We start from the raw sequence: 57,671 nt of genomic DNA, 5'->3' as shown, positions 1-57,671 counted from the left end.
TCGTCTTTCTCCATGATGACAACTTCATTGACGTCGACACCCTGCTGGGTCATGCGTTTGGTGACTGCATCGGTAATGGCGAGCTTGGCAACCTGCTCTGCCTTGGCTTGGGCAATCAACATTAGCGTCGGCTCTACCCTGCGTTCCACAACGATAAACAAAACGATCAATACCACAATAATCAGCAGGAACCCCGCGAAAATTCTCCGTCTACGTCTTTTCCAGCCTCCCCTTCTCAAGCGCACGATGGCTCCCTCTCCCCTTTTGCGACTCGGTTAGTCAGGACGAACCGTACGCATAGCTGGGCGTTTTTCTTTGCTTGTGCGCTGTCTGCTGCCGGTAAGCACCCCGCCGATTCCCGCGACAAACGTAGGAACTCCCGCCGCGACCAAAATTAATGCCCAATCGCGCAGATTGAGATCCGTTGTTTTAAAGATCGGCTGGAGCGCCTCCATGTACACGACACCGATCACGAGCACAATCGACGAAAGTACGGCCCAAACGAGATATTTATTTTCAAATACATTGCGGTGAAAAACGCTGTATTGACTCCGGCAATCGAAAACGTGAATCAGCTGCGCCATAACCAATGTGACGAAAGCGACAGTCTGGGCGTGCACCAAGTCATTCGGATTCTCTTTGAGTGTCAGCCAGAACGCCAAGAGCGTCATGGCCCCGATGAGAAAGCCGCGGCTAATAATCTTCCAGCCCAACCCTCGGCTGAATATGTTCTCTGCCTTGTTGCGAGGCTTCTGATACATCGTATCTTTTTCCGCCTGATCGATGCCCAGCGCCATGGCTGGTAAGCCATCCGTCACGAGATTGACCCATAAGATCTGGATCGGCACCAAAGGCAAGGGAAGCCCGAGGAGCATTGCAAAAAACATGACGAGAATTTCACCTACGTTGGATGCCAGCAAATAACGGATGAATTTTCGAATGTTGTCATAGATGTTGCGCCCTTCCTCTACTGCGGCGACAATCGTGGCGAAGTTATCGTCGCGCAGCACGAGATCGGCGGCTTCCTTCGTCACATCCGTACCGGTAATCCCCATCGCGATCCCAATGTCTGAGGTCTTGATCGCAGGCGCGTCATTGACACCGTCTCCAGTCATGGCGACAACATGGCCTTGGCTTTGCAGAGCACGGACAATCCGCAGCTTGTGCTCAGGGGACACACGGGCATAGACAGTGACTCGCTCCGCATACTCTGTGAGCTGCTCATCTGACATGCCATCCAGCTCCCGCCCCTCCAATACTTCTCCGTAGCCACGCATCAAACCAATCTGCCGGGCGATTGCTTCAGCTGTCACCTTGTGGTCGCCTGTAATCATGACCGTCTTGATTCCTGCTTGATGGCAAAGATTGATCGCTGGACGGACCTCTTCACGCGGCGGATCGATCATCCCGGCCAATCCGACAAAGACGAGATTGTTTTCCAGGGAGCCGATCGGCTGTCCCGGACGATAGCCTTGCAGTGTCTTATAGGCGAAGCCCAATACGCGCAACGCTTTGCCTGCCATCCGTTCCGTTTGCTCCAATACTTGGTGGCGAAACGTCGCGGAGAGTGGCATGAGCTCTCCCTTCCACAATATGTGTGTCGATCTCGCCAGCAATGCTTCCGCCGCGCCTTTGGTCAGCAGGGAATACACACCGTCCGTCCCCTTTTCAACGACCGACATCATTTTGCGGTCAGAATCAAAGGGTAGCTCCTCCACACGCTGTCCCTGATTCTTTTGGTTGCTACGCTCTGTATCGCCGCCCAATGCTTTCGCGGCAAGCACCTTGAGAGCACCTTCGGTCGGGTCGCCTACAACTTGCCAAAAGCGTGACGCCTTGCCCATCCCAAGCAGATTGCGCGTGCTTTGCTCCTCGCATGTCAAACGGGCATTGTTGCATCTGTCTGCGATTCGGATGATTTGCGAGAGGGCTCCGTCACGGGCGGGAGATACCATTTTCCCCAGGTAGTGAAAGGCTCCCTCAGGTGCGTAGCCGCTGCCGCTCACCTCATACGTGGAATCGCTGTGCCACACTTGAGTAACGGTCATTTTATTTTGAGTCAGGGTCCCAGTTTTATCGGAGCAAATAACAGAGGCGCAGCCCAACGTCTCGACTGATGGGAGCTTGCGTACGATCGCATTGCGGCGGATCATCCGCTGGACGCCAAGCGCTAGCGCGACAGTCACAATCGCCGGCAAGCCTTCCGGGATCGCCGCCACTGCGAGGCTCACCCCAGCGAGGAACATCGTAAACAGCTCATGACCATGCCAGACACCAGCAGCAATGACCACAATCGTCAACAGCAGTGCGACGACCACGAGAATTTTGCCCATTTGCTCCAATCGCAGCTGCAAAGGGGTTTCTGCTTCTTCCGCTGTATTCATCAAGTGCGCGATTTTCCCGATTTCCGTGCTCATCCCTGTCGCGACAACGATACCGCTCCCTGTTCCTCCGGTTACCATCGTGCCCATGAACGCGAGATTTTTTTGGTCGCCAAGCGGTACAGTGGAGGCCTGGGCTGTCTCCAGTCTTTTCACGTTTTTTCCGACGGGGACAGACTCCCCTGTCAACGCAGACTCCTCTACCTCTAGCCGATTGGCCGAAAGCAAGCGCAAATCTGCGGGAACACGATCCCCAGCCTCCAATTGCACCAGGTCACCAGGTACCAGCCGCGAAGCCGGTATCATGGAAATGTTCCCACCCCGGATGACCCGCGCCATCGGGGATGCCAGCTCCTTTAGCGCTTGCAAGGATCGCTCAGCCTTGGCCTCCTGAATAAAACCGAGGATGCCGTTAATGAGGATGATCGCGATGATCGCAATCGCATCCAAGTACTCTCCGAGGAAGTACGAGATCAGTGTTGCGATGAACAGGATGAGTACCATAAAATCCTTGAACTGATCAACAAAGACCGAGTAGAGAGGCTTTCGCTTTTGTTCAGCCAACTGGTTGGCACCTTGTTTAGCCAGTCGCCGCTCCGCCTCCTGCTGAGTCAACCCTTGCGCAGCATCACTATGAAGGGCTTCGGTCACGTCGGCCGCCGCCAGCGTGTACCATTTTCGAATTGGCTGTGTATCCACCTACATCTCCTCCATCCACATCTCACTCATTTTCATGTGTATGCAGACGAGCTCGAAAATAAAACAACCCGTCCATTTATCTGGACGGGTCCGCGTTAGTTTGTCGATTATTTCAAACTTTTGGCTACACCAATGCAAATCAACAAAATCGGCGGCAGCCAGGTGAGTCGCGTCAGCCATCTGGCTTTTCCGGCGCGCCTGCCGAGGGCAATTCCTATCACAAGAAGCAAGGCACTCATCACCGCAATACAGAGAGCGACGAGCAGTGGTGAGTATCCCAAAAACGTAAGGCTAATGCCTGCGCCGAAAGCATCCAATGACAGGGCCAGCCCCAACATGACGGCCTCCCAGCCCATAATATGCCCAGAACGGTCAGCATCGGCTTTGGATGGATCTTTTAAAATCTGAATCATGACACCAAAAATGCGGAACTGCGACAATAATACGATGGGCTCCTGCTCTTCCTGTTTTTCTGCGGCTACAACAGCAGTAGACTCCTGATCCTCTGTCCCCGACCGTGTCGCAATGAGCCGCCACAGAGTAAACAAACCCATGAGGATCAAGACCGCGGCTCCAATATACTGGCCAATCTCGGGTGTTAACCATTCGGTGAGGGATGAGCCTACGAGCATGACACCATATACAACAGCAAACGAACAACCGGAAACGACAACGAGCGACAAAAAGGGCATTCTCATGTTCCGTAAACCATACGTCAATCCTACACTGACACTGTCCATGCTGATGGCCAGGGAAACGAGCAGGAGTGCGAGCCATCCGCTCATATGTGGTCACCTCTTTCCCATTGCCTATTAGGTATACGCGAAAAGCTCCGCTGATGTGCCAAGAAACGAATAAGGTTTGACTACGAATGTTGAAAACGAATATTGCCATACCACTTGGGAACTGTTACCATTAAATTAAACAATGTTTAAAACGTTGTTTGACAAAACACTCTTACTTTCAATAAAAAGGAGGTTGGTCATGTCACAGGCAGATAAAAACAGCGAAACGAAAGCAAAAATTTTGCAATCGACACTTGATTTAATCAAGATGGAAGGCTTCGAGAGTGTGACAGTGCGGAAAATCGCAGCGGATTCCGGTACAAACGTAGCTTTGGTTAACTACTATTTCGGTTCCAAGGATAGGCTCATCAATGAAGCCCTCAGTGCCTTTCTAGGAAGCTTTACACCTACATTTGATATCTTGGATAACACCTCACTGCTTCCCCAAGAACGACTCAAGCAGTTTTTAATGAGCTACGTGCAGATCATCCAGCAATATCCCGAGCTGGTTTCCCGAATCTTCTCACTTGGTGGCGCTGTATTTACCTCTCAATATGAATACGGTCAATTTCTCAAAAGCATCGGGTTTGTGAAGATTGCGGGAGTTTTGAAGGAAATTACCCACGAAGAAAACCATGAGGTTCTCATGATGATGATCATGCAGTTGTTTGGAGCGATATTTCTTCCTGCCTTGCTCAAATCGATATTGTCTACAGGGGCTGGCATCGAGGTCGCTTCGGTAGACCAACAGATTGATTTGTTATTCGCACGCTATTTTCATGAAAAATAGGGGGAGAGACAAATGGGCTTTTTGCGAAAATATTGGCCTGACCTCGGGTTGTTGGTGGCAGTAGGTGTTGGTCTGCATGTCATGCTGCAATGGAGTACCATTCCTGTTATCGAGCGGCTGTTGTGGCTAAGCTTCATCGCCATCCTTGTTCATCAGTATGAAGAGTATCGTTGGCCCGGATATTTTGCCGGCCTGTTTAATGGTTTGATTTTCAAAAGCAGCCATCCAGAACGATACCCGCTGAATCCACAGTCTGCGATGATCATCAACCTGGTCATTGCCTATGTCTTTTATCTGGTTCCCCTGTTGTTCCCAACTGTCGTCTGGCTCGGCTTGGCACCGATTCTAATGGGCTTCTTCCAGTTTATCTGGCATGGAATTTTTGCGAATCTAAAAGCGAAAACGCTCTACAATCCGGGCTTGTTCGCCGTTATCGTCTTCCACATCCCGATCGGGGTATGGTATATCCGGCACATTATCTCCACTGGCATGGTAACGACGTCAGACTGGATCATTGGGACGGGCTACTTCATCGTTGCAGTGTATATTCTCATTGTGAAGGGGAATATGTGGCTAAAGGACGAAAATTCCCGTTATACCTTTACTCGTCAACAGTTGGGGCCTTACGTACACAAATCATAAAAACCAGCTCCTGAAAAGAAAAAGAAGAGGCCACTGTCGGCCTCTTCCTTTTCTTTGAACTATTTGATTTCAATCGGCACTTCCCACTTCACGTCGTGTTCCACCATATAGGTAGCGTAGGATACCGTGAGCTTTTTCGGTTGTTGCTTCAAGCGCGGAATCGTGATCTCACCTTTGATCTGTACCCGTCCGTCCTTGTCTCTGGTGCTTTCCGTGCTCACTGACGCAGCGAAATTCTTCCCATTTTCATCCTTTACAAACCAATCGTGGTTATCAACTATGCCTTTTCCTAATGTACCCTCTATGGTCATTACGGCCTCACCTAGATCTTCACCGTTACCTGGCTTCCATGCAAAAGAAGAGAATGTAAAGGTACTGCCAGTTGTCTCATCCTTGAAAGTCGCAGCTTTCTTCTCCAGTTCTGTTGGAACCAGATCAAATTTAGGCGAAGCCAGCTTTTTCTCATAAATTTTCTTTAGCTCAAGCTTTAATTTTTGTTCTCCCTGTATCGGGCCAAATGTATGCCACCAATTCAAGACATCGCCTTCTGGTCTTTCTTCCGCTTCTTCTTCTGTTCTTGGTGTGAAAAGAACATTCTCCTTGTTATCAAGCCCATCATCCAATGATTTCATATCCCAAGCTGCTACCACTTCCCCTTTTTCATTGGTGATTTCGTACATCATATTCTCTCCCGAAAAAGCAGGATCACGCTCTTTTTCTGTGATAATAGCCCCTTGCGGATTTTTCCGATCGTACAGGATCGACGTACGTTCAACCTCCAAATAAGCTGATTTTGGGGAAATAGTATCTAGCATGACCCGTGTCGCACTTGGGGAAAATTCGATATTTTTCAGCTCAATCCCTAGACCTTGTGGCGATTGAAAGGCCGTATCCTGGAAGACAACCGTTTTCGTCGCTTCCTTGGCTTTCTTCATATCGATCGGAATTTCCAATGACCATTTCCCTGTCTTACCTGCGATTTCTGTCTGTTCTAAATGTAAGGTTAGTTTGTCAGGAGTCGTATCAGGTGATTTGAAGATTTCATTCAAATATCGCTCTGTGATGAAAAACTCTCCATGACTTCCCCAATTATCTCCTCCATCATCCTCAAACCAATCCTTACCGTTCTGATCAATCAGCTTCGCATTCAAATTATGATCTTCAATCTTCTTGCCGCTCTCGTCGTACACATCATAGATGACTGCGATTCTCATCGAGTCAGCCAACAGCTCTTTTAACTCGACAGTAATTCCTTGATCGGTTGCCTTCTGCTCCAGCTTTTGAACAAGGCCTTTATTGACGGCATTTTTCATACCGCTATCCGCATCTTTTTCCATTTGGAACAAGCTATTCACATAATTCGCAAACGTAGGTGATACAACCGTTCCGGTCACCACCAACGCCGTAAGTCCTGCTACTACCAATCCTGTCTTCTTCACAATATCCCAACCCCTTTGTCTTCTGGTTCGGGAGGAGTGCTTTCGCGTAGAACGTGGAGGAACTGCATCAGACAGCTTATCCATGACCTCATCTGTAAACGTATCGGGTACAGGAGCCTCTGGAATGTCGGAAAAATCCACTTCTTGCATGCCTTCTCCCCACTCTTGCAGGTGCTTCTGGCATTGTGGGCAATTTTCCACATGTTGCTCCAATCCTTTGCTCTCGGCAGGGGCCAGCTCATCGTTTACGTATAGCTTCAATTGATTAAACATGAAGCATTTCATAAATAGCTCCCCCTCCCATCGTTTTCTCTAGGCTGTCCTTCATCTTTTTGCGGGCGCGGAATAATCGCATCTGAACGGAGCTCTCCGATAGAGAAAGTCGCTCGCTGATCTCCCGATACGACAGTCGCTGTAGGTAAAACAGGACGAATACCTCGCGATACTCCTCATCCAGCAGCATAATGCTGCGTTCCAGCGCTGCGTCCCGTTCCTTTTTCAACAAAGTTGTTTCAGGCGTGTCCGGGTCAATCAGCTGCTCCTCATCGATTTCTACCTGCTCTGTCCGTTTGCGTTTTCGCATTTCATCGAAACAATGATTGCTCGCAATTCGATACAGCCACGACGAAAACCTGTACTCAGGCCGATAGTCGTGTAAACGATAAAAGGTTTTGATAAACACGTCTTGAGCCAAATCCTGTGCGTCTGGCATGTTTCCGATCATCCTGTACAAATAACCGACCATCTTGCCCTTGTATCTGTCGACAATTTGTCTGTACTGCTCATGATCGCCAGCCAGGATTTGCTCGATTAGTTCCTGATCGTCCGGCATTTTGCTACTCCTCCATCTATCACAGATCAAGCCAGCGGGGAATGCTGCGCAGCTTCCGTTTTGGTTGATTCATAAGCTATTACGGATTTGCTGGAAAAACCTTTCTCTACTTTTAAAAAATTCTATAATCAGTTATCCAAATAAAAAAGAAGAGGCCTCTGTCAACCTCTTCCCCTGTCTGTCTTTCATCTATTTGATTTCAAATGGCACTTCCCAATTCACGTGGTGCTCCACCGTATATTCAGCAAAAGATATTGAGAGACTTTTCGGTTGTTGCTCCATGCGCGAAATCTCCAACGTGCCTTTGAAGTGTACGCGTCCGTCTTTGTCTCTATTGTATTCTGCATCCAAGTCCGCTTGGTGGGTATCTCCATTTTCATCCTTTGCAGACCAAAAGTTGGTTTGGACTACGTCTTTTCCTAATATCCCCTCTACTGTCATCACAGCTTTACCTAGCTCCTCGTCTTTACCGGGTTCCCATGCAAAAGAAGAAAACGTAAAGGTACTGCCTGCTTCATCTTGTAAAGTCGCTGCTTTCTTGTTTAGTTCTGCTGGAACCAGATCGACTTTGACTTTGGAAGAAGAGCGTTTCATTTCATATATTTTTCGGAGCTGAAGCGTTAACTTTTGTTCACCCTGCATCGGGCCAAAAGAATGCCACCACTTCTGGCTATGTTCACTTTGTCGTTTTCCTATAATTCCAGATATATTGAGCACGTTTTTCTCCTTCGCTATCCCCTCATCCAATGACGCCTTATCCCGAGCAGCTACAACATCCCCTTTTTCGTTTGTGATTTCGTACGCAATATCGTTTCCTGATAAAATGGGAACCTGCCTTTTTTCCATTGTTTTGACTTGCGCCCCTTCGCGGGTTACTTCTACTCGCTCCTCTTCAACTTCTACATAAGCTGATTTAACAAGAGTAGTTTCTAGCATCAGGCGGGTCGCACTCGGAGAAAATTCGATTTTTTCCAGTTCGATCTCCATCCCCAGTGGTGAATGAAAAGCTGTGTCCTTGAAAGTAACCGTTTTGGTCGCTTCCTTGGCTTTCTTCATATCGATCGGGATTTCCATTGACCATTTTCCCTTTTTCCCTGCGATTTCGGTCTGTTCTAATTTTAAGGTCAACATATTCGGAGTAGCTTCGGCGGATTCAAAAATAGTGTTTAAGGGCTGCTCTACGATAAAATACTTTCCGTGACCACCCAAGGTTGGTCCATCGTCTTCCAACCAATCTTTCCCTGTTGAATCAATCAGATAAGCATTCAGTAGGTGTCCATCTTCACCAATTTTAATTTGCTTGCCGTTCTGGTCGTACACATCATAGATCACGGCGATTCTCATCGAGTCTGCCATCACCTCTTTTGCTTCGAAAGTAATCCCTTGATCGGTTACTTTTTGCTCAAGCTTTTGGACAAAACCTTTATCAACAGCATTTTTCATGCCATTATCCGCATCCTTCTCAATCTGGAACAAGCTATTCACATAGTTGGCAAACGTCGGTGAAACGACCGTACCTGTCACGACCAAAGCCGTTAGTCCTGCTACTACCAGTCCTGTCTTCTTCACAATATCCCAGCCCCTTTGTCTTCTGGTTCGGGAGGAGCGCTTCCGTGCCGTACGTACGGGAACCTCTTCGAACAGTTTACTCATGACCTCGTCCGTAAAGGTATCGGGTACAGGAACTTCCGGATAGGTGGAAAATTCCTCTTCCAGCATGTAATCTACCCACTCTTGCAGCTTGATTTGACATTGTGGGCATTCTCCTGCATGCTGCTCCAGTCCTTTGCTTTCGGCAGGGGGGAGCTCGCCATTTGCATAGAGCTTCCATTGATTAAACATGAAGCATGTCATAAACATCTCCCCCTCCCATTGTTTTCGTCAGGCTTTTCTTCATCTCTTTACGAGCACGGAACAAGCGCATTTGAACAGCGCTCTCCGTAAGAGACAGTCTCTCGCTGATTTCCCGATAAGACAGACGCTTCAAGTAATGTAGGACGAACACCTCGCGATACTCCTCATCCAGCAGCATGATACTGCGCTCCAGCTGGGCGTCTCGCTCCTTTTTTAACAGAGTGGTTTCTGGTGTCTCTGGATCAACGATCTGTGCCTCCACAATTGCGGTCTGCTCCGCCCTTTTGCGTCTTCGTATTTCATCGAGACAATGATTGCTCGCGATTCGATACAGCCATGAAGAAAACTTGTGCTCAGGCCGATAGTCTTTCAATAGGTAAAAGGTTTTGGTAAACACGTCTTGAGCCAAATCCTGTGCGTCTGGCATGTTGCCGATCATTTTGTACAAGTAGGTCACGATCTTGCCCTTGTACCTGTCGATAATCTGACTGTACAGCTGGTGATTGCCAGCCAGGATTTGCTCGATCAATTCCCGATCGTCCGGCATTTCTACTACTCCTCCATCTATCACCGATCAGCCTTTGGGGAATGCTGCGCAGCTTCCGTTTTGGTTGATTCAACACTAATACGAATGAGCGGGAAAATCCTTTCTCCTTATTTTTAAAAAATTTATTTTCCCGTCATAAGAGGGCTTCAAAGCTATTTGTTTGAGTCAACATAGTGGAGGAGAAGAAAAAGCACAGGTCTCTTCAACTCTGACACGCCAGCGTGGGGGATTGACTGTCCGTCTCCACTTTAAAAAGAGGACCGTCGAGCCAAAGCCACCCTACGGGCGGACGTTTCTCTGAGAAGAAGTGTTCGACAAGCGTGGACCTCTTTTTAAAGTTCCGACTGGGTAGGCGTTGTCAAGGTCTGCGAGCCCTGTGCTTTTTCTTTTCACCAGCTTTCTTGGCTAATCGGTACCTTTAAAAACTTAGGAAGATCGCCCAAAAAAGAGCTCGACAGCCTGAACAAATCAGGACTGCCGAGCTCACTTGCTAACAAATCTATTCTTTTTCGAATGGGAGTACTTTAAACACGTGCAGCTAGTGCCCGGGCGAGCAACTCTACCAGCCTCTGCGCATACTCGCCAGTGGTATCCCTTACCCCTGAGAATTCCGTCACTTCCATACTTGTCACGCGCGAATCTCGCAAGACAGTTGCCAGTAATGCCTCCGCTTCGGACAGCGACAATCCTGTCTCGCTTGGGGAATAGGCCGCTGGCATCGCGTCTTTGTGCATGATATCTACGTCGAAATGAACGAGGATTTTGGCATCAGGCGGGATCGATTGGAGCATATGAGAAACTCGTTCCACGATGCTTCCCTCTGTGAGCTGAGCCAAGGTCATGACGTCAACGCCGAAAGTCTCTCCAGGCATCTGCTGGCAGCCGATGAGGCGGATTCGCTCTGCGTCCCAGCCGCTTGGCTCGATCCATTGTCCGCGATCCTGAAGCAAAAACCACAAACCCATCCCTGCCGCCCCAATACAGCGAGAAGCGGATGGCACTACTGCATCGAGATGACCGTCAAGCACGAGCAGATACGCTTTTTCCTGATACTGAGCCTGATGAGCCTGTGCTGTTGCAACGACCAAGCTGCAATCGCCGCCGAGCATCAAGACAAAGTCGTCTGTATCGAGCCACTCTTGCGCGTCCTTTTGCAGCAAATCCCAGAACATGCGCGGTGCCGGCCAGTTACGAACTGGTGGAATATTGTGGCGAGGCAAATCATCCGGAAGCTTCAGATTCCCTACGTCCTGCACGCTCAGACCACGCTGCTGCAAATGCTCGATCAATCCTGCGCTCCGCAATGCATCTGGAGCAAGCTGTGTGCCCGAAATGTAAGCCCCTGTGAAATGCGGGATACCAGCTACTTTTACTTTGATAAAAAGTCCCTCCCAAGGAAATTCATCGTATGACCATCCCTAAAAGTATATCACAGCTTCGCGTGCAGTAATTGGATGAGATCACCGACGGACGGTCGCAACCAACGATCTGGCATGGATGCTTTTTCCCCGCGCAGCAATTGGCAAGCAAGCGCATTCGGATGGACATCTGCACTTAAAAAATACACTTGGTGCACAGGCTGCGGGAGAGCGTCCATGACCTCCACACATTTGCTGACATACGTTTGCAGCGCATCCCGATAAGCGGGAGTCGTTAATGCCGCACCACACCACACATCAATTCCGGTCAACGCCTTGGCATGAGCTGCATCCAAGCTTTTGGCGAGCGAGCAGACAACGAACAGCAGCTTCTCTGGCGCCAGCTGGAACCGCTTCTGATACTGCTTGGCAAAACGGGCAAGTGTTGCATTCCAGGACGGAGTATCGTAGCTGCCGAGATCTGGGATGCATTTGAGTGCCCCGACTAGCTGCTCTTGCCTCTTTATAAACAAGAGACCGTCAATCACTTGAAACGAAAGCCCGGTCAACTGCCCAGACAAAAACTCACCCACCCGTTCATGCATGACGCGAGAGATTCGCTGCGAGGATTTGCGCTTTAGCTTTTGCCGTATGCGCACTTCTTCTTCCTCCAGGTAGACCCGTATCAGCCTGGAAAACAAATCTGCCTCCGTAGTTGGCTCTAGTATCAGGCACTCCAAACGGCTATAGGCGTCTGCCACGCTTTGGTCCCATTGCCCTTCTTTTTCTGTGCCCATCATTACCCTCCCTCACATCATTTCGGATGCGTGATCGGCCACGACCAGCACATCCATGTGTCGGACCTCCCTCAATAATCGCTGAATGACCGAACCCTCGAGAATTTCCTTCCAGCGGGTCCGCGCCGACTGCCCGATGACGACCTGCGTCGTTCCTTTTTCGTTCATATGCCAAACCAGCTTGGTGAAAACCTTGCGCCGAGAAGGGGCTTCGTATTGTTCGAAGCGACCTCCGAGCCGCTCTGTTAGTGCCTTCAGCTTCGCCAGCTGCGTCTCTTCCTCTTCTGTCAGCGACGAATGATCCTGCACGTAAGCTACATGCCAGGACGCCTTCAGCCGATAGGCAATTCGGAATCCTCGGCGAATCAATCGTTCACTGTCTGCGCGCAAATTCACACAGACAAAAATGACTTCCTGCTGCCGCCAAGGCCCGCGAAGCGTTCGTCGCTCCCACGCCTCCAAGCGTTCGTCGACGTCGTCCGCCACTTCACGCAAGGCCAACTCCCGTAGCGCGATCAAATTCCCTGTTTTGAAAAAGTTGGTCAGCGACTGCTCTACCTTTTCCATCGCGTAAATATTGCCCTCCCGCATCCGCTGACGCAGTGCTTTGGGTGAAATATCGATCAGCTCGACCTCATCTGCCTGATGCAAAATATGATCCGGTACCGTCTCTCGCACGCGAATTCCCGTGATTTGTTCGACGCTGTCGTTTAAGCTCTCCATGTGCTGAATGTTCATCGTGGATATGACGGAAATACCCGCAGCCAAAATCTTCTCGACATCGTGGTATCGCTTCTCATAGGCACTCCCCGGCACATTCGTATGTGCCAGCTCATCCACCAGTACGACCTCCGGATTTCGCTGGATGATTTCGTCCGTATCCATTTCTTCCAACGTCACGTTTTTGTACGGAATACGCTTGCGCGGGATAAGAGGAAGTCCCCCTACCTGCTCAATGGTTTCTTTTCGTCCATGCGTTTCTAAAAGCCCAATCACCACGTCGATGCCATTTTCGGCGAGCTCGTTGCCTTCTCGGAGCATCGTGTACGTCTTGCCGACACCAGGTGCGGCTCCCACATATACTTTTAGCGTACCGCGCTTGATTTTCCCGATTTTCTGCTGCATCTCCTCATCAGAGAGTCGGCGGTACGGATTGGGCGTTACCGCTTGTTCACGCTTGGTCGGCATAACGCGCTCACCGTCCCGCTCAGAACGGTCCGCTACGATTAGGATATCAATATTTTTCGTTTGCCGAAGAATCTTATGGACGATGGAGCCATAGCATATCTCTTCCCAGCGCGTACGCTTGGACTGCCCCATGACGATTCGGGTCACATTATTCTCCATCGCATAAGCGACGAGCTCGTTTGCTACGCCCTTTTCATGTGCAAGCATCTGCTCTTCAAAGGTACCTCCGACTTTGTCCACGAGCTTTCCGATGGATCTCTTAAAAGTCGCTTCTTCCTTCGTCAGTTTCTTGGATAAAGGGAGAAAACAGACGACCAAGAGCTCTCCGCCGAGCCGCTTGGCAACCTGTTGTCCTCGCCGAACCAATATCGACCCGTTCCAATGATACTGGGCAGAAACCAACACCTTCTCTGTGGCTCCGGAAGCCCCTACCATACCGTGCTTCTCTCGATAATCCTCCAAATCCTCGTTTACGCCTGTAGCTACGAACCGAAGAGCGAGTTCTCGCAGCATATGCAGATTGTCTCTGCGAAACAACGGATGCTTGGTTCGAGTCGGGTTGCGATCATCTTCTTGCAGCCTTTTCAGAATGGCTTCTGGCGTGACGTCGAGCAATTTCACCTCGTCAGCCATGGCAAGCGTATCCTCAGGTACACACTGGTCGATACGCACTTCTGCCTTCGTCAGTCGCTCCGCCATTTCTTTCATCCCCGCCAATTCGTAAATGTTGACCGTCGCAATCACACTAATATTGTGATTCAACAAATACTGAACATCGTCGAGCCGGGTTACACGCTGGGCATCTGGACGATTGCGATGAGCCAAACCGTCTACGAGAACCACTTCCGGATCACGCTCGATAATGGCTGCAACGTCCAGATCATGTCTCGCTTCCCCGAGGGAATACCAGATGATTGGCTGGATTTGCTCCAAGCCCTCCCGCTTTTGCGCCAGCTTGGGATGAGTGGCCTCGCCTGAGCCAGCTACGACCACATCAATCCCTTTTTTCTTAAGCGACTGCCCTTCCATTAGCAGGTGATAGGTTTTACCTGAACCACTGACTGCCCCCAGAATGATTTTCAGCCTGCCCCGGTGCATTCTGGAGATGGACTGCAAGATTTCCTCCGGGGACTTTCGCCGAAACTGCTCTACCATCTCGCAGCCCTCCTTCATTCTTTACTTATCCAATTCATCCAAAGCTATATTCAGCTTGACTACATTGACACGCGGCTCTCCGAATACCCCCAAGCTTCTTTCCTCTGTATTCGCTTCAATCAGAGCCTGTAGTTGTACTGGTTCGAGATTGCGCACCTTGGCTACACGCTCCACTTGTATCTGAGCAGCTTTTGGCGAGATATGCGGATCCAGACCGGAAGCGGAGTTCGTCAACAAATCAGCCGGGATGTCTTCCTGCTTCACGCCAGGATTCGCTGCCAGAAATGCGGCGATATCTTTTTGTGTACGTTCGATCAGGGCCGGGTTGGATGGCGCGTAGTTGTTCGAGCCAGAGCCTGACGCATTGTTATCAATAGAAGAAATGCGTCCCCAGAAGTACTTCGGATCGGTGAAGGTCTGCCCAATCAGCTCGGAGCCGACTACCTTGCCGCTCGCATCGGTGATGAGACTGCCACTTGCTTGTGCAGGCATGACAACCTGTGCAACCCCTGTCATCGCCAGCGGGTAGGCAACGCCGCAAATCAGCAGCAAAACGAGGCTGAGACGCAAATTTTTCCATATCATATCGGTTCACCTGAGCTTTCTTTTTTCAATATGAGTTACACCAGATTCAATCCTACCAAAATCAAGTCTATCAGCTTGATGCCCACGAACGGGACGATAATTCCCCCCAAGCCATAGATCACCAGATTGCGGCTGAGTAGCTTCGTCGCGCTCATCGGTGTGTATTTCACACCTTTCATCGCCAACGGAATCAGGATCGGGATAATAATCGCATTGAAGATCAACGCGGACAAAATCGCACTTTCCGGTGTAGCCAGACCCATGATGTTGAGCGCACTCATTTGTGGGATCGCCAGCATGAACATCGCAGGAATGATCGCGAAGTATTTCGCTACGTCATTGGCGATACTGAACGTCGTCAATGCACCGCGCGTCATCAAAAGCTGCTTGCCAATCGCAACGACCTCGATAATTTTGGTCGGGTCAGAATCCAAATCGACCATGTTCGCTGCTTCTTTCGCCGCTACCGTACCCGTATTCATCGCCAAACCGACATCGGCTTGTGCGAGAGCTGGCGCGTCATTCGTACCGTCACCCGTCATGGCGACGAGCTTGCCTGCCGCTTGTTCTTTGCGGATCAGCGCAATCTTGTCTTCCGGCTTGGCTTCCGCTACGAAATCGTCCACACCTGCTTCGCGGGCAATCGTCGCGGCTGTCAGCGGGTTATCTCCCGTGCACATGACCGTACGAATACCCATGCGGCGCAGCTCTTCAAAGCGTTCGCGCATCCCTGGCTTTACGGTATCTTTCAGGTAAATCAACCCGAGAATCGCATTGCCTTCTGCTACAGCCAATGGCGTGCCGCCCGCCGTTGCAATCCGGTTTGCTTTTTCATCCAAATCAGCAGGGATGTTGCCCCCTTGCTCTACCACGTATTTTTTGATGGCGTCGACGGCCCCTTTGCGGATGAGGACGCCGCTTGCCAAATTCGTCCCGCTCATTCTTGTTTCAGCGCGGAACTCCACGCCTTCGGAACCAGGCAATTCCAGTTCAGCGGGTGCCAGACCTTGTTTTTTCGCCAGCTCTACAACAGAGCGTCCTTCCGGTGTTTCGTCATGGACCGAGCTTTGTGCAGCTACTCGGTTCAATTCCGTGCTTTTGCTGTTGCCTACGGTGACAAACTCGGCAGCCATCCGGTTACCATGCGTGATCGTTCCCGTTTTATCCAAAATAATAGTGTTGATGTCACCGGATGCCTCTACGGCTTTACCAGACATAGCGATGACGTTAAACTGCGTGACCCGGTCCATACCCGCAATCCCAATCGCTGACAAGAGTCCGCCAATCGTAGTCGGAATCAAGCAAACGAGCAAAGCAATCAGTGTCGCAACCGGAATGGCTGCATTTACATAGTTGGCAATAGGCAGCAAGGTCGTGCAGACAATCAGGAAAATCAACGTCAAGCTGACCAATAGCGTATTCAACGCGATTTCATTCGGAGTCTTCTGTCTCTTCGCGCCCTCTACCAACGAAATCATGCGGTCCAAAAACGATTCGCCGGGATCAGTCGTCACACGGACACGGATCCGGTCACTGACTACACGTGTGCCTCCCGTGACAGAGCTGAAATCGCCACCTGCTTCTTTAATGACCGGAGCAGATTCACCCGTAATTGCTGATTCGTCCACAGAGGCGACACCCTCGACGATTTCCCCGTCGGATGGAATCAGCTCGCCTGCTTCCACGATCACCAGATCGCCTTTTCGCAGTTCTGTGGAACTGACGACTTGAATGCGACCATCTTTCCCCACTTTTTTTGCTTGCGTGTCCTGCTTCGTTTTTTTCAAGCTCTCTGCCTGTGCTTTGCCGCGACCTTCTGCCAAGGCTTCTGCGAAGTTGGCGAACAGAATCGTCACGAACAGGATAAAGCTGACGACACCGTTGTAGAACGGGTCCGAAGCTCCCCCAAACAAATTGGGCACAAACGTCAAGAGAAGCGTAATGAAGAACCCGATCTCTACCACGAACATGACTGGATTTTTCATCATCACACGCGGGTCCAGTTTTTTGAAAGACTCGACAAAGGCCCGCTGGTACAAATCTTTAGGAAGCGCAACCGTGCGCGTTCTACTCATGGAAAATTACTCCTTTGCCTCTAGTATTCATGTTCAAATCAATGTTCAAAAAGTCAGCTTTTGAACTTCCCCTTATCATCGGATTGTGAGCCACTCGGCGATTGGGCCAAGAGCAAGCACAGGCAGGAATGTCAGTGCGCCTACGATCACCACAGTCGCAATCAAAATCACCGTGAATACACTATTGTCTGTGCGCAGCGTACCCATCGTTTCCGGTACCGGCGTTTTTGCGAGCAAGGAGCCTGCTACCGCCAGCATCGTAATGATCGAGACGTATCGACCGAACAGCATGACGAGTCCGGTAGAAATGTTCCAGAATGGCGTGTTGTCGCCCAATCCTTCAAAACCGGAACCGTTGTTGGCTGCGGAAGAAGTGTACTCGTACAGCACTTGTGAAATGCCGTGGAAGCCTGGGTTCGACACTGCGGACGATCCCATTTCTGTTGCCAATGCAATGGCGGTTGGCGCCAAAATAATCAGGGGATGAACGAGAATCGCGATGGCGATCAGCTTCATCTCTTTTCCTTCGATCTTGCGGCCGAGGAATTCAGGCGTACGCCCTACCATCAAGCCCGCCAAGAATACAGCCAAAATCGCATACATCAAAATGTTAATGGTTCCGACGCCATCTCCGCCGAATACGCAGTTGAGCATCATTTCACCGAGCGGAACCAAGCCGCCAAGTGGTGTCAATGTATCGTGCATGTTGTTCACGGTTCCTGTCGTTGCCGCTGTTGTCACGGCGGTGAACAAGGCGCTTTGTGCGATGCCAAAACGGACTTCTTTTCCTTCCATGCTGCCCATTTCTTGTGACAGGCCAGCCCGTTCCAGCGCCGGGTTGCCGTTTCCTTCATTGGTATACGCCGTAATCAGAAACGCCAGGAACATCACGAACATCGCTCCAAAAATAACCCAGCCTTGCTTGCGGCTCTTCGCCATGAAGCCGAATGCGAATGGCAGTGCCGACGGGATCAAGAACATCGACAAAATTTCGATCACGTTTGTTAGCGGTGTCGGGTTTTCAAACGGATGCGAAGAGTTTACTCCGAAGAATCCTCCCCCGTTTGTTCCCAAATGCTTAATCGATACCAGTGAAGCAACGGGACCGCGAGCGATTTGTTGCTCCGTTCCGCTAATCGTTGTTGCTGTCGCTGTCGGCTCCATCGTCTGCGGTACGCCTTGGGACACCAAGAGCAGTGTCACAACAATTGCCAGTGGAATCAACACCCGTGTATGAGCACGCACCAGGTCAACGTAGTAGTTACCGATGCTACGCTGCCCTGTCAGCCCGCGCATGAAAGCCATTACGACCGCGATCCCTGTCGCTGGCGTCGTAAACATCAGGTAAATAATGACCAGCATCTGCGATAGATACGACAATCCGCTCTCCCCGCTGTAATGCTGAAGATTCGTATTCGTCAAAAAGCTGACGGCTGTGTTAAAGGAAAGCAACGGATCCATCGCCGCAATTCCACTCGGGTTTCCAGGCAGCATCCCTTGCAAACGAAGCAAGAGATACGCAATCGCTACCATTGAAATGTTGCTAACCAGAACAGCCATTGCGTACTGCTTCCAGGTCATATCTGCTACGCGGATACCAGACAGCTTGTATATCGCTTTTTCCACCCCGCCAAAAACACGGTCCAGACGGGTCGTCTCCAGCGAAAAGGAGCGTGCCAAATATTTTCCCATCGGTATGGCGAGCACGAAAAGCACCACCAAAACCAACGCTATTTGTATAAAGTCCACGACAGTTCCTCCTACTCCCTCTAAAAAGTGGCTCCAAATAATCGAATGCTTCGGGTAACCCCTAGTATTTTTCTGGGTAAATCAATGCGTGGCACAGGTACATCGCAAGCCCTGCCATAATCAAAAGCAACCAGATCATTTCTCTTTCCCTCCCTGTTCTCTTACTACGGCGTCACAAAATTTGATGAGTGCAAAAAATACACCGAATGAAAGCGCCAAGAGCAGTATGGAAACCACGTCCATGCCATGTCCCTCCTTTTTTGTTGTACTAACTATTCCGTGAAGTCTGGCCGACTCGTCTCTCTCGCTTCCCCTGTACAGGCTTCCTTTTTTGAAAAAAACCTGCCATTTGGGAAAAAAATAGACCAATGCTTACGATTTCCCCGAAAGACCGCCGCATTTGACCGAGCTGAAGATGAACAGACGAACGAAGTCGCCCGCATCCCGCGGCAAATAAAACGATCCTTTGTATCGGAGAAAAAGTACTCATTGGTCTACCTAACGCCCAGCCGACTTGAAGTTGCCTTCTTTGCGTTTTGTCTCCCGTTTCCTTTTTCCGAAAACAGCTATTTACTTGTGAGTAAAACGGTCATTGGCCGTTTTTGAGCAAAACGAAAAGACCTGCGTAACGTTTCGAGTCAACCCTTGTTGTCCCTCAATGGATAACAAAAAGGCCTCCTCAAACAGGCGGTCTTTAGACCTCCCTCGCTTTAGCCGACGAAGTTAGCTGACGGGTAGGATGGCGAAAGAGTTTCTCATCCCTCCCACGATTCATGCGTGGGATTAACCCCTACTGATTGGGTCCTCCGTTCCCGAGTGCCTCGGGATTTGGCCATATTTTGCAATTGTTGGTTACGAATCTCATTATACGTCCGGCATAATCGGATGTTAATGTCCTATTTCAGTCTTTTTCACACGATTTTTGCATTCTTTATCCGTGTAAGCGATTTAAACCTATCAGGCCTCATCCGATCATGATATTTCATCGTTTCTCTTCCGTTTTCACATTATCAGCCTATTTGTTTGACAGCCTCTGGACAGCTGAGTAATATTAGGCACAATGATAATTATGGGAGGTATGGCGTTTGGCCATCTCTAACAAAAAAAAGCTGGAAGCTGAAATCAGCGAAGCATTCATAAAATTTCAACGCGAACTAATTGGACGAGGTCCGCAGGAAGCCAAGACCTACATCGTCGGTGATATGGTCATCGCCAGGTTCAAGGGTGTTCTTACCGTCGAAGAAAAGCATCTGTCCAGTCACGATAAAGGTCGCCGCATCGTCAAAGAAATGCGCGAGGTTCTCCGTGAAATGTACAGTGAAGAATCGGAAGAAATCGTAGAAAAGCTTACAACCTGCAAGGTACTATCGAGTCATAGCGACATCAGCACGAAAATGGGTGAACGGATCGAGGTTTATGTATTGGACAAGGACCTCGAAAAAATGTTGGGCTAAATTTTCACGAAAACAAGGCTCCGCCTCATTTGCAGGCGGAGCCTTTTCTATTTCTCTCTTAGCCACTCATCTGTTCGGCCAACCAGCCGTAGCCTTTATACCCGGGCTGACTCACGATGACGTGATTCGCCCCGAGCGCCTTGTATAACATCGCGTTCCGATGCTCCTGCGTCATCACAAAAATCCGGCAGGTGCCCAGCTGCTTGAACAGTGTAACGAAGTCGCGTCCCTCCGCCCACTCATCGGGAAAGATGTAGACGGATTGGTATATCAGCAAGGATTCCTGATCGCGGTAGCACTCGTCAAATGAGATGGGCAAAAAACGCTGAATCGTCTTATCTCCAGACCCCGCTTTCAATGAAAAGGCACCTGGATTCCTTCCCCAAAACGCAGGCAAACTGTCACAGCATAGTGTCTGGACAAAAGAAGTGAAAGCTTCCCCCTTGCCTAATACGAGATAATGCTTCATAGCAGCACCTCCCCTTCCCTTATTGGAGATCCTCAATGGACGAGATGTTCATGTACGAAGGAACCACGAGTCCGATTTTGGTTCCGTCGAGATTCGGACCCAAATCCTCGATTTGCCCACCGAATTTTTTCAAATAGCTCGTATCTGTAGACGGCAGCCACGCCGCAACCATCCCATCTACATCCCCAATGGCCACACCTGCCCACATCGGTCCAGTCTGCACCTGACTCAACTCGACTTCATACCCCAGCTTCTGCTCAAGCACATGCTCTACGACGTGCGAGCTGGCAATCTCGGAATCCCATGCTACATAAGCGAGAGTCAGCTTCTCTTTTTGGACAGGCTGTATGCCCTCCACCCATTTCGCTACTTTGACTTCATTGTTTTTTACCCATTCCGCAGCGGCCACTTCCGGATCTTTTCCGTCAATCATTTGAACCATGACCGACTCCATATCGGCTGGCTCCCACCAGAACTTATCCAGAAATTGATAGGCAGCAGGCTGATCCTCTTTCAGCCCTTTGCGCACGATGGTATGGATTTGTTCCGCTCCGCCAAAGCCGTTCTTTGGGTCCGCCAAGTATTTCAAATCCATCTTTTTAAACATCCAGTGCGGCGTCCAGCCCGTTATGATAATTGGTTCCTTCGCTTCGTACGCCTTGATCAAAGCTGCTGTCATAGCGGCATCTGAGCCTTCGACAAGCTGCCATTTATCCAAGCCATACAGGTTCATGACTTCCTCTGTCTTTACCATCGAGCCTGCTCCTGCGTCGATTCCGATGATTTTGTAGTCGAGCTTTTCTCCTAGCGCGTTGTCCGACGTCTCAGAAGGAATCGGACCGACCACCGTTGCTGTCGGTATTTGTGTGTTTGTGTTTTGACTAGAGCATCCTGCGAGCCAAGCTGTCGCTCCCATCATGACTGCCAATATAGCTGGAATCATTTTGTTCATCATGTATTTCTCTCCTTTTTTCCTGCATGTTGGGTAAGTCGATCCAAGACGATAGCGATGATCACGATGGATAGCCCCGCCTCGAATCCTCTTCCTATATCCACTTGCGATACGGCGCGATATACGTCTGCACCCAAGCCTTTCGCCCCGATCATAGCCGCTATGACCACCATCGACAGGGCGAGCATGATGCACTGATTGACTCCCGCCAAGATCGTCGATTTCGCGTATGGCAGTTGTACTTTCACGAGCTTTTGCCACCCAGTTGCGCCAAAGGCGTCCGCCGCTTCCTCCATTTCCGCTGGGACCTGACGTATGCCTAAGTTCGTGAGACGCACGATTGGCGGCAAAGCAAAAATAACGGAGGCAATAACTCCCGGCACCTCGCCCAAACCGAAGAAAAAGATCGCGGGAATCAAATAAACGAACGCGGGCATCGTCTGCATCAAATCCAGTACTGGCGTAACCAGATTGCGAAACGTATCGTGTCTCGCGCAAAGAATGCCCACCGGAATCCCGATGACGATCGAAATCATGGTAGCAGTGAGGACGAGTCCCAATGTCTCCATCGTTTCATCCCAGTACCCCAAGTTGTGGATGAGAGAAAGTCCAACAACCGTAAAGACCATGGACGCTCTCCCTGCAAAAACCCACGCAGCGGCCCCCAGCAACAAGATGAGAATCAGCGAAGGTATCTCTGCCAAAACCGTAGAACAGTAAGTCACCATCGTGGAAATGACGATAGCCACCGGATCAAACAATACCCCTTTGTACTGGCCCAGCACCTCCACGAACCCTTCCATCCAACCGCCAATCGGCAGCTTAGGCACGGCGTCCATCACTCATCACCTCTGCTCTCTGATGCTCTTGTACATTGACTTTGCCTACCAGCCCGCCTAGCACCGCTCCTTTTACGATGACACCCAATAATCGCTGCTGGTCGCCCACTACAGCAATCGGGACGTGCAGGTCTGCCATCATCGGGAACAAGCTGTGCAGACGTGCGTCAGGCGAAACGGTAGGGAGGTCGGTTTTCATGATTGCCTCCAGCGAATCTCCCGTACCAATCGCAAGTGATACGTCATACGCCGTAATCAAGCCAAGCAGTGTGCGCTTTTTGTCCACGACGTACAAGCTGGACACGCCATTATCCATCATGAGTTGCAGCGCCACTCGGGCCCCTTTGTCAGGCGTGATTGCTTCTGCCCGTTTCATCACATTTTCAGCAACGAGCACCCTGGACAGGTCGGCATCCTCCACGAACTTCCGCACGAATTCATCCGCTGGGTCTGCCATAATTTCTTCCGGGCGGCCGATCTGAATGATCTGCCCGTCTTTCATAAAGGCAATCCGATCGCCCAGTCGCAACGCCTCATGCAAGTCATGTGTAATGAACAGGATCGTCTTTTTCATCGTCATCTGGAGCTCCAGCAGCTCATCCTGCATATCTTTTCGAATGAGTGGGTCCAGTGCACTGAACGCTTCGTCCATCAAGAGAATATCTGGATTATTAGCCAACGCCCGCGCCAGACCGACCCGCTGGCGCATCCCTCCGCTCAATTGATCCGGGTGCGCATTTTCCCACTCGGTTAATCCAACGAGCGCAAGTGCTTCCCGTGCTCTTTCTTGCCGGAGTCCTGGCGGTACTTGCTGAATCTCCAAACCAAACTCCACGTTTTCTCGTACCGACCGCTGCGGAAACAGGGCGAAATTTTGAAAAACCATCCCGAGCTTCTTCCTCCGCACCTCACGCAAAGCTGCTGCCTTCATGTCCACGATCTCTTCCCCATCGATCTCGATGCTTCCGCTCGTTGGGTCAATCAGTCGATTACACAGTCGGATTAAGGTGGACTTGCCGCTGCCTGACAGGCCCATAATGACAAAGATTTCACCTTCCTCGACTTCAAAGCTGACCTGATTGACACCGATGGACTGGCCAGTTTGCTTGTAAATTTGTTCTTTTGTCCGTCCTTCCGCCAGCAGCTTCAAGGCCAGTTCGGGCTGCTTGCCGAACACTTTTGTCAGTCGATCGACTTTCATTTTGGGCATGGTATCCCTCATCCTTCGTTTTTTCGTAAATGTAAAAAGCCCGCGAAGCTTCCACACTCAAGCAAAACCAAGCAGGCACGCTTGATTTTTACTCGTGTAGAAAATCCGCAGGCTTACGTAATACCTGGCGCCCATTTTCAGGACTCCCTGTACTCTGTCTTCCTGATTTCGATTGTCAGCGGTTTATGTCGTACCGACTGCCTCTCAGCGATCCACACCACTCCCTTCACGTTGTATCGGCGTAAGCTGCTCGTCGGTATTTCCATAAAAAATAGGCCGATCCATTCTTTTTCTCCAGAACAAAGGTCCCAAAGAAAAAGCCTGTATCGACCTATCACACGCCCGCAAGGAGTCCCCTTGTTGCGCATTATATGCCTAGACTTTATCCATTCATGACCTTCCCTGCTTTGGCCGACGAGGTTAGCTGACGGGTAGGATGGCAGAGAAGACATTTCCTCATCCCTCCTGATCACTCAGGATTAACCCCAAAAGATTGGTTCCCCCGCTTCCGAGAATATCGGAACTAGGCCGTATTGTGTTTTGTTGCTTATTTGATCGTGATTGTGACTTTGATTATACGCTCGCTTCCAGTTATTGTGAACGTTCATTTTCGTTGAATCAAACAGAATAGCGCCTTTCTTAATGAGTCGCATTGATTTAGATGGTTCATGCTCATCCAATTGAAGAATCACTTGGCTATCTTTCCCTTTTTATACACAAACCTCTACGCATACACGCTCCTCATAGGAAAAGCGCTGACTGATGTCCGTGACAACCTCCCAGTCATCCTCCCCGACCCGGATGGAATAAAGCAGTTCTCGCCCCTGAAATTGCACATGAGATACCTTTCCGATAACGCCTTCCATTCCTTGCTGCCACGCTGCGAGCTTCAACTGATCGGGACGAACCGGCAATATTTGCTGAGCGTGAAAGGAAGAAAAGTCGCGGGAAACAGCAATCGGTACCGCTGGCTCTCCTTGCCTCTCCAACAGAAAGGTATTGGGGCAAGACCAGTTTCCTTTTAAGAAGTTAGCCCGTCCCACAAACTTGGCGACAAAAGGCGATTGGGGCGAATAGTATATATCCTGCGGGCTACCTGCTTGTTCCACCCTGCCTCCTTTCATTACGACGATCTGATCCGCCATAGCCAGTGCCTCTGACTGATCGTGTGTGACGTAGACGATGGAAGTCCCCAGCTCGCGGTGAATAAATTGGATTTCCTTGCGCATTTGCATACGCAGCTCTGCATCGAGACTGCTCAATGGCTCGTCCATCAGAAGCAGCGTAGGGTTAAACACGATGGCCCGCGCCAGAGCAACGCGCTGCTTTTGTCCACCAGAGAGCTGATTGGGAAATCTCTCTTCCATTCCTCCAAGACCGACCATCTCCAGCATTTGTGCCACCCGTACCTTTGGATTATCTTTGTAAGCGGCAGGCACGTGCTTTTGATGTTGCAACGGAAACACGACATTCTCATAGACAGTCAAATGCGGCCAAAGTGCGAATGACTGAAACACCATACCAATCCGCCGCTCCTCTGGCGGCTTTCTTCTTGCCTGGTCCGCTACGCACTCTTGATTGATCCAGATTTCTCCGCTGGTAGGCGATTCAAAACCCGCCAATAGCCTAAGCAGTGTCGTTTTTCCGCAGCCGCTCGGCCCGAGCAAAGCAACGAATTCCCCTTGTCCAATTTGTAGATCCAGATGGTGGAGCACCGTCACATCTCCGAATTTTTTGGAAACGCCCTTCACTCTTGCACTGTTCATCCCTGTATCCTCCGTTGCCAATATCGTTTCCATAAACCGCCCATTGTCAAAGCCAGCAGGATGGCCACTACGATCAACGAAGAAAGGGCCGTGCTATGAGTCGTTGATCCCGCCTGCTCAAAGCTAAAAATAACGACACCGATCGTTTCCGAACCGGATGACCACAGAAGCGATGATATTGTCAATTCAGTAAATGCTGTCAGGAACACTAGAAACAAGCCTGTTGCCATTCCCGGTGCATAGAGCGGGAGCAATATCCGGGACCACCTCGTCCAAAATCGACCACCGTTGATCCGTGCTGCTTCTTCTACTTCCTTGCCCACCTGCATAATGGAGACCGTACTGCTTTTTACTTGCAAGATCAAAAAGCGAGTCACATACGCAATCAAAATGAGCCAAACCGTTCCATATATTCCTGGCTGCCAGCTGGGAATCGGCTCGATCCACGTTAAAATCATCGCCAGACCAAGCACCATACCGGGCAAAGCATACGGCAAAGCGACAGCCCCTTCCATTACTTTTCCCATAAAGGAAGGCCGATGGATGCGCCAGTAAGCGAACCATGTTCCAGCCACCACGCACAAGACGCCAGTCAAGCAGGCCAGCATCAGGCTATTGCCGATGGCCGCTCTCGTTCCAACATGGTCAAACAATACAAACGCAAAATGCTTCCATGTCAGATTTTGCGGAACAAAAGGCAACCCATACGCCTTGATGAAAGCGTTCGCTGCCATGGACAAGAGAGGAAGCACACTCGTCACCAACAAAAAGAGTCCAACAAGAACCTCCACACCCCGTCGATATCTTTCCAAGTGACGGCGAATCGATTTGTCCTCGGCACTGGTCTGGTCCACCCGGCTTTTACGCAAAAAGAGCCACTGTACTCCTGTTCCCGCCAATGCTATCACGCCAAGCAAAATAGACAAGACAGATGCCCTCGCAAAAGCGCTCGGTCCAAATCCGATGACCTCCTCATAAATCAACGTACTCAATAAAGGGATATTTTCCGGGATCCCGAGAAACGCAGGGACACCAAAATTATCGAGTCCGGAAATAAAAGCAAGCAGTCCGCCTCCTGCAATTCCCGGTAAGGCGAGTGGGAGTGTCACCTTGCGAAATACGGTCGTAGCCGTAGCCCCTGAAGAATGAGCCGCCCATTCCAGTTCTTTGGGAATCCGATACAGAACGGACAGCGTGAGCATGTAGACCAACGGATAATGCGTTAGACCCATTACAACAATGATCCCGTCCAAGCCATAGACGTCCCACAGCTCCAAAGGCCCACCATAAAGCCAGCTCGCTGCCCGGTTCAATACCCCTTGCGGACCTGCCAGTTGTGTCCAGGCCAAGGTCATCACGTACGAGGGAATCAGCAATGGCAACAGGGCAAGTACATGAATGGCAGACTTCCAGCGTATGTCTGTATAGGCGCATAACCAAGCCAACGACACGCCAATGACTAACGCGATGAGCGTAGAAGCTCCTGCCGCCGTAACGCTGTGACCGATAGCGTTCCACGTGCGTTCATGTGTGATCACATCCGCAAAGTATCGAAGACCGATCCCTGCTTCTGTTTGCACACTAAGAGCGATCAACTTCCACAACGGATACATAAAAAAGAAGGCGACCGGCACCAGCACGATCCATGTGGCCGCCTTTTCCAACGACAGGGGCACGGCTATTTTTCGCCGTTCCCCCATCTTGCGCTCGGACACTGCTGCTTGCCAGTTACTTTGCACCCATCATCTCTCCAAATTTCTTTTTGTCCGCCTCTCTGTTCGCTTCAAGTTCATCTGTATTCGCAGAAAGCACCTTGATCTGGTCTTGAGCGCGTAGCCCTTCCGGAGCAGCGATGCCTTTTCTGATCGGAGTGTACCCGAGACTGCTTGCAAGCTGCTGTCCTTCTTCCGAGAGCACATAATCGACAAACGCTTTTGCTGCCTCTGCATTTTTCGTTGCTTTCATGATCCCGATTGGTTCGGTTATGACAGGAACACCCTCGTTTGGATAGATGAGCTCGACTGGAGAGCCGTCTTTTTTCGCCCGAGCTACGAGGTAATCCACAACCATCCCATATTCCTTCTCGCCGCCTGCGACGCTTTTCAATACGGCACCATTGCCTTTAGTGACTGTCATCTGGTTTGCTTTGAGTCCAGCTATGTAGTCCCAACCAAAATCAGCCTGCCGAGTAAGTACGCCTATGTTATAGGCTGCTGCTCCAGAGTAGAGTGGACTTGGCATAATCGTTTTGTTCGAGGCTTCCGGACTGGTCAGAACCTTCCAACTGTCCGGAAGAGCGGCAACCTTGCTGCTGTTGACTGCAAGAACGGTTGCCATCACTTTGGTTCCCGTATAGGCGCCCTCTGCATCCTTCCACTCCGCCGGAATGTCCTTAGCCTCGGGCGAAGCATACGGCATGAGCAAATCCTGTTTTTTCAGGCTAGCAAAGGTCGGTGCATCCGCAACCAAAAGCACATCTGCTTTTACCTGCCCAGCTTGTGCCTCCGCCTGCAAGCGACTCATCACTTCCTCTGTACCGGATCGGAACAGCTCTACTTTTACCTCCGGATAATTTTTCGAAAAACCCTCGATCAATGCTTGCGCGTCTGCATCTGGCTGGGAGGTATAAAAGCTCAGCGACCCTGCGATTTTGGCTGGGGCAGGGGCAGACTCAGATGTCGCTTCAGTGTTCGCCGCCGGGGTTGGTGATGTGGAAGAAGGCTGGGAACCGCAGGCTGCCAGTCCGAAGACAGCAACGGCTGCGAATAAAGAAAGGGTCCATTTTGGGCTAAGAACACGTTTCAATTGTTCATTCCTCCTAAAAATCATGAGTGGTTAACAGCTAAGTGCTTTGCTTCGCGCCTTGAAACCATTTGCCGATTTTTGCCTTCATGGCAGTATTCGTCATGTTTAATTGCAAAGGAGTAATAGTGATATAACCGTCGCGAAGCTTGTAATAATCGGACTCCTCGTCCTCAAAGTGAAGCTCACTCAAGTGGTCGGAGAGCCAGTAGCACATATACCCTTGTGGATCGTTCAAGCCCACATATTGATAGCGCAGAACATCCATTGCCAGCGGCGTGACTGCTACTCCTTTTACCATTTCCCTGGACAAATACGGGAGATTGATGTTCAGAACCGTTTCGGGACTGAGCTTGTGTCTGAGCAGGGTTTCAAATATTTCGTAGGCAAGCGGCTCGACGATTGAAAAATTCGGGTTTGGCTTCAGCGTAGCGAGAGATATAGCGATGGAAGGAATCTGGTACATCGCCCCCTCAATCGCTGCTGAGATCGTACCTGAATAAAAGACATCCCGTCCCAGATTCGGTCCACGGTTGATTCCAGATACAATTACATCTGGCTTTTCCTTGAGAATGACCTCAATCGCCATCTTGACGCAGTCAGCCGGTGTGCCATTGACGGCCCATGCTTCCAGCGAGGTTTCAAAAAAGTTTACTTTGTTTGCTTTGACTGGCGATTTCAACGTAATGGCATGGCTGATCGCACTACGTTCTTGATCCGGGCAGACAATGGATACATTGCCAAAGGGCTGAAGTGCCTGTGCCAGACAAAGCACTCCACTTGAAAAAATTCCATCGTCATTGGTTACGAGAATATTCAAAATAATACGGACCTCCTATCCAAATGAAACACAATCCTCTTGCCGTAAATAAACCATGTTTTGCTTAAGCTGAGACAAGCTCCTCGCATCATCGAAGCCTTCTACAACAACGGGTCTCTTTTCTTCAAACAACAACGGCCAAATGCCTGACAAATCAATCTCTCCTGTTCCTAATGGCACATGCAGCTTGGTTGCCGTAGCGTCGCTCACATGAATTTTATCGATCCCCTCTAGCTCGCTGTAAAATTGCGACAAGGAACAGGAAAGAGGAACATGAGCAATATCAAACGTGGTTGTCGTCGGGTATTCCAATGCCATTCTCAGTTGATTCATATCTTGCGGTGTCACGATCATTTCCTTCGGCAGAGGCTCAATGTGCTCGATAGACAACATACAGTCTTTTTTCCTTGCTTCGTACGCCAGCTCATTCACGCTCTCAATCAGAATCGGCTCATGCCAGCTTCGGTTTCTGGGAGACAGCGTCACTCGTCCCGGATGGATGGTTACACTTTTGGCTCCGATTTCACTTGCTAGCGTCAAGGAACGCTTCACTTCTTCAATGGATTGCTTGCGAATGCCATGATTCAGCGAACACAAATTTAAATCCCAGCTAGCTGCATGCAAGGTCAGCTTCATTCCCGCTCGTTTTGCCGCCTGTTGGATTTCTTTCGGGTCACTTTGGTAACACCAGACGTGCTCCGCCCATACCTCCATACCCGCAAATCCGTATTGACGTGCAATCAAGACAGCCGCCTCTACCGGGTAAGCCCACATCAGTGTTGATGAAACATACAGCATTTCCACCACTCCTTTACCTCTGCCGGGATTGGCACGCTACCGACCGGATATGGGTTGCGTGAGCGATGACCGTGAAAGTCGCTTCCTCCCGAACGGATGAGATGATGGGCTTTGGCTTGTCTCTCCCAAAAAGCCATCTTTGCTGCAGAATGTCTCGGATAATATACCTCAATGCCGTCGATTCCGTATTCAAGCAACGCATCAAGCTGAACCTCAAAAGGGTAGATGCCAGGATGAGCCAGTACAGCAATTCCGCCCGCTTCATGGGTAATTTCAATTGCTTCCCGTGCAGAAAAGATAGGACGGGGCACGTAAGCGGCACACCCTTTGCGCAAATACGTCTCAAAGGCAGACTGGGGAGTTGAGCAGTAGCCCCGGTCGGCAATGACCTCGGCAACATGCGTGCGAACCATCACTCCGCCGTTCGCCCGTGCCATGCACTCTTCCATAGAAATGGACAGCCCCTGTCGATTGCAGCCCACAACTATCTCATTGATCCACTCGATACGCTCCCGTTGCCGTCTTTCCATGACATGAAGCAAACGAGCATCGGATATATCTAAGCCGTACCCCAAAATATGTAGTTCGTCCTCCGATCCGTCTGTATTCCACTCAATTCCCTGTATAAGCTGTATGCCGAGCTGTTCGGCATCCTCACGGGCAAGCAGATAACCATCCACGGTATCATGGTCGGTAATAGCTAAATAATTCACACCACGCTCTTTGGCCTCTATGAGTAATTCCCGAGGTGACAGCTTTCCGTCAGAAGCAGTCGTGTGCATATGCAAATCCAGCATGACCATTCCTCCTGTTTCACTATCAGACATTGCTGTGTTCTCTGTTTGATTTCATTCTAAATCCCCTTTTTTAAGGCCATATAAAGCACCTAACAAGGTTTGATAAAAGTAAAATCAGGTGTTCATGCGATTTTGTTTCGTTCATCCGTTGAAATATGTACGTTTGATTAACGATTTACGAATTCTTTACAAAAAAGAAAAAAGCTCTCGCCTCAATCAGGCAGGAGCTTTTGGATAGGCACGATGATTAAACGACGTCGTAGCCTTGGTCTTCGATTGCTTCTTTTACTGTATCCAGAGTCAAGTTACTCTCGTTATAGGAAACCTCAACCTTTTTTTCAGCCAGGTTTACTTTGCCTTCTGCACCCAGATCTTTCAATGTGTTCTCAATGCGCGCTACGCATTTGTTGCAAGACATACCTTCTACGTTCAATGTGATATTTGTCATGATCAATCTCTCCTTGCATTTTATGTTGTATAGGTAAGGCGGACGAAGCCGCTTGTTACTGTTGTTACAGCTTCACTCGTTGTAGTCTCAGAGCGTTGAGTACGACGGATACGGAGCTGAAGGCCATTGCGGCACCGGCAAGCCATGGAGCAAGTAAGCCGATTGCGGCAATTGGAATGCCCAAGGTGTTGTAGGCCAATGCCCAGAACAGGTTTTGCTTGATGTTGCGGATGGTGAGTTTGCTCATCTCGATAGCGTCTGCGACACTGGTCAGTTCGCCGCGCATCAAGGTAATATCGGCTGCTTCCATAGCCACATCTGTACCTGTACCGATTGCCATACCGACGTCAGCGGTAGCAAGTGCAGGAGCATCATTGATACCATCGCCGACCATCGCGACTTTTTTGCCTTGTTCTTGCAGTTTTTTCACTTCTGCGGCTTTGCCTTCAGGCAGGACTTCTGCGATGACGTGATCGATTCCTGCTTCACGGGCAATGGCCTCGGCAGTTTGACGATTGTCACCGGTCATCATAATCACAGTCAATCCCATTGCTTTCATGCGTTGAACAGCTTGCTTGGAGGTTGGTTTGATCGTATCCGCTACGGCAATCAGGCCAGCGAGCTTGCCTTCGACGACTGCGAGCATCGCCGTTTTACCGGAGCGCTCCAGTGCCAGCATGGTATCAGACACTGCATGGTACGAGATTTGATGTTTTTCCAGTAAGCGGCGGGTACCGACGAGTACTTCTTTGCCAGCGACGGTTGCCCGGATACCAAAACCAGGAATAGCTTCAAATGAACCTGTATCCGACAGAGTGATTCCTTTATCCGCAATACCACGAACGATAGCTTGAGCCAATGGGTGCTCAGAGTTTTTCTCAGCGGCACCAACCAAAGAGAGCAGCTCTTGCTCTTCGATATCAATGGCGATGACGTCTGTCAGTTCTGGCTCGCCTTTGGTTACGGTTCCTGTTTTATCGAGGACGATCGTATCCAGGTGGTGAGCCGTCTCCAGATGCTCCCCGCCTTTGAACAGGATGCCCAGCTCAGCTGCGCGTCCAGAGCCCGCCATGATCGAGGTCGGTGTTGCCAAACCGAGGGCGCATGGGCAAGCGATTACGAGTACGGCAATTGCTTTTTCCAAAGCCTCACCGAAGTTGCCAGGTATAACGAAGAAGTACCAGATCAAGAAAGTAAGAATAGCAATCCCTACTACGATTGGGACAAAAATCCCGGAGATGCTGTCAGCTACACGCTGAATCGGTGCTTTTGTTCCTTGTGCTTCTTCCACTACTTTAATGATTTGCGCCAGTGCCGTTTCTTTTCCTACTTTGGTTGCCTGGACCTTCAAGAAACCGTTTTTGTTCAAGGTAGCGCCGATGACGGTATCGCCTGCGGCTTTATCCACCGGAATACTTTCACCAGTCAGCATGGACTCATCAACTGCGGACTGTCCTTCCATGACGATGCCATCTACAGGTACTTTGTCGCCCGGCTTCACGTGAACGACGTCGCCCAGTCTTACTTCTTCTACAGGAATGGTCATTTCGGCGCCATCCCGTACGACTACGGCTGTTTTTGCTTGCAAGCCCATCAGCTTGCGGATCGCTTCCGAAGAGCGCCCCTTTGCTTTCATCTCAAACAGTTTACCCAAAACGATCAACGTGATCAGTACCGCACTGGTCTCAAAGTACAGCTCCAGCATGTGGCCACCATGAGCACCGATGGAGTTGATCGCGACCCATAAACTGTAGAAATAAGCAGCCGAGGTACCGAGAGCCACCAGCACATCCATGTTGGCACTCTTGTTGCGAAGGGCTTTGAAAGCTCCCACGTAAAACTGTGCTCCGATGATGAATTGTACGGGTGTTGCCAATGCCAGCTGTACCCACGGATTCATCAAGATTTCAGGCAGCCAGATAAATGAGGTGAAGGAAAAGTGGCTCACCATCGACCAGAGCAGCGGGAGCGAAAGAATCGCGGAAATCCAGAACTTGCGGGTCTGCCGTTTGATTTCTTCCTGGCGACGATCTACTTTTTCTTCTTCTTTTCCTTCTTCCTTGCGAGTGGCCTGATACCCTAGCTTTTCTACCTTTTGAATAATGTCCGTCACACTTACCTGTGAGGAATCGTACTCAACAGTGGCGGTTTCCATCGCCAGGTTCACGTTTGCCTTCAGAACCCCGGCTGTTTTGTTCAAGCCTTTTTCGATCCGTGTGGAGCAAGCCGCACATGTCATTCCCGAGATGTTTAGCTCCACCTTGTCAGTGACGACGCCATAGCCGAGCGATTCGATTTTGGAGCGGATGTCGTCGATGTTCGTTTTCGTTGGATCGAACACGACTGTGGATTTTTCCAAAGCCAGATTGACGTTGGCGGTCTCCACTCCCTCCATTTTTCCCAAGCCCTTTTCGATGCGCAGTGCACAAGCTGCGCAAGTCATCCCTGAAATTGCGACTGTTGCCTCTGCTGTTTTGGCACTCATTATAATCCCTCCGAATACCCTAGCGGGGTATATTTTATCGTATCGTTTCCCTAACGTTGTTTCCTGATCACACCTTTACTATACAATACCCCCTCAGGGTATATCAAGTGCTTTTTTCATTTTTTTTCTAAATGGGCGTTACGTGCTGAAAATACCGGGAGAAATGAAGGATGTGACTAACAACTAATCACTTACGTATTTATTCAGAGTTAAATCATTCAGAAACAATTGCTTTAAGGAGATTGAAATGATGGAAACGAAATCACGGAAAGTCATCTTAGTTGGCACCATCTGCTATACGATTTTAATTTTATTTTTTATGTTCTTTGCGTTTAACAGGCTCGACGGTGCAACTAGTGTAGAAGGATATACCTTTATCCTTGTCCCAGAAGGAGTACCACTTAAATTTCCGGAACTAACTTATTCCTGGATTGTTGATTTCGGAAACGTTGCTGCTTTTATCCCTTTTGGAATATTATTTCCCCTGTTGTATCGTGTCAGATTTGGGAAGTTCATATCCTTGTTTGTCATAGCGATTCTCGTTTTAGAAACGATTCAGGCTTTAACGTATCTTGGCAGCTTTGATATCAATGATGTGATATCCAATACATTAGGTGCAGCCATTGGCTATGTTGCCTATCGAGTAGGATTTTCTTCAAATATTTCTTATAAAAAGCTCATTGCTTCGGCTCTAACGATTGTTGTACTTATATTTGGAGTCATGGTGGTCTCTGAAATCCTCAAAAAAAGAGAAGGCCCTATCCAATCATTAACGGTTATGAAAGAAATGACAGGAACTACACCTATGACGGAGAACCTCCCAAGCTTCACCGTAGCAGGTGAGCGAATAGAGCCGAAAATGAACGTGTATAGCAGTGAAGGTGAATCAACCAAAACATACACCTATATTCTGGGGAACAAAGAAAATGTCTGGCTTTCTTTCTATTTCGGCATTCCCGACAACGGAGACTCAACGGGTGAAGCCAAAATCATCGTAGATGGACAAGAAATATCTCAGTTAAACGAACAATCCTATCAAGGGGCAGAGGCTTTAAGGGAGTTGCCTTTTAACGAGGTAAACGAAATTACCATTATCGTTTCCGGAAACGCTAAGCTGTGGGATGTTGGAGTCCGTGGAATGCAGCATTGGTGGGAGTGAGTAAAATAAACGAAACGAGCCCTAGAAGCGATTCTAGCGGCTCGTTTTTCTTTGACTATTTTGTTGTTCAATCTCTCTTATTTGCCTTGATTCGCTTCTTTCTGATAAGCTACCGCGATTTTTGCAGCTACTTCAGCATTGTGTTTCACCAGCGCGATGTTTGTTGCCAAGCTCTTGCCTTCTGTCAGCTTTTTCACTTTATCGAGCATGAATGGCGTTACCTGTTTACCTGCAATGTTGTTTTCTTTTGCTTCTGCGAGTGCTTTTTGAATCACAGCCTCGATTTCCTGGTGGTTGAGTGCATCGGATTCTGGTACTGGGTTTGCGATAATCATACCGCCTTTGAGTCCCAGATCCCATTTGGTGTTCATCATCTTACCGACTTCTTCTGGTGTATCGATACGCATGTCTACACCAAATCCGCTTTCGCGAGCGAAGAAGGATGGGAATTCATCCGTGCGGTAACCCACAACTGGTACACCTTGTGTTTCCAAATATTCGAGTGTGCGGCCGATATCGAGGATCGATTTCGCACCCGCGCATACTACAGCTACATCTGTTTGAGCCAACTCAGTCAGGTCAGCAGATACGTCCCAAGTGATTTCGCCTTCACGGTGTACCCCGCCGATACCACCAGTTGCAAACATGTGGATGCCAGCCATCTCAGCTGCGATCATGGTAGCGGCTACTGTAGTCGCACCGATTTTACCGCTAGCCAAAATGTAAGCGAAGTCCCGGCGACTTACTTTTGCTACGTTTTTATTCGTTGCAAACTCCTCCAGCTCGCTGTCAGACAAACCGATTTTGATTTTGCCGTCCATGATCCCGATCGTAGCTGGTACAGCACCGTTGTCGCGAATGATTTGCTCTACTTCTTTTGCCATTTCGATGTTTTGCGGATATGGCATACCGTGCGAAATAATCGTCGTCTCCAGTGCAACTACCGGCAGGTTGTTCTCCAATGCGTGGCGTACTTCCTCAGTAAAGGTCAAATATTGTTTCATCTCTTATCGCTCCTTTTCGAATTGTTCTACGGCCATTTCCAATTGTTCTGCTTTTAATAGAGGAGATACGGACTGCTCTGTTTGCAATGTCAGAGCGGATGCTGCCAATCCAAGACGGCACGCTCTCTGGAAAGACTCTCCGTTTACAATGCCATACAGTAGTCCCGACGCGAACGCATCTCCCGCACCCGTTACATCTACTACTTCTGTTGGATATGGAAGCATATGCTCCTCAACGTCCTCGGATTGATAGTAAATGCCTTCTTCGCCCAAGGTCACAATGACGTGCTTGACGCCTCGTTCCCTGATCTTGCGGCAAGCCTCGGCGCATTCTTCGATCGTCGTGATCTTCATGCCAGCCATCAGCTCGGCTTCTTCGCGATTCGGCAAAATCGCTTCTACTCCGTCCAATTGCTGTGGGAGCTTCTTTGCTTTAATGGATGAGACCGGGTCAACGAAGAGCAGGATGTTTTCCTCCCGGCAGCGTTCGATGATGTAGGCCAAGCAGTCCGCCGGAATGTTTGTATCGATGAAAACCACGTGGGCTGCTGCAATATGCGACCATTTCTCCGCAAACATCTCCGGTGTGAGAGCATCGTAAATATCCATGTTCGCCAGGGAAACAACCATCTCGCCATCAATATCGAGAAGCGCCGTATACGTTCCCGTCCGCTGTGTAGGAAGTCTCCACACCTGGCTGATGTGCACCCCGTGCTTTTTCGTCTCCTGCAAGAGCCATTCGCCTTCTTTGTCCTCACCAACGCTCGTAATGAGGGACGTATTGCAGCCAAGACGACCGAGGTTCTCCGCGATATTCCGTGCCACCCCTCCACACGATTCCATAATCGTTACGGGATTGGATGAATGTAGACGCACCTGTTGCTTGCCGCGTGCTTTGCGGTCCAGGTTGGCCCCACCGATACAAGCAATCATTCCTTCATCACGAAGTACATAAGCCCGTCCCTTGATTTCCCCGCGTTTGGTCAACTGTGCGATGTAGCCAGCTACCGCTGAACGTGAGATTCCAATCAGATCAGCCAGCTCCTGCTGCGTGATAAAAGGATTTTGCCGGATATGATGAAGGATCTGCATGTCTTTTTCCACGGTCATCCTCCTTTCTTTTGTTACGCTTTCACAGCTCGTTTACAAACAAAAGTTTATCACTAAGACAACTGTTTGTACAGGCGTGTTTTTCATTTTATTTTTATCTTAATTTGACAAACAGGAACACGATCATGTAGGATTATCTTAAATTAAAGATATCGAAATTTCGATGTAAAGGAGGGTCCATTATGTCTGACAAACCACTTCGAAATGATCCCCTCGATCTTTTTGTCGTTTTATCAAGGTCATACAACTGGGTTACCGCTCACTCCAATCGTCACATTCGCGAGCATGGACTTAATCCAACTGAATTCGGCGTACTAGAGGTATTATTTCATAAAGGTCCTCAACCATTGCAGCAAATTGGCGAAAAAATATTGATCTCCAGCGGAAACATCACATACGTTGTGGACAAACTCGAAAAGAAGCAACTGCTCATTCGCAAGCCCTGTTCAGCAGACCGCCGCGTCATTTTTGCGGAACTCACTGAAAAAGGGCATCAATTTTTGTCTGAAATCTTCCCTCCTCATCAACTCGCTATTGAGAAAGCGATGGAAGGTCTCACACCAGAAGAACAACGTCAAGCAATCGAACTGCTAAAAAAATTGGGCCGCACTGCTCAAGCTACTTATTAGATGAGCAGCCCCTCTCTTCACCACAATCGTTTTAAAAAAGTGTTGACAAAAGATCTGATACGTAATAATCTTAAAATCAAGATTTACACATTAAAAGTTAGCGACTTACTAAACGGAAGGGGAATGAAATTTTCATGAGTAAAGTACTTTTTATTAAAGCAAACGATCGCCCAGTTGAGCAGGCTACAAGTGTAAAGCTGTACGAAGCTTTCACGAAAGCATACAAAGAAACACACCCAAACGACGAAATCGTTGAGTTGGATCTGTTTGCTGAAAACCTCCCTTATTACGGTAACGACATGCTGACTGCTATGTGGAAAGCAGGAAACGGCATCGAGCTGTCTGCTGATGAGCAAAAACGTGCTGACTTGGTTAACAAATACCTGAACCAGTTTACAGCAGCAGACAAAATCGTATTTGCTTTCCCAATGTGGAACTTCACTGTTCCTGCTGTTCTGCACTCGTACATGGATTACCTCTCCCAAGCAGGTAAAACATTCAAGTACACAGCTGAAGGTCCAGTTGGTCTGATGGGCGACAAAAAAGTAGCTCTGTTGAGCGCACGCGGTGGCGTTTATTCCGAAGGGCCTATGGCTCAGATGGAAATGGCAAACAAATACGTTCGCACGATCCTCGGCTTCTGGGGCGTTAGCAATGTAACCGAAGTGATCGTAGAAGGTCACAACCAATTCCAAGACAAAGCAGCTGAGCTCGTTGCAGCTGGTGTAGAAAAAGCAGTAAAACTGGCGGAATCCTTCTAAGGCCCGCCAGCCTTTTTGGGCAAATATCTTAAAATAAAGATATACTAATTAAAAGTAATTAAGGAGAGATGAAAAGTGTTGGATACTGGATTGTTGTTGATTCGTTTGGTCATTGGTTTGACGTTTGCAGGTCATGGTGCACAGAAGCTGTTTGGCTGGTTTGGCGGTTATGGTTTGAAAGGAACAGGCGGCTGGCTGGAGTCTATCGGAGTGAAACCTGGCGTAGCAATGGCTTTTGTCGCTGGATTGTCTGAACTCGTTGGCGGTCTCATGTTTGCCACAGGCGTAGGTATCTGGCCAAGTGCTATTCTGCTTGCTTTCACAATGCTGGTTGCCATTCTGAAGGTACACGGTCAAAATGGATATTGGGTCACACAAAACGGATTCGAATACAACCTGACATTAATCGTAGTCGTTATTGGGGTAGCGTTGATCGGTCCAGGCGCATACATTTTGTTTTAATGGCAACTCCTCACACCCCGTAAGCCAGCAATCGTACTAAGGGAGGAACATCAGATGGAAATCCGCGTCTACACACAGAACGAGCAAGCAAAAGGACATTTTGGCGACGGTGAAATCGTAGAGAATAAACCAATTGGCTTCCCTCATGAAGGCTCCGTTGTCAAACGGGTAGGACCGCTTTTTTACTGGGCATGGGCAAAATCGCTGAAGACATTTGAAATTCCGCTGCATCCTCACTCCGGCTTTGAAATTTTGTCGTATGTCCTCACAGGGACAGTCGGACATCGGGACACACTCGGAAATCTTCAAGAGGTGTCGACAGGCGGCGCGCAGATCATGCAAACCGGTTCAGGCGCGTACCATGCAGAAGAGCTCGGCAAGGATACAGAAATGTTTCAAATCTGGTTTGAACCGCATCTTGCGCAGACAACGAAGCAACCGCCTACTTACAATCAGTATGATCATGAGGAGTTTCCGTCTGAGGATGTCGATGGTGTCCAAGTAAAACACATCATCGGATCGTCTGCTCCCATTCAGTTGGTCACGGATTCCTTGATGAGCGATATCACGATTCCCGCTGGAAAGTCGTATGAAAAAGAACTCCCGGCTGGTTATGCTCACGCAGTCGTCATAGTGGAAGGGAACGGAAGCGTTGCAGAGAAAGCAACTGTCAGCGAGAACCACACCCCGGCAACCAAAGGTGACTTTGTCGTTCTCTCCTCCGCGGAAAGCAGCACAGCCATCTACACAGCCTCAACGGATGCTCCACTCCGCCTGGTGTTGATTCAAGTACCAACTGAGGTTGATTATCCACTCTATCGTAAATAATCTACTCTTCTAAACGTCCTTATCCTATCATCAAGCCCGACCGTCACATTTTTGTGACGGTTTTTTTCGTATAAACTCCGCCTCCTCATGGGACATTAACGAGGAAATCGTTAACAATTTTTGGTGCCGATCAGAAAGGAAGTTGAACGTGGAAGATATCGTGATGACCAGAGCCATATTCGGGACGACTATGGCCTTTCACATTATTTTTGCGACCATGGGTGTTGGTCTCCCGCTCATGATCTTGCTGGTGGAGCTCCTCTTTTGGCGGACGCGTGACCGAGATTACGAGATGATGGCCAAACGCTGGACAAAAGCCCAGGCGATCTTATTAGGCGTCGCGATCCCCTCTGGTACGATTGCTGGAGTCCAGCTTTCCCTATTATGGCCTGGATTCATGGAGATTGTCGGCAAGGTGATCTCGCTACCTTTTCAGATCGAAATATTCGCTTTCTTCGTGGAAGCCTTATTTATGTCCATCTACGTTTACGCGGCTCACCGCTTATCCCGCAACATGCGTTTGTTGAGCTTGTTCATGGTTTTGCTTGGTGCGACGGCGTCCGCGATCCTGATTACGAATGTCCACGCCTTTGAAGGCACGCCAACTGGCTTTCGGATGGTCGATGGGCAAATCGTCGACGTGGACCCTTGGAAAGCTTTTTTTAATCCCAGCTTTTTCGTGACGGCAGGTCATGTAACTGTCTCTGCTTATATGACGGGGGCATTCATCGTCGCTGGTGTAGCAGCGTGGAAAATGCTGCGCGCTGAAAAAGGCAGTCGGGTTTATTTGTATCATCAAAAAGCACTCTTGGCCGGTTTAATCGTGGGAGGCACCTTTTCCCTATTAACTGCCTTGAACGGGCATGAATCCGCGCAGCTTTTGCATAAATACCAGCCGGAAAAGCTGGCCGCTGCGGAAGGACTGTTTGAAACACAAGCATATGCCCCACTCGCGATTGGCGGCTATACCGATCCCGAGACAAAAGAAGTCAAATACGCCATCGAGATTCCATGGGCGCTCAGCTTCCTTGCAGCCAATCGCTTTGACGAGGTCGTGGTCGGTCTGGACGACTTTCCAAAGGAGCTGTGGCCTCCACTCTACATCCATACGTTATTTAACGGGATGGTCATCATCGGTAGCTTGTTGATCTTTGTAGGTTTCATCGGCTTCGCTTGGAAGAAGCTCCTAAAACGATCTCAGTTTCCCCGTTGGGTTCTCTGGATCTTTGTCGCGAGTGGACCGCTCGCCTTGCTAGGCATCGAATTCGGCTGGATTTTTGCCTGCACAGGACGCCAGCCATGGGTGGTGTATCGCGTGATGAAAACAGTTGACGCTGCTACCCAAGCAGCAGGCATTTCTACTCTATTTTGGATTTTTCTCTCGGTGTACGTATTTTTCGCGATCGTCACCCTGCTCGTATTCCGCAGCTATTTTGGCCGCCATCCCTTACAGCTCGATCCGCCAGAACAGCCGAAAGTGGACGGAGGAACGGCATGACCGACACGATTATTGCCATTACGCTGCTCTGGATTTTCGTCGTCATCTATTCCGTCGCAGCCTCCTTCGACTTCGGTGCTGGTTTTTGGTCGATGATCTATTTGAATCGGGAAAAAACCAAAGCCACCCAAATCGCCAATCGCTACCTCTCGCCCTCCTGGGAGGTCGTGAATGTCTTTATCGTGTTAATTGTAGTCGCGCTCGTTACCTTTTTCCCTGGCGCGACCTACACATTGGCAAGCCTGCTGCTTGTTCCCGGATGTCTCGTGGTGTTATTGATGTTGATTCGCAGTACGTTCATGGTGTTTTCTCATCTGATTTACAGGTATGACAAGATGCTCAGCATCGTCTCAGGCGTTACCGGGATATTGGTGCCAGCTCTGTTAATTAGCGTACTTCCTGTGACACAGGGCGGGCTGGCTCGAACGGTCAATGGTGTGGAGTCTCTCGATTGGGGACTCTTTTTGACCAGCCCGCACGTCTATTCTTTTATTGGTCTTGCCGTCAGCAGCACACTCTACCTCTCGTCGCTGCTTCTCGCGGACTATTCCTTCGTCGCAGGTGAAAAGCAAGCCTTCGCCGTCTACCGCCGGGATGCGGTGCTTCTGGGGCCGATTACGCTGCTAGCGGCATTGGTTACCGTGCTGACGATGCAGATAGAGGCAAAATGGCTATATGATCGCATTCTCGACTATTTGCCGTGGCTTATTGCATCGGCGGTCTGTTTTTTCATTAGTTATATCGCTCTTTTGCTGCCTCAAGACCGTCGATACTTCGGCATCCATCTTCCGCGGATTGCGGTCATTGTCGCCACAACGCAATATCTGCTCGCCAGCTATGCCTACGGTGCAGCACGCCTCCCCTACATCGTCTATCCCCATGTGACGATTGAGTCCAGCTTTACACATCCGGATACGTTCCACGCTCTGTTCATTTGTTACTTGGTCGGCTTTGCGATTCTCGTACCCGGTTTTATTTATTTCTGGCGTCTGTTTATGAGGGACGAGCAGTATGTACGGCAAAAATAGCATTTTCGCGATACGCAAAAGGAAAGAGGCTTCGCCCTGATACGGCGGAGCCTCTTTTTTTGTTCAGTCAGAAGCACGATCAGAAGATTTTCTCTTCCTCCAGCATCACTTTTTGTTCAAACGGCGCCGTTAGCACGATCAATGTATAGGAGAAGCCAAAATCCCCAGTGCGTTCCGAGAAGGCAACCAATTCCTCCGTCGACCTTGTTACCACTTTCAGCATGTAGTTATACTCCCCACTGATCCGGTACATGTCTGTCACTTCCGGCGATTGCTTGCAGAAATCGATGAACGCCGCACATTGCTTGGTGCGGAACATGACAAAAGCAGTCGTGTGCTTACCGAGTTTTTCCTGAGAGATCGACGCGTGGTAGCCCGTAATGATTCCCTGCTCCTCGAGACGACGGACCCGCTCCTTCACGGCAGGCTGCGTCATCCCGATGATTCTCCCCAGCTCAGCGAATGGTATCCGCGAATTTTCGTGCAACAAGCTCATGATTTTGTAATCGATTTGGTCCACGCAGATCATCCTTTCAAATCCATAAGCGTTTCCTGCCAAATAACTTGTATATAGAAAGCCATTCATCATAAACACCTTGGTTCATGTATGTAAATTATAGAAATCGTTTCGTAAAATGTCACTACGTCAATTTTGTTAGCTCGAGGAGTGAACCACCTTGCCTAAAAAATTTTTAATCCTATTACTGGCCTTGGGAGAATTCATGATTGGCACAGCTGAATCAATCGTAACCGGAATCATCGGCATGATCGCAGATGACACCCATGTCTCCCTCTCTCTCGCTGGTCAGTTAGTGACCGCCTTTTCCCTTGCCTTTGCCTTTGGAGCTCCGGTCTTGATCGCGCTCACCGCCGGAGTAGAACGCAAAAAGCTCATCCTTTGGACGCTGTTTTCATTTATAGCCGCAAACCTGCTCGCATCCATAAGCCCGAGCTTCTCGCTGTTGATGGTATCCCGCATTCTGCTGGGGCTTTGTGGAGGCATCTACACCGTGGTAGCTCTCTCGCAAGCAGCCAATATGGCCTCCCCAGAGAAAAAAGGCAGCTCCATCGCGATCATCCTCATGGGCTTCAGCCTCTCGCTCGTGCTTGGGGTTCCACTTGGCACCATGCTGGGAGACATCTGGGGATGGCGCCCTGTTTTCGCGCTCATTGCCGTCCTGACGCTCGTTCCCTTCTTCGCTATCTTGGCCTATTTGCCGAAGCAGCAGGGGGAAGAGGCTGTCCCGCTACGCAAACAGTTGGCCGCACTCCGCAACAAACGGGTGATTCATGCGCTATTTATCTCTTTGTTCTTTGTCACAGGGTATTCCACCGTCTATACCTACATTACTCCGCTTCTACAGAACACTTCCGCCATGACGACTGCTTGGGTAAGCACCACGCTTTTCTTGGCAGGCCTCGCTAGTGTGGCTGGCTCGCGGATTGGAGGCGTCTCCACCGACAAATGGGGGATTCGCCTTACGCTGTATGTCAGCTTGCTTCTTCACGCAGTCATCCTGCTGATCCTGCCGCTGTCTTCGCAACTGTTCATGGGGGCAATCATCACCGTTATGTTCTGGGTCGCTGCCGTGCAAACCACCGTTCCAGCCCAGCAGTATTATTTGATCACGCTGTCCCCTCACTCTTCGCAGGTGGCCCTCAGCATGAACACCTCGGTTTTTCAGCTTGGACTGGCGCTAGGTGCAGGTCTCGGTGGGGTGATCGTAGACCATGTAGGTATTGCTCACATCAGCTGGGTCGGCGGTCTGCTCGTCCTCGTCGGCTTTGGCTTTGCATGGGCTTCGTTTGCTCAGGAAAAAAGGCAGGAAAGCTTGCAAGCGTAAAAACGTAAACATTGCATTGGAGACGAGAAAAACCCGCCAAGGCTTTAACGCCCGAGCGGGTTTACTTTTTTCATCATTCCATCGACTAAACCAACGCTGGCTTTTTCGCAAGCATCGTGCCTTCCTGCGCGTAACGTACATGCCAGGAGAATGCCTTTTCCAGTACATGCGGGGTGTGCCCGCCACGTGTGAGTGCTTCCTCATAGTATGCCATCAATTGATCGCGGTACATCGGATGCGCACAATTCTCGATAATTTTGATGGCTCTTTGACGCGGAGCCAAGCCTCTCAAGTCAGCCAAGCCTTGCTCAGTGACGATAATATCGACATCGTGCTCGGTATGATCCACATGGGAGGCAAACGGAACGATGCTCGAAATGTTTCCACCTTTGGCAATCGACTTGGTTACGAAGATGCCCAGACGTGCGTTACGAGCAAAATCACCAGAGCCGCCGATGCCGTTCATCATTCGTGTACCCGACACGTTGGTCGAGTTGACGTTGCCGTAGATGTCCGCTTCAATCGCTGTATTGATCGCAATCAGACCGAGGCGGCGAATCAGCTCCGGATGGTTCGTGATTTCTTGCGGACGCAACAGCAGCTTGTCACGGTATTGGGCAAAATTTTCGGTGACATGCTTCATCTTATCAGCCGTCAGCGTGATCGAACAGCCTGAGGCAAACGAAATTTTACCTGCATCAAGCAAATCAAACACCGCATCCTGCAACACTTCCGAGAAGACTGTCAGATCCGTGAATTCCGAATCCAAAAATCCGTTGAAAACCGCATTCGCTACCGATCCGATTCCTGATTGCAATGGCGCGAGATTGTGCGGCAAGCGTCCCTCTTTTACCTCCTGACGCAAAAACTCGATCAGATGTGCCGCAATCTGCGCCGTTTCTTCGTCCGGCTCCACAATTGTCGACGGAGAATCCAACTGATTCGTCAAGACAATCCCTTTTACTTTATTCGGATCGACCGGGATCCCTGCTGTGCCTATGCGCTGATCCACAGACGTGAGCGGAATCGGTTCACGCTCTCCTTGTTTTGCGGGTGTATAAATATCATGAATGCCTTCCAATTCCACCGATTGAGCCATATTCAACTCAATGATGACATGCTTGGCATTTTCCACGAAAATATTGGAGTTCCCCACGGACGTAGCCGGAATGATCATACCCTCTTCTGTAATTGCAACCGCTTCCACAATCGCGTAATCGATTGCGTCAATCGCTCCCTGACGAATTGCTTCCGCTGTATGCGACAAATGCTGGTCAACGAACATCATGCTACCATCGTTGATTTTTTTGCGCATAACCGGATCTGCTTGAAAAGGCAATCGCTTGTTGATGATCCCCGCTTCCGCCATAACGGCATCTACATCGGAGCCGAGTGATGCTCCTGTATATACGTTTACGCCAAAAGGCTTGTTCTCTTTTTTCGCCAACTCAGCCAATGCGAGCGGCACGACCTTGGCATCACCAGCACGCGTGAAACCACTTAACCCGATCGTCATGCCATCCTCAATCCATCCTGCTGCTACCTCAGCCGTCACGATTTTATCTGCCAGTCGTTTATCGCGTAAGCGCTCCCACATCATTGTGACCTCCCATGCCATCTTTATTGCCTTTACACTAGCACAAGGATTCTGAGCGGGCACTCGATTTTCAACAAAACAGAATTTTTACGCGGCTATCAAGAAAAAACGGCAGCGAATCATTCTCATTTGTCAGATATTTCAGAAGCCGAGCAATTGCCGAAACGAGCTGGCGTACGACTGACTCACAGGAACTCTTGTCTTTTGCTTGTCCTTCATCTCCAATAAAAACGTCGAATGAAAATGCGGGTGAATAAAGCCGATCGATTCCATATTGACGAAATACGACCGATGACAGCGCACAAATCGCTCTTTCGGGAGCATGTACTCGAGTTCAGCCATGTTGTATTTGTTCGCATATGATCCGCTAGCCGTATGCAGAAGCGTTTTTCCTTCATGAGAGCTGATATAGACGATCTCCGTTAATGGAATGGGCAGCCAGCCGTCCTCCCCTTTTCCGATCAAAAACGATAGACGCGGCTCCGGATTTGTGAGCGGAACGTTTTGAGGTGGATAGATGGCGGTAATACAGCCCATGACCTGACCATTTCGCACTAATGGAAGCGAGAGTCCGTAGTACGGCACGCCAAAAATACGACTCTCCACCTGATGCCCCACTTTTCCCATTTCCATGAGCGCTTGATGTGTAGCCGAGCCAATGGGAACGAGATCCCCTGGCGTAATTTTCAAGTCAATATTGGAACTCGGTTGATAGTACAAGTATTGTGAGCCGTCCGAGATCGCAATCGATACCCCGTCCGGCAAGACTTCCCCAATCATTTGCAGCACCTCTGGAACCAATCTGTCCTCCATGCTGATTCCTCCTGCTCCTGTTATTGCTTTCCTATGTTCTTACTTCTAATTTCTATTAAAACACATTTCCCCACCCGCAAATCAATCCTTGTCTTTCCTCTCTATACAAGCGAATCCATCCGATTACAGCCAGGCATTGTGCTATCATGAGATTACAAAACATTCACGATTGTTTGAGCAAAGGCGGTGCAGCATGGACCACACCATTGTCTTGATAGCAAAAGGAACGGACACTCTCGAATTTTTGTTAAAAGAACTAAGGGCTTATTTCGAGCCGTATTGCAAAGTCATCGGCTATGCCAGCCATGAGCACATTCCCGATTTGAGCGGAGTCGATCATGTCTTTATCACAACCAAATCCCCAGAGCTATACACCGTTGCCCGTCAAGCTGTTGCTGACTCCGTACCCATCACGGTTTTAAATCGTTTTTTCGAGCTGCGCAAAATGAAAGCGCTGATGCAGATTCCTCCGGGGACGACCGTCCCTGTCATGAACAATTCGCCAGTTTCCGCACAGGAGGTCATCCAAAACTTATTGGAGGCGAACGTCGATCATTTGAATTACGTCCCCTTTCACCCTGGCTGCACATTTGATGATCTCGAATTTCAATACGCCATCATTATGAGCGTTCCTGACGTACCTCTTCCTCCTCACGTAGAGGTAATTGATCTCGGTTTTCGCAAAATCAGCATTCATGACCTGATTGATACCGGTCGCAAGGTAGGCGTGCCCAGTGAATGGGAGCGCGAGTACTTGTCTGCCTTCATCGTAGAAATGTCTGAGCTCGCGAAAATGCTCGGCACCTCCTACGCAGAGGTACAGAAGCTCAATAGCCAGCTGCAATCTACCTTTCAGGCAGTCAAAGACCCCGTGATCGCTTGCAACGAACAAGGTCTGATTACGTTTATTAACGACGTCGCCGTTGAGTTGTTTTGTCCACAGGCATCCTCAATTGTTGGACAACCGTACACGGTGTTGAAGGAGCACAGCTTGCTGCAGCCCTTTTTTGAGCAGGAAGATCTGGAGGACGCTCTCGTAACCATTGATCACAAGCAATTTATCGTCAGCAGTCAAAGTATACGCCGCAGGCATGAGCATTTAGGCTTCGTTTGTACACTAAAAGACGTGACCGAAATCCAACGGTTGCGAACCACGCTCACCTTGCGCGGCCATACAGCCACCTATTCCTTTTCCGATATCAAAGGACAAAGCCAACCACTGCTCCAAGCCATCGAGCTCGGCAAAAAAATGGCAAAAAACAATCAAACGATCCTGCTGACAGGTGAAAACGGAACGGGAAAAGAGCTGTTCGCCCATGCCATTCATCAGCACTCGCTACGCAAAAACGGCCCCTTTGTCGCAATCAACTGTGCCTCCTTGCCGGAAAACCTGCTGGAGAGCGAGCTGTTCGGCTACGAAGACGGTGCCTTTACAGGAGCACGAAAAGGCGGAAAGCCCGGCCTGTTTGAACAAGCAGACGGCGGGACGATTTTTCTCGATGAGGTCGGGGACATCTCTGGAGCCATTCAGGTCAAGCTACTTCGCGTGCTGCAAGAAAAGCAGGTCATCCGCGTGGGCGGTACAGGCATTCTCTCTGTGGATTGCCGCATCATCGCAGCTACCAATCGCAATTTGGAAGACGCTGTTTCCCAAGGAAGCTTTCGTGAGGACCTGTTCTATCGTCTAGCTGTCCTGCCGATCCAAATTCCCGCTTTGCGTGAGCGAATCAGCGATATTCCCCTTCTCATCGATGAGCATCTGGAGCAGCAAGGCATTCGCAAAACATGGTCGCCAGAAGTGATGGAGCTATTCAATCGCCATGATTGGCGGGGGAACATTCGCGAACTGAAAAATGTCGTCGACTATGCCATTACAGTCAGCGAGCATCCTGTCATCGGCATTCAGGACCTCCCCAAACGATTGACGGATAGCCTGTTTCAAAAGCAGCAAACAGCTTCTATCCCTAAATTGGACGACAACCGCGACCTGGATATTTTGTATTGCTTGCATCATTATTACGTATCCAACAAACCAGTCGGTCGTTATCAATTGGCGCACTCCCCTGAGCTACAATCCGTAGGCTGGACGGAGAGCGCACTACGACACAAGCTAAAACTACTAGAGCAGCAAGGTTTGGTGCGTTCAGGCACAACCCGACAAGGAACCTCCATCACCCCCGCGGGTATTGAATTGTTGCGAAAACACGGGCGGATTTAACTTCCGCCCAATGAATAATAGGATGTATTAGGCTGCATAAAACCTAATAAACATTCCTAAAGCTCGTTTTCTGCCCTTACCTTGCCTATGAAAATCCACTGAAAACGCTTATATTCGGGAAATTTCGACACTTGGCACGACCCTTGCTTGTCATAAGCAAAAAAAAGCGAGGTGACCTCATGTCTACACATCCATTGAAACCTGCAAAGAAACGTTTTTCTGTGCCGCATACCTATGCCATCCTCTTTATCATCATCATTTTGGCAGCCCTGGCTTCCTACGTGCTCCCGGCTGGTGAGTTCGATCGCGTCAAGGACGCTGCCTCAGGCAAAACCATCGTCGTCAACGGCAGCTACCATCCTGTAGAAAGTGATCCGGTCTCGTTCTTTGACATGTTCAAAGCGATTCCAGAAGGGATGCAAAAAGGAGCGCAAATCATTTTCTACATCTTTATTGTAAGCGGTGTATTCGGAATCATCCGCCAGACCGGAGCGATTGAGGCCGGGATCAATAAAGGTGTCCGACACTTGGAGGGTCGGGAAAAGCTGCTCATTCCTGCTTCCATGTTCCTCTTCTCCATCGGTGGCTTCACGATGGGAATGGCAGAAGAAAGCATCATCTTCGTTCCAATCGGTATCGCGCTGGCTCGTGCGATGGGCTTTGATGCCGTAACAGGGACAGCCATGATCACCATGGGAGCTGCAGCCGGCTTCATGGGCGGGATGATCAATCCATTTACGGTTGGGGTGGCGCAGTCGCTCGCGCAATTGCCGCTCTTCTCTGGTCTTACCTTCCGCGCTGTTGTGTATGTCTTCGTGCTCGCTTTTGCCATCTGGTACGTCATGCGTTATGCGTATCGTGTCAAAGCTGACCCGACCAAGAGCGTGCTATATGGCGTAGAGAATCACGCTAGTCAAGAACAGGCAGCAGTAGACATCCCCGATTTGAATGCGCGTCACAAGCTCGTGTTCCTGGTAATGGTCTGTGGCCTCGCCTTCAACGTATACGGTGTATTCAAGTACGAATGGTTCCTGACAGAGCTTACCGCTTCCTTCCTGATCATGGGCCTGGTTGCTGGTCTCGTCGGAGGTTTGTCGGTCAATACGCTGTTTGATTCCTTCGTTGCTGGTGCGAGAGCCGTTACGTTTGGCGCGCTGATCGTAGGTTTTGCCCGCGCGATCACGGTCGTCCTGGAAGACGGAAAAATTATCGATACGATGATTAACAGTCTGACTTCAGCGATTGGTCATTTGCCAGATGCCGTTAACGTCCTGGCCATGTTTGTGATTCAAGCCTTTCTCAATCTCTTTATCTCTTCCGGTAGTGGACAGGCAGCGACAACCATGCCGATCATGGTGCCGATTGCGGATCTGCTCGGCATCCAACGTCAGATAGCGGTTCTTGCCTTCCAATACGGCGATGCGGTAACCAACTCCATTATCCCGACTTCTTCTGCGTTGATGGGTTATCTGGCTGTTGCAGGCATTCCGTATGAGAAATGGGTCAAATTCATTTGGAAGCTGCTAGCTGGTTGGGCCATTATCGCTTCGATCGCGCTCATTGTAGCAGTGACAATCGGCGTTTCGTAACAAATAAGCTTTTCACAAAAATGGCTGCGTCAATTGGATTGGCGTAGCCTTCGCTTCACTTACCGACTACTCACGAACAAACCGATGGAGGAACCATGCGCACAACGATCAAACAATTGCAGCCCGCCATTTTTTCTCTATACGAGCATTTACACCAGCATCCAGAGATTAGCTGGGAGGAAGTCCAAACCACCTCGTTTATCGCTGACTTCTTGAAAAAACACAATTGCCGCGTCACTACCTTTGACGACGTGACGGGTGTTGTTGGCGAATGGGGCGATCTGACGCCAGGAAAATTCACTGTAGGCGTACGGGCAGACATGGACGCACTCTGGCAAGAAGTAAACGGCGTCTTTACCGCGAACCATTCCTGCGGACACGATGCGCATATGACCATGGCATTAGGCGTCCTGATGGTACTGCAAGCAATGGACGTCCAGCTCCCTGGGCGCCTGAAGCTCATTTTCCAACCAGCAGAAGAAAGCGGAAATGGCGCACTTGCGATGGTGAACAAGAAAGTAGTGGACGATATTGATTTTCTGTACGGTGTCCACCTTCGTCCCATCCAGGAAATCCCGTGCGGCACAGCTGCTTCTGCTATCCTGCACGGGGCGGCGGGTACAGTATTCGGGCAAATCAAGGGTGCCGATGCTCATGGTGCACGGCCTCACCTCGGAGTCAACGCTATCGAGGTAGCTGCTGCGATTGTCGAACAGTTAAAAGGCATTCATCTCGACCCGCTCGTCCCTTATTCTGTCAAAATGACGCAGCTTTCTGCCGGTAGCAAAAGCAGCAATATCATTCCGGGCTCGGCACAGTTCCACTTGGACCTGCGTGCACAGACGAATGAAGTCATTCACGCCCTCTTTGCCCGTGTCGAGCACATTTTGCAGCACGTTTCCCGTCTCTATGAAGTTGAGCTGTCTTACGAGATCACCGAACGCGTCTATGCGGCGGAAGTGAACGAAGAAGCGAGACTGATCATGGCCGATGCCATTACCCAAACCTTGGGGACAGAGAAGCTCGAACCGCCGATCCAGACACCAGGCGCGGAAGACTTCCACTATTACACAAAAGAACGTCCACAGCTTCGCGCGACCATGCTTGGTTTAGGCTGTGGCCTGACACCAGGACTTCATCATCCGCAGATGACTTTTGAAAAAGAAGCACTGCTAGACGGCATCGAGATTTTGGCAAGAACGATACTGAAAACGTTTGAGCGACAATCCATATGAACGGTTGAGGAGAGATGAACATGAAAATCGAACGCGTGGACCTGCAACGAATCAAAATTCCGTTGAATTCCCCTTTTGAAACGAGCATGGGAGTTGAAACCCACAAGGAATGCATTCTCGTGCGTGCATACAGCGGTGCTCATGTCGGCTTCGGCGAAAGCGTCGCGATGGACGTCCCCGTCTATAACGAGGAAGATGTCGATACGGTCTGGTACATGCTCGAAAAGTATTTGATCCCGCAGCTGTTTTCACGGGAGATCGAGCATCCTGATGACGTATCCCGCCTCTTCTCCTGGATGCGCCGCAACCACATGGCCAAATCCGCTTTGGAAGGTGCCGTCTGGGACTTGTACGCCAAAATGAACGGCCTCTCCCTCTCCCAAGCATTGGGCGGAACTCGCACGACGATTGACGTCGGTGTGAGTATCGGAATTGAACCGACCATCGAAAAACTGCTGCAACGGGTAGAGGGCTTCATCCGTGACGGTTACAAAAAGATCAAAGTGAAAATCAAGCCGGGCTTTGATGTCGAGCCAATGCGTGCGATCCGCAACACATTTGGACCAGACGTTCCACTGATGGCGGACGCAAACTCTGCGTATACGCTGGCAGACATGGAGATGCTGAAGGCTTTAGATGGCTTTGGTTTGATCATGATTGAACAGCCGTTGGCTCATGATGACATCATCGACCATGCCACCTTGCAAAGAGAGCTGAAAACACCGATCTGCCTCGACGAAAGTATCCATACGGTGGAAGATGCCCGCAAAGCACTCGAGCTCGGCAGTTGCCGGATTATCAACATCAAGATCGGTCGCGTAGGTGGTCTGACCGACGCCAAGAAGATTCATGACCTGTGTGCGACACGCGGCGTACCTGTATGGTGCGGAGGAATGCTGGAGGCAGGAATTGGACGCGCGCACAACATCGCGATGGCCTCGCTTAGCAACTTCACGATTGCCGGCGATACATCCCCTTCCCATCGCTACTTTGCGGAAGATATCGTGACACCTGTCATCGATTTTGCAGCACCTGGTATGCTGGCTGTACCGACAACCCCAGGGATCGGTTTTGACATCAATGAGTCTGCCATTCGCAATGCCCTGATCGAGCATAAGAGCTACTATGCAAATCGAGAATCTACTACGACTGTCATTCCTACCTGGTAGACGACACTCATTCGAAGTGAAAAAGAACAGAGAGTGCCCATTGGCCTCCCTGTTCTTTTTATTTGTGCGATTTTATTAATCCGTAATCGTCAAAAGCTTGCACAAATTTCGCTCTGCATGAGCTCTCTTCTCTGGTGGAAACCGCTTTAGCAGATCCAGTGCAGCATATGGAAGCTTCAATGCATGCGGATCGCTGTATGTTCTTTCCCAGTACAACGGTGAGAAAATTTCCTCGAACGCTGGCTCCTTCACCTCATCTTCCAAAGTAAACTCAGGGACATGGCGATTCAAATAGATTTGAAGACGATGGTTTACGATACCCGGCTTCACAATATCCTCATAACCGAATCGCTCCAGATCTGTTAACGCATGAGCCTGTGTGATGTTATGGACGACCTCGCTCGCCAAATGATAGCGTACTCCGTTAATATCACGCGGCGGTATAACCAAACGTAGCTCGTCAAACGCCCGCTCTGCCATCTCTGCCGTTGTATGGTAAGGCGCAACTTCGTCGTCTTTGAAATCATCAATCGTCATGCCATGGTAATTCTCGATGCCCCAATAACGGTCTTTCCTGTCTTCTGTCGTCGCTTGGAGAATTCTGACCAGGCCATCCACCACAGTCGGAGTGATCATATCAGGGCGTTCGCGCAGTGCTTTTAATGCCAACACACCTAGTGCTAGTCCATGGCCTGAGGTCCGAAGCTGCTTCACATTTTGCTGGAGGCCATTGATAACATGCTGTAACAAGGAGGGGTCAGCTTGCTCGTCTTGATCTAGTGGAACAAACCATTCAGGCTTTTGCTTGCGGAAGGATTGACATGTCCGCTCAATGCCCTCTTTTACATGTTCAGGGAGATCGTGCTCACGATCCATGAAGTACCCTGCCAATAAAGCTGCCCCATAATGACCGTCGAACCATCCTGCTACAGCTGCACGTGTCATTCCTGTAATGCCAAGCTCCAAGTAAGAATCAAGTAAACGCATGTAACTTCCTCCTTTTTCGATTTGGTATGTATTCATAATATAACAAACATTTTTGTTTGTTAAGTATAAATTGAAAAATATCCCAGAACTTCTTTTTATCGAATGCGGCCGATCCAAATTGCTGTTCCAGATGAGAGAAATGCAAAAGGGGCGTCTCTAAGCCGAAAAATCGACTTATGAGACAGCCCCTCTTCGTAATCGAATGGTTTGTGCCTTAAACGGCTGGATCCCGTTTCAAGGCATGATTGGCTGTAATCATTTGTTTAGAATCCCCACCAGTAACGGTGCATCCCGGTAGCGTATTGGGTGGCAAGCGTTTGACGGAAGGAACTTTGTGCAAGCTGGGATGCGTCACTCGCATTCGTAATAAATCCGGTCTCTCCTAAAGATGCCGGCATGTTTGTGTATTTTAATACGTAAAACTCTGCTGCTTTGACTCCCCTGTCATTTGCAAACGAATTTCTTAATTGGTTGTACGTTTCCGTTGCCAATCGCAAGCTGGTTGTTGATCCGGGGTAATTGTAAGTTTCTACTCCATTGGCCGAGGAAAGGGATGCGGCATTGATATGCATGGAGACAAAAAAATTGGCGTTTTTGGAGTTGGCATAAGAGGCTCGGGTAGACAGAGCAACGGTTGTATCAGAGCTTCGCGTCATGTAAACCGTAGCCGGATAGTTGGCAACGATGTAATTTTTGGATCGAAGGCCTATGTCCAAAGTCAGGTCTTTTTCTTTCAAACCGTTGCCCAATGCTCCTGGATCATCTCCACCGTGTCCAGGGTCGATCACGATGATTGGATTCGCTGCAAGAGTGAACGATTTTTGATTAATAACCATCTCTTCGGCTGCTTTCTTCTTTTCCGGGCTGTAATTTTTTGGTGCTGGTGCGCTGTCCCACATAGGCTCGTCGGCAATTTCATTCTCCGCAAATGCGGGAGCGGCCATCCCCGTCAAGCTACAGCAAATGAGTGCAGTCAACAACATTTTTCCTACTTTCATGGTGATTTCTCCTTTATCATTTTTATTTATTCGAAACGACTTACGAATTGAAAAGAAGGCGTAAGTCACTCCAAAACGCCAAAAATTTATTCCTTTGCAAATTCTCAGGCAAAAACAGGTAATTGTTAGATTTCTTCTGTGACTCGAGCCACTTGCGGTACACCACGGATTCTTTCTCTTGATAAATGATTTGCTGTATCTTTTGGCTTACTTCCGGGAGGGTTTGTGTTCTTGGTGGCATGACTTCAGCAGGGAAAAACCAATAGGTCCACTGCTGGCTCTCAAAAGGGCCAACAATCCGCATTACGGGAGAGTGAAACACGGCCTTCGCAATCATCTCGTTATAATTCTCGGACATTTGGGACTGAGCGACCAGTTCATGCAATCCGGCACGCCCCTCGGGATCTTCGCCATATTGCTTCAGCAGGGACTGAAAACGTTCCGCTGATGCGGCTTTCAGCTTGTCCAACAAGAGCTTGTCGCCATTTTTAGCCCGTACATAATAAATGGTGCGCAGTTCGGGAATGCGAAAAGACTCGATTTGTTCCCGGTAAAATCTCTCTACTTCTTCTTGTGTCACCACAACATCCCGAGTCACGATCTTTTTCACTTCAAAACCAATCATCGCCCGTCTTATGTTTTGAATGCTGTCCTCTTCCGTCATGTTCATCTGGCGCAACGTTTCTTCACGCTCCGCTTTCGTGCTGCCCAATTGTTTTAAATGTTCTTCAATCAGACGCTCATCCGTCTTCACCCCCATCTGTTTTCCAATATCAAGGATCAATTCTTCCAAGCTCAGTTGTTCCAGCAGCCTTACCTCCTCGTCCGCTGAGTACGCTACCCCTTGGAAATACTTGGGCTTTATTCTTTCCCAATCGTCTCTGCGGAAAAATTGATCGCCGAAAACAAAAAGAAGGGGCTGGTACATCAAAGCCGCATACAGAAAAATGACTCCCAGGAAACCAATCGGTACAAATAAATAAAGCCATGTTCTTCGTTTTTTCATGTGATCAAGCCATCCTCTCATAAACCAGATGAGGCAAAGTAGATATCCAGCCAGAATTCACTAGATACTTTGGAAGATAATATTACTATATTGAATATATTTCCAAAATATAAATATATCTACATGTTTTAGTGCTATTTTCCCTGATTTTTCCTTAGGTCTTAGGAAGTGATTTTCGTCGATTGTTGTCAACAACGATGGTCCTTTCACACCACAAGCCGCAGTCATCCAAGAGGACAACGATACCTTTGGCGGAGTGAACAATGGTTGGCCAGCCAAATAAGAGGGGGCTGTCCCAAAAGGGCAAATCCGCTGAAATTTAAACATCAGGAACATGGATATATCAACGTTTGTGAAATGCAAAAGGGGCGTCTCTAAGCCGAAAAATCGACTTATGAGACAGCCCCTTTTTGTGAGCCATTCTAAATTCTCGAAGCAGCACCCTTATTATGGCCCCATCTGGCCTACGGGATATGTTCTACCATTTTCTTTGCTCAATCCAGCTTAAAATCTACTTCGTCAGTCTCCGGCCGATAATCAACAATCAATCCTTTTCCATTCATATACCACAGCTCATCTTTTTCCATATAAAAAGTGATGCCATCCTCTACTGTCGAAATGCCGATTTCATTCGGCAACTCTTTGGCAATCCCCATCGAGAATGAATCCTGAACCGTACTAACGCCTCCGTATCGGACAAAAAAACGAATGCTGTCTCCTTCTTTGCATCCCCATTCTTCGCGAAACCATGCTACCGCTGCTTTAGTGATCGTCATGTTCATTCGTACAACCACTCCTCTCTGCTTATAGTTTACCTTAATTTAGAGATATTTGAAACATAAAAGTATGTTAAATGGAATTGCTCCACTATTTGAAAAAAGAACCGATTCCCTACGCTTAGGAAAACGGTCCTTTTCATCTTGTTACGGCTTTATGGGAAGTGTAACCAAAAAACTCGTTCCGATACCTACCTCACTGCTGACCTGAATTTTTCCGTGGTGCGCATCCACGATCCATTTGGCAATGGAAAGTCCCAAGCCGGTTCCTTCTGTCGCTCGGGAGCGCATTTTATCCACTCGAAAGAAGCGATCGAACAAATACGGAATATCCTCTTTGGAAATCCCGACCCCACTGTCTTTTACGAGAATCGAAACGCGGCCGCCTTCCTTTTTGCAAGAAACATAAATCTGGCCATCTTCGTTGGTGTACTTCAAGGCATTATCCAGCAAGATGACCATGAGCTGATGCAGACGTTCTTGGTCCCCCACCATCTCAATGGGTTGCTGGATGTCTGTTTCGAGACGAATTTCCCGTGCGATGGCAAGTTGCGCAAAAACCTGGGTGCATTTGATCGCTACTTCGTCTAAGCGCAACGTCTGATTCATGATCTGCAACTCGTTCGAATCACTGCGAGCCAGTGTGAGCAAATCCGACACGAGCCTGCTCAAGCGCTTGGCCTCCTGCATCCCAATCATGATTTTTTCGCTTTCCTGCTCAATTGTATGATCCGGGTGTCTGAAAAGCCTCTCCAGATTGACCATGATGGCCGTGAGCGGCGTCCTCAGCTCATGGGAAGCATCAGCAATAAACTGCTGCTGTTTTTCCCACGAGACTTGGATCGGGATTAGTGCCCTTCTCGCCAAAAACCACCCAGCCACGATCGCAATGACAATACTGATAATGTCGCCGATCACAACAACGTACAGCAAGCTGTCCAGCATGTTTTGCTCAGGTGCCAGATTGTAAATCAGTTGAAACTGGTAAGCGGTCTGTATACGATTGCCTACAACAACCTTTTTCGGAACAGTAACTGTCTGCACGCGGTAGACTTGTCCATTCACTGTTTCCGTTTCAATACCGTCTGCTTTTCCGTTATGCTGGAATTTTGCATACTCCTCTGGCTCCAGCCTGTCACCAAATGCAGTCCCGATGACACGACCAAAGCTATCCCAAACGAGCAAAACATATCGGCGATCCAGATCGTTAAACTTTTTCCTCTCCTGACGGTTGTATGGAAAAG

General features: G+C 49.4%; 50 protein-coding genes and 2 riboswitches (2 of these 52 running past the window's edge). Of the genes, 15 read left to right on the top strand and 35 right to left on the bottom strand.

Annotated elements, in window-relative coordinates; genetic code table 11:
• The 3 genes from yunB to ytaF all read right to left on the bottom strand — a co-directional run.
• On the bottom strand, nucleotides 1-245 hold the 5' portion of the coding sequence (gene yunB / locus HP567_RS04890) for a sporulation protein YunB (RefSeq protein ID WP_173611842.1). It extends 457 nt beyond the left edge of the window; only the first 245 of its 702 coding nucleotides appear in the window; its start codon is at nucleotides 243-245; its stop codon lies beyond the left edge, outside the window.
• A gap of 30 nt (nucleotides 246-275) precedes the next feature.
• The gene (locus tag HP567_RS04885) at nucleotides 276-3,080 is read right to left on the bottom strand and encodes a calcium-translocating P-type ATPase, SERCA-type (RefSeq protein ID WP_173611841.1); all 2,805 of its coding nucleotides are present in this window, start codon (nucleotides 3,078-3,080) and stop codon (nucleotides 276-278) included.
• A gap of 107 nt (nucleotides 3,081-3,187) precedes the next feature.
• Nucleotides 3,188-3,865, bottom strand: a complete 678-nt coding sequence (gene ytaF, locus HP567_RS04880) for a sporulation membrane protein YtaF (RefSeq protein ID WP_173611840.1) — start codon at nucleotides 3,863-3,865, stop codon at nucleotides 3,188-3,190.
• Nucleotides 3,866-4,064: 199 nt separating this feature from the next.
• Between ytaF and HP567_RS04875 the strand changes: the two genes are divergently transcribed.
• Both HP567_RS04875 and HP567_RS04870 read left to right on the top strand, forming a co-directional pair.
• Nucleotides 4,065-4,655 (top strand): TetR/AcrR family transcriptional regulator, encoded by a 591-nt coding sequence (locus HP567_RS04875; protein WP_173611839.1) that lies wholly within the window; start codon nucleotides 4,065-4,067, stop codon nucleotides 4,653-4,655.
• A 12-nt stretch (nucleotides 4,656-4,667) separates the two neighbouring features.
• A complete protein-coding gene (locus HP567_RS04870) occupies nucleotides 4,668-5,297 on the top strand; it encodes an HXXEE domain-containing protein (RefSeq protein WP_173611838.1) in 630 nt (209 codons plus the stop codon).
• Between the two features lie 59 nt (nucleotides 5,298-5,356).
• Here HP567_RS04870 and HP567_RS04865 read toward each other — a convergent pair whose 3' ends face one another.
• The 10 genes from HP567_RS04865 to kdpA form a co-directional block, all read right to left on the bottom strand.
• Nucleotides 5,357-7,021, bottom strand: a complete 1,665-nt coding sequence (locus HP567_RS04865) for a DUF4179 domain-containing protein (protein WP_173611837.1) — start codon at nucleotides 7,019-7,021, stop codon at nucleotides 5,357-5,359.
• Nucleotides 7,002-7,568, bottom strand: coding sequence for an RNA polymerase sigma factor (locus HP567_RS04860; protein ID WP_173611836.1), 567 nt, complete (start codon nucleotides 7,566-7,568; stop codon nucleotides 7,002-7,004). The genes HP567_RS04865 and HP567_RS04860 overlap by 20 nt, the downstream gene beginning before the upstream one ends.
• 189 nt (nucleotides 7,569-7,757) lie before the next feature.
• Complete coding sequence (locus HP567_RS04855; protein ID WP_173611835.1) at nucleotides 7,758-9,422, bottom strand: DUF4179 domain-containing protein; 1,665 nt, start codon at nucleotides 9,420-9,422, stop codon at nucleotides 7,758-7,760.
• The gene (locus HP567_RS04850) at nucleotides 9,403-9,969 is read right to left on the bottom strand and encodes an RNA polymerase sigma factor (RefSeq protein WP_173611834.1); all 567 of its coding nucleotides are present in this window, start codon (nucleotides 9,967-9,969) and stop codon (nucleotides 9,403-9,405) included. The genes HP567_RS04855 and HP567_RS04850 overlap by 20 nt, the downstream gene beginning before the upstream one ends.
• Nucleotides 9,970-10,493: 524 nt before the next feature.
• Nucleotides 10,494-11,348 carry an arginase family protein gene (locus tag HP567_RS04845; protein ID WP_173611955.1) on the bottom strand — a complete coding sequence of 285 codons (855 nt, stop codon included), beginning with the start codon at nucleotides 11,346-11,348 and terminating at the stop codon, nucleotides 10,494-10,496.
• A gap of 50 nt (nucleotides 11,349-11,398) precedes the next feature.
• Nucleotides 11,399-12,124 (bottom strand): hypothetical protein, encoded by a 726-nt coding sequence (locus HP567_RS04840; protein ID WP_173611954.1) that lies wholly within the window; start codon nucleotides 12,122-12,124, stop codon nucleotides 11,399-11,401.
• A gap of 12 nt (nucleotides 12,125-12,136) precedes the next feature.
• Entirely contained in the window at nucleotides 12,137-14,467 is a 2,331-nt protein-coding gene (locus HP567_RS04835; protein ID WP_173611833.1) for a histidine kinase, read from the bottom strand.
• Between the two features lie 21 nt (nucleotides 14,468-14,488).
• Complete coding sequence (gene kdpC / locus HP567_RS04830; protein WP_173611832.1) at nucleotides 14,489-15,052, bottom strand: potassium-transporting ATPase subunit KdpC; 564 nt, start codon at nucleotides 15,050-15,052, stop codon at nucleotides 14,489-14,491.
• A 35-nt stretch (nucleotides 15,053-15,087) separates the two neighbouring features.
• A complete protein-coding gene (gene kdpB / locus HP567_RS04825; protein WP_173611831.1) occupies nucleotides 15,088-17,127 on the bottom strand; it encodes a potassium-transporting ATPase subunit KdpB in 2,040 nt (679 codons plus the stop codon).
• A 75-nt stretch (nucleotides 17,128-17,202) separates the two neighbouring features.
• Nucleotides 17,203-18,876, bottom strand: a complete 1,674-nt coding sequence (gene kdpA / locus HP567_RS04820; protein WP_173611830.1) for a potassium-transporting ATPase subunit KdpA — start codon at nucleotides 18,874-18,876, stop codon at nucleotides 17,203-17,205.
• Between the two features lie 697 nt (nucleotides 18,877-19,573).
• A riboswitch (cyclic di-AMP (ydaO/yuaA leader) is annotated at nucleotides 19,574-19,720 on the bottom strand.
• Between the two features lie 241 nt (nucleotides 19,721-19,961).
• Between kdpA and HP567_RS04815 the strand changes: the two genes are divergently transcribed.
• The gene (locus HP567_RS04815) at nucleotides 19,962-20,330 is read left to right on the top strand and encodes a DUF2294 domain-containing protein (RefSeq protein ID WP_064202541.1); all 369 of its coding nucleotides are present in this window, start codon (nucleotides 19,962-19,964) and stop codon (nucleotides 20,328-20,330) included.
• Nucleotides 20,331-20,388: 58 nt separating this feature from the next.
• On the opposite strand, the gene HP567_RS04810 is transcribed toward HP567_RS04815, so the two are convergent.
• The 12 genes from HP567_RS04810 to HP567_RS04755 all read right to left on the bottom strand — a co-directional run bounded on the left by HP567_RS04810 (nucleotide 20,389) and on the right by HP567_RS04755 (nucleotide 33,716).
• The gene (locus HP567_RS04810; protein ID WP_173611829.1) at nucleotides 20,389-20,799 is read right to left on the bottom strand and encodes a hypothetical protein; all 411 of its coding nucleotides are present in this window, start codon (nucleotides 20,797-20,799) and stop codon (nucleotides 20,389-20,391) included.
• A 19-nt stretch (nucleotides 20,800-20,818) separates the two neighbouring features.
• On the bottom strand, nucleotides 20,819-21,754 hold the full coding sequence (locus tag HP567_RS04805; protein ID WP_173611828.1) for a glycine betaine ABC transporter substrate-binding protein: 936 nt from the start codon (nucleotides 21,752-21,754) through the stop codon (nucleotides 20,819-20,821).
• The gene (locus HP567_RS04800; RefSeq protein WP_173611827.1) at nucleotides 21,751-22,590 is read right to left on the bottom strand and encodes an ABC transporter permease; all 840 of its coding nucleotides are present in this window, start codon (nucleotides 22,588-22,590) and stop codon (nucleotides 21,751-21,753) included. Before HP567_RS04800 ends, HP567_RS04805 begins: the two co-directional genes overlap by 4 nt.
• The gene (locus tag HP567_RS04795) at nucleotides 22,574-23,800 is read right to left on the bottom strand and encodes a quaternary amine ABC transporter ATP-binding protein (RefSeq protein ID WP_217367293.1); all 1,227 of its coding nucleotides are present in this window, start codon (nucleotides 23,798-23,800) and stop codon (nucleotides 22,574-22,576) included. Before HP567_RS04795 ends, HP567_RS04800 begins: the two co-directional genes overlap by 17 nt.
• 393 nt (nucleotides 23,801-24,193) lie before the next feature.
• Nucleotides 24,194-24,340: riboswitch (cyclic di-AMP (ydaO/yuaA leader) on the bottom strand.
• A gap of 170 nt (nucleotides 24,341-24,510) precedes the next feature.
• Entirely contained in the window at nucleotides 24,511-25,566 is a 1,056-nt protein-coding gene (locus HP567_RS04790) for an ABC transporter ATP-binding protein (protein ID WP_173611825.1), read from the bottom strand.
• Complete coding sequence (locus HP567_RS04785) at nucleotides 25,563-27,305, bottom strand: ABC transporter permease (RefSeq protein WP_229087899.1); 1,743 nt, start codon at nucleotides 27,303-27,305, stop codon at nucleotides 25,563-25,565. The genes HP567_RS04790 and HP567_RS04785 overlap by 4 nt, the downstream gene beginning before the upstream one ends.
• Nucleotides 27,295-28,371, bottom strand: coding sequence for an ABC transporter substrate-binding protein (locus HP567_RS04780; protein WP_229087898.1), 1,077 nt, complete (start codon nucleotides 28,369-28,371; stop codon nucleotides 27,295-27,297). The genes HP567_RS04785 and HP567_RS04780 overlap by 11 nt, the downstream gene beginning before the upstream one ends.
• A 37-nt stretch (nucleotides 28,372-28,408) precedes the next feature.
• A complete protein-coding gene (surE, locus tag HP567_RS04775) occupies nucleotides 28,409-29,188 on the bottom strand; it encodes a 5'/3'-nucleotidase SurE (protein WP_137031257.1) in 780 nt (259 codons plus the stop codon).
• A 15-nt stretch (nucleotides 29,189-29,203) separates the two neighbouring features.
• Nucleotides 29,204-29,986: a sugar phosphate isomerase/epimerase family protein gene (locus HP567_RS04770; protein ID WP_173611823.1), complete on the bottom strand. Its 783-nt coding sequence runs from the start codon at nucleotides 29,984-29,986 to the stop codon at nucleotides 29,204-29,206.
• Nucleotides 29,962-30,783 carry a PHP domain-containing protein gene (locus tag HP567_RS04765; RefSeq protein WP_173611822.1) on the bottom strand — a complete coding sequence of 274 codons (822 nt, stop codon included), beginning with the start codon at nucleotides 30,781-30,783 and terminating at the stop codon, nucleotides 29,962-29,964. The genes HP567_RS04770 and HP567_RS04765 overlap by 25 nt, the downstream gene beginning before the upstream one ends.
• 247 nt (nucleotides 30,784-31,030) lie before the next feature.
• Nucleotides 31,031-31,231, bottom strand: coding sequence for a cation transporter (locus HP567_RS04760; RefSeq protein WP_173611821.1), 201 nt, complete (start codon nucleotides 31,229-31,231; stop codon nucleotides 31,031-31,033).
• Nucleotides 31,232-31,295: 64 nt separating this feature from the next.
• Nucleotides 31,296-33,716: a heavy metal translocating P-type ATPase gene (locus HP567_RS04755; RefSeq protein ID WP_173611820.1), complete on the bottom strand. Its 2,421-nt coding sequence runs from the start codon at nucleotides 33,714-33,716 to the stop codon at nucleotides 31,296-31,298.
• A gap of 247 nt (nucleotides 33,717-33,963) precedes the next feature.
• On the opposite strand from HP567_RS04755, the gene HP567_RS04750 reads away from it, so the two are divergent.
• Nucleotides 33,964-34,875, top strand: coding sequence for a VanZ family protein (locus HP567_RS04750; RefSeq protein WP_229087895.1), 912 nt, complete (start codon nucleotides 33,964-33,966; stop codon nucleotides 34,873-34,875).
• 77 nt (nucleotides 34,876-34,952) lie between these two features.
• Here the strand turns inward: HP567_RS04750 and HP567_RS04745 are convergent, their stop codons facing one another.
• Both HP567_RS04745 and HP567_RS04740 read right to left on the bottom strand, forming a co-directional pair.
• The gene (locus tag HP567_RS04745; RefSeq protein WP_173611819.1) at nucleotides 34,953-35,879 is read right to left on the bottom strand and encodes a pseudouridine-5'-phosphate glycosidase; all 927 of its coding nucleotides are present in this window, start codon (nucleotides 35,877-35,879) and stop codon (nucleotides 34,953-34,955) included.
• Nucleotides 35,880-35,882: 3 nt separating this feature from the next.
• Nucleotides 35,883-36,983: a carbohydrate kinase gene (locus tag HP567_RS04740; RefSeq protein WP_173611818.1), complete on the bottom strand. Its 1,101-nt coding sequence runs from the start codon at nucleotides 36,981-36,983 to the stop codon at nucleotides 35,883-35,885.
• A 188-nt stretch (nucleotides 36,984-37,171) separates the two neighbouring features.
• Between HP567_RS04740 and HP567_RS04735 the strand changes: the two genes are divergently transcribed.
• From HP567_RS04735 to HP567_RS04710, 6 genes are all read left to right on the top strand, one after another.
• Nucleotides 37,172-37,618, top strand: a complete 447-nt coding sequence (locus tag HP567_RS04735) for a MarR family winged helix-turn-helix transcriptional regulator (protein WP_012684120.1) — start codon at nucleotides 37,172-37,174, stop codon at nucleotides 37,616-37,618.
• Between the two features lie 134 nt (nucleotides 37,619-37,752).
• The gene (locus HP567_RS04730) at nucleotides 37,753-38,379 is read left to right on the top strand and encodes an FMN-dependent NADH-azoreductase (protein WP_173606188.1); all 627 of its coding nucleotides are present in this window, start codon (nucleotides 37,753-37,755) and stop codon (nucleotides 38,377-38,379) included.
• Between the two features lie 75 nt (nucleotides 38,380-38,454).
• The gene (locus HP567_RS04725) at nucleotides 38,455-38,841 is read left to right on the top strand and encodes a DoxX family protein (protein ID WP_173611817.1); all 387 of its coding nucleotides are present in this window, start codon (nucleotides 38,455-38,457) and stop codon (nucleotides 38,839-38,841) included.
• A 54-nt stretch (nucleotides 38,842-38,895) separates the two neighbouring features.
• Entirely contained in the window at nucleotides 38,896-39,669 is a 774-nt protein-coding gene (locus HP567_RS04720; protein ID WP_173611816.1) for a pirin family protein, read from the top strand.
• 163 nt (nucleotides 39,670-39,832) lie between these two features.
• Nucleotides 39,833-41,167: a cytochrome ubiquinol oxidase subunit I gene (locus HP567_RS04715; RefSeq protein WP_217367296.1), complete on the top strand. Its 1,335-nt coding sequence runs from the start codon at nucleotides 39,833-39,835 to the stop codon at nucleotides 41,165-41,167.
• Nucleotides 41,164-42,195, top strand: a complete 1,032-nt coding sequence (locus HP567_RS04710) for a cytochrome d ubiquinol oxidase subunit II (protein WP_173611814.1) — start codon at nucleotides 41,164-41,166, stop codon at nucleotides 42,193-42,195. Before HP567_RS04715 ends, HP567_RS04710 begins: the two co-directional genes overlap by 4 nt.
• 79 nt (nucleotides 42,196-42,274) lie before the next feature.
• Here HP567_RS04710 and HP567_RS04705 read toward each other — a convergent pair whose 3' ends face one another.
• Complete coding sequence (locus HP567_RS04705; protein ID WP_237899828.1) at nucleotides 42,275-42,715, bottom strand: Lrp/AsnC family transcriptional regulator; 441 nt, start codon at nucleotides 42,713-42,715, stop codon at nucleotides 42,275-42,277.
• Nucleotides 42,716-42,872: 157 nt separating this feature from the next.
• Between HP567_RS04705 and HP567_RS04700 the strand changes: the two genes are divergently transcribed.
• Nucleotides 42,873-44,039: an MFS transporter gene (locus tag HP567_RS04700; RefSeq protein WP_173611813.1), complete on the top strand. Its 1,167-nt coding sequence runs from the start codon at nucleotides 42,873-42,875 to the stop codon at nucleotides 44,037-44,039.
• An 85-nt stretch (nucleotides 44,040-44,124) separates the two neighbouring features.
• Here HP567_RS04700 and HP567_RS04695 read toward each other — a convergent pair whose 3' ends face one another.
• Together HP567_RS04695 and HP567_RS04690 are read right to left on the bottom strand one after the other, a co-directional pair.
• The gene (locus tag HP567_RS04695) at nucleotides 44,125-45,636 is read right to left on the bottom strand and encodes an acetyl-CoA hydrolase/transferase family protein (protein ID WP_173611950.1); all 1,512 of its coding nucleotides are present in this window, start codon (nucleotides 45,634-45,636) and stop codon (nucleotides 44,125-44,127) included.
• A 141-nt stretch (nucleotides 45,637-45,777) separates the two neighbouring features.
• Nucleotides 45,778-46,449, bottom strand: coding sequence for a LytTR family DNA-binding domain-containing protein (locus HP567_RS04690; RefSeq protein WP_173611812.1), 672 nt, complete (start codon nucleotides 46,447-46,449; stop codon nucleotides 45,778-45,780).
• A gap of 193 nt (nucleotides 46,450-46,642) precedes the next feature.
• On the opposite strand from HP567_RS04690, the gene HP567_RS04685 reads away from it, so the two are divergent.
• The 4 genes from HP567_RS04685 to menC all read left to right on the top strand — a co-directional run bounded on the left by HP567_RS04685 (nucleotide 46,643) and on the right by menC (nucleotide 52,660).
• On the top strand, nucleotides 46,643-48,667 hold the full coding sequence (locus HP567_RS04685; protein WP_173611811.1) for a sigma 54-interacting transcriptional regulator: 2,025 nt from the start codon (nucleotides 46,643-46,645) through the stop codon (nucleotides 48,665-48,667).
• A 179-nt stretch (nucleotides 48,668-48,846) separates the two neighbouring features.
• Nucleotides 48,847-50,256, top strand: coding sequence for a YfcC family protein (locus HP567_RS04680; protein WP_173611810.1), 1,410 nt, complete (start codon nucleotides 48,847-48,849; stop codon nucleotides 50,254-50,256).
• A 95-nt stretch (nucleotides 50,257-50,351) separates the two neighbouring features.
• Nucleotides 50,352-51,491 (top strand): M20 peptidase aminoacylase family protein, encoded by a 1,140-nt coding sequence (locus HP567_RS04675; RefSeq protein ID WP_173611809.1) that lies wholly within the window; start codon nucleotides 50,352-50,354, stop codon nucleotides 51,489-51,491.
• A 20-nt stretch (nucleotides 51,492-51,511) separates the two neighbouring features.
• Nucleotides 51,512-52,660, top strand: coding sequence for an o-succinylbenzoate synthase (menC, locus tag HP567_RS04670; RefSeq protein ID WP_173611808.1), 1,149 nt, complete (start codon nucleotides 51,512-51,514; stop codon nucleotides 52,658-52,660).
• A 75-nt stretch (nucleotides 52,661-52,735) separates the two neighbouring features.
• Here menC and HP567_RS04665 read toward each other — a convergent pair whose 3' ends face one another.
• From HP567_RS04665 to HP567_RS04645, 5 genes are all read right to left on the bottom strand, one after another.
• Nucleotides 52,736-53,647: a hypothetical protein gene (locus HP567_RS04665; protein WP_173611807.1), complete on the bottom strand. Its 912-nt coding sequence runs from the start codon at nucleotides 53,645-53,647 to the stop codon at nucleotides 52,736-52,738.
• A gap of 263 nt (nucleotides 53,648-53,910) precedes the next feature.
• Nucleotides 53,911-54,645, bottom strand: coding sequence for an N-acetylmuramoyl-L-alanine amidase family protein (locus HP567_RS04660; RefSeq protein ID WP_173611806.1), 735 nt, complete (start codon nucleotides 54,643-54,645; stop codon nucleotides 53,911-53,913).
• 40 nt (nucleotides 54,646-54,685) lie between these two features.
• Entirely contained in the window at nucleotides 54,686-55,651 is a 966-nt protein-coding gene (locus tag HP567_RS04655) for a peptidyl-prolyl cis-trans isomerase (RefSeq protein ID WP_173611805.1), read from the bottom strand.
• Between the two features lie 494 nt (nucleotides 55,652-56,145).
• On the bottom strand, nucleotides 56,146-56,433 hold the full coding sequence (locus HP567_RS04650) for a HesB/YadR/YfhF family protein (protein WP_047073777.1): 288 nt from the start codon (nucleotides 56,431-56,433) through the stop codon (nucleotides 56,146-56,148).
• 141 nt (nucleotides 56,434-56,574) lie between these two features.
• Nucleotides 56,575-57,671, bottom strand: partial view of a sensor histidine kinase gene (locus HP567_RS04645; RefSeq protein ID WP_173611804.1) — the 3' portion only. Its footprint extends 199 nt past the window's final position; the window shows 1,097 of its 1,296 coding nt (coding positions 200-1,296); the start codon falls outside the window, past its right edge — the gene reads right to left on this strand; it ends in the stop codon at nucleotides 56,575-56,577.

The sequence above is a fragment of the Brevibacillus sp. M2.1A genome (genome assembly GCF_013284355.2).
Lineage (GTDB): Bacteria > Bacillota > Bacilli > Brevibacillales > Brevibacillaceae > Brevibacillus.
This window is presented reverse-complemented; position numbering and strand designations above follow the sequence as displayed.

Excerpts from the sequence above, each read along its gene's own strand:
- HP567_RS04665 (WP_173611807.1), bottom strand. The coding sequence starts at position 53,647 with ATGCGTTTACTTGATTCTTACTTGGAGCTTGGCATTACAGGAATGACA.
- HP567_RS04755 (WP_173611820.1), bottom strand. The coding sequence starts at position 33,716 with ATGAGTGCCAAAACAGCAGAGGCAACAGTCGCAATTTCAGGGATGACT.
- HP567_RS04760 (WP_173611821.1), bottom strand. The coding sequence starts at position 31,231 with ATGACAAATATCACATTGAACGTAGAAGGTATGTCTTGCAACAAATGC.
- HP567_RS04720 (WP_173611816.1), top strand. The coding sequence starts at position 38,896 with ATGGAAATCCGCGTCTACACACAGAACGAGCAAGCAAAAGGACATTTT.
- HP567_RS04795 (WP_217367293.1), bottom strand. The coding sequence starts at position 23,800 with ATGCCCAAAATGAAAGTCGATCGACTGACAAAAGTGTTCGGCAAGCAG.
- HP567_RS04650 (WP_047073777.1), bottom strand. The coding sequence starts at position 56,433 with ATGAACATGACGATCACTAAAGCAGCGGTAGCATGGTTTCGCGAAGAA.
- HP567_RS04655 (WP_173611805.1), bottom strand. The coding sequence starts at position 55,651 with ATGAAAAAACGAAGAACATGGCTTTATTTATTTGTACCGATTGGTTTC.
- HP567_RS04770 (WP_173611823.1), bottom strand. The coding sequence starts at position 29,986 with ATGCTGTATGTTTCATCAACACTGATGTGGGCTTACCCGGTAGAGGCG.
- HP567_RS04675 (WP_173611809.1), top strand. The coding sequence starts at position 50,352 with ATGCGCACAACGATCAAACAATTGCAGCCCGCCATTTTTTCTCTATAC.
- HP567_RS04805 (WP_173611828.1), bottom strand. The coding sequence starts at position 21,754 with ATGATGAACAAAATGATTCCAGCTATATTGGCAGTCATGATGGGAGCG.
- HP567_RS04735 (WP_012684120.1), top strand. The coding sequence starts at position 37,172 with ATGTCTGACAAACCACTTCGAAATGATCCCCTCGATCTTTTTGTCGTT.
- HP567_RS04800 (WP_173611827.1), bottom strand. The coding sequence starts at position 22,590 with ATGGACGCCGTGCCTAAGCTGCCGATTGGCGGTTGGATGGAAGGGTTC.
- HP567_RS04685 (WP_173611811.1), top strand. The coding sequence starts at position 46,643 with ATGGACCACACCATTGTCTTGATAGCAAAAGGAACGGACACTCTCGAA.
- HP567_RS04855 (WP_173611835.1), bottom strand. The coding sequence starts at position 9,422 with ATGACATGCTTCATGTTTAATCAATGGAAGCTCTATGCAAATGGCGAG.
- HP567_RS04865 (WP_173611837.1), bottom strand. The coding sequence starts at position 7,021 with ATGAAATGCTTCATGTTTAATCAATTGAAGCTATACGTAAACGATGAG.
- HP567_RS04835 (WP_173611833.1), bottom strand. The coding sequence starts at position 14,467 with ATGGTAGAGCAGTTTCGGCGAAAGTCCCCGGAGGAAATCTTGCAGTCC.
- HP567_RS04695 (WP_173611950.1), bottom strand. The coding sequence starts at position 45,636 with ATGTGGGAGCGCTTACGCGATAAACGACTGGCAGATAAAATCGTGACG.
- ytaF (WP_173611840.1), bottom strand. The coding sequence starts at position 3,865 with ATGAGCGGATGGCTCGCACTCCTGCTCGTTTCCCTGGCCATCAGCATG.
- HP567_RS04790 (WP_173611825.1), bottom strand. The coding sequence starts at position 25,566 with ATGAACAGTGCAAGAGTGAAGGGCGTTTCCAAAAAATTCGGAGATGTG.
- HP567_RS04750 (WP_229087895.1), top strand. The coding sequence starts at position 33,964 with ATGATGGAAACGAAATCACGGAAAGTCATCTTAGTTGGCACCATCTGC.
- HP567_RS04810 (WP_173611829.1), bottom strand. The coding sequence starts at position 20,799 with ATGAAGCATTATCTCGTATTAGGCAAGGGGGAAGCTTTCACTTCTTTT.
- kdpB (WP_173611831.1), bottom strand. The coding sequence starts at position 17,127 with ATGAGTAGAACGCGCACGGTTGCGCTTCCTAAAGATTTGTACCAGCGG.
- HP567_RS04730 (WP_173606188.1), top strand. The coding sequence starts at position 37,753 with ATGAGTAAAGTACTTTTTATTAAAGCAAACGATCGCCCAGTTGAGCAG.
- HP567_RS04690 (WP_173611812.1), bottom strand. The coding sequence starts at position 46,449 with ATGGAGGACAGATTGGTTCCAGAGGTGCTGCAAATGATTGGGGAAGTC.
- HP567_RS04850 (WP_173611834.1), bottom strand. The coding sequence starts at position 9,969 with ATGCCGGACGATCGGGAATTGATCGAGCAAATCCTGGCTGGCAATCAC.
- HP567_RS04860 (WP_173611836.1), bottom strand. The coding sequence starts at position 7,568 with ATGCCGGACGATCAGGAACTAATCGAGCAAATCCTGGCTGGCGATCAT.
- HP567_RS04870 (WP_173611838.1), top strand. The coding sequence starts at position 4,668 with ATGGGCTTTTTGCGAAAATATTGGCCTGACCTCGGGTTGTTGGTGGCA.
- HP567_RS04765 (WP_173611822.1), bottom strand. The coding sequence starts at position 30,783 with ATGCTGGATTTGCATATGCACACGACTGCTTCTGACGGAAAGCTGTCA.
- HP567_RS04710 (WP_173611814.1), top strand. The coding sequence starts at position 41,164 with ATGACCGACACGATTATTGCCATTACGCTGCTCTGGATTTTCGTCGTC.
- HP567_RS04875 (WP_173611839.1), top strand. The coding sequence starts at position 4,065 with ATGTCACAGGCAGATAAAAACAGCGAAACGAAAGCAAAAATTTTGCAA.
- HP567_RS04680 (WP_173611810.1), top strand. The coding sequence starts at position 48,847 with ATGTCTACACATCCATTGAAACCTGCAAAGAAACGTTTTTCTGTGCCG.
- HP567_RS04660 (WP_173611806.1), bottom strand. The coding sequence starts at position 54,645 with ATGAAAGTAGGAAAAATGTTGTTGACTGCACTCATTTGCTGTAGCTTG.
- menC (WP_173611808.1), top strand. The coding sequence starts at position 51,512 with ATGAAAATCGAACGCGTGGACCTGCAACGAATCAAAATTCCGTTGAAT.
- kdpC (WP_173611832.1), bottom strand. The coding sequence starts at position 15,052 with ATGATATGGAAAAATTTGCGTCTCAGCCTCGTTTTGCTGCTGATTTGC.
- HP567_RS04840 (WP_173611954.1), bottom strand. The coding sequence starts at position 12,124 with ATGGGCACAGAAAAAGAAGGGCAATGGGACCAAAGCGTGGCAGACGCC.
- HP567_RS04715 (WP_217367296.1), top strand. The coding sequence starts at position 39,833 with ATGACCAGAGCCATATTCGGGACGACTATGGCCTTTCACATTATTTTT.
- HP567_RS04745 (WP_173611819.1), bottom strand. The coding sequence starts at position 35,879 with ATGAAACAATATTTGACCTTTACTGAGGAAGTACGCCACGCATTGGAG.